We start from the raw sequence: 57499 nt of genomic DNA, 5'->3' as shown, positions 1-57499 counted from the left end.
CAGTCGCTACCCCAGATCACCCGGTCAACTCCGAACAATTCAAGAATGGTCTCGATATAGGGCCGCAGCGCCTCTGGCTTCTGCCCACCCGCTTCGGTCAACAGGCCGGAAAGCTTGCAGCAAACATTGTCGAGTTCGCAGAGCCGCAACATCGCATGCCGCCAGTCGCGATAATGTCCCGTGGCAATCCGCGGCTTCGCCCCATGATCGATGACGACAGGCAGCCCGGGATGACGGCGGGCGAAGGCATGCAGGGCCGAAAGATGCGGCTCCAGCACCAGCGCATCGAACACCAGATAATGCGCCATCATCGCCTCGACAGCCGGCTCTAGCGCCGGATCGTCGATCCAGTCGGGATCGGCGATATTCTGCAGCATCGGCCGCAGTCCCTTCAACTTCGGCGCTTTTGCAAGATCGGCGATCACCTCCGGCGCATCCGGGGCCTTCATCTCCACCCAGCCGACGACACCGAGAATGGTATCGCTCTTCTCGGCGAGGCCCAGCATGAACCGCGTATCCTCGACACTCGGCATCGATTGCACGAGGATCGTGCCGCCGACGCCGGCACCGTCGATCTCCGATGTCAGATCTGCGGGCAAGAAATCGCGGTGAATGGCGGCAAGCTCGGGTGGCGGCCAGCCGCCTTTGCGATCCTTCAGCAGCCAGAAATGCTGGTGGGCATCGATGATCATCGTCTCAGCCACCCGAAACCGATGCATCGGCAGCGATCACACCCTTGTCCTGCAATCGGGTCCAGAACGAAGCTGGAATTTCCTGCTCGAACCAGTCGACATTGGCCTTCATCTGCTCGGCGTTGCGTGCGCCCGAAACGACACTGACGACGGCCGGATGTAGCGCCGGAAAGGCGAGGGCCGCCGCCTGCATGGCAACGCCTTCAGCCTCGCAGGCAGCCTCGATCTCGCCGACACGGGCGAGAATATCGGCCGGAGCCTCGGCATAATTGAACTTTCGGTTTCCGGCGAGAAGCCCGGAATTGAACGCGCCCGCAACAACGATCCCGACACCTTCGCGGTGGCAGCGGTCGAGCAGGGCCAAGCTCTCCTGTTCCAAGAGCGTATAGCGCCCAGCCAGCATCGACACGTCGATATCGCATTCGTCCATCGCATCGGCGATCGCCTGCCATTCGTTGACGCCGAGCCCGATCGCCTTGATCAGACCTGCCTCACGCAATTCGCCAAGCGCCCGGAACCCGCCGCCCTTGGTCAACTGGTCCCAGTAATGCTGGTGACGATCCCCATGGGTGGCGCGGCCGATATCGTGGACAAAAAGCACGTCGGGCGCAAACATGCCGAGCCGCTGGCGGCTGTCCTCGAAAGAGCGCAGGATCGCGTCATAACCGTAATCATAGGTCGGCCGAAACGGCAGCGGCGCGACGAAGGCATCCTCTTCCGGCCCGACACTGTTATCCGGCAGCATCAGCCGCCCGACCTTGGTGCTCAGCACATAATCGTCCCGCGCCCGATCCGTCACCATCGTCCCGAGCCGGCGTTCCGAGCGGGTATAGCCATAAAAGGGCGCCGTATCGAAATAGCGGATGCCGGCATCCCACGCAGCCTCGAAGGCACTGAGCGATTCCTGATAGGGGGTCAGCCGGTAGAGATTGCCCATCTGGGCACAGCCCAGCCCCATAAGCGTGAACGAGACGTTGCGATTGCGCAGCCTGCGCCTGTCCGAAACCTTCATGATGTCCTGAAATCCAGATCGTGATAGAAGGGAGCGCGCGGGCATTGAGGCGCCCGCGCGCCGGTCTGTTTAGTAGAGAACGTTCTTGGCTTCCGGCTTGTCGATATTGTCCTTCGTCACCACGACGACGCCGGTATCGACGGTCTTCTCGACCTTCTGCTTGCCAAGGATCGAAAGCAGCGTCTGGATGCCCTTTTCGCCCATCTGGTAGGATCCCTGAACGACGGTGGCGGTCAGCGTTCCGTCCTTGACGAATTCCTGCAGGTCCTGGTTTCCGTCAAAGCCGATGGCAACCACCTTGCCCGCCTTGCCCGCCTGCTTGATCGCCCGGCCCATGCCGATTGCCGTCGGTTCGTTGGCGCCGAAAATACCCTTCAGGTCGCTGTTGGCGGCCAGAACGTCGGTGGTCTGGTTCAGCGCGGTCGCCATCTGCGACTGCGAATAATAAGGCCCGACGATTTCCAGCTTGGAATTGGCCTTAATGTAATCGGTGAAACCGCCGACGCGGCCGATTTCCGAGCCGGCACCGGCAACATAGGACATGACGGCGATCTTGCCGGTCGTGCCGACCTTTTCGATCAGCGCCTTGGCGGCAAGCTCGCCGGCCTTGCTGTTATCGGTGGCGAGGAAGGACTGGTAATATTTGTCTGACCCCGCGGAAAGCTGGCTGTCGATAATGACGACCGGGATACGCGCTTCCCAAGCCTTCTTCACCGCCGGCACAAGCGCATCCGGATCCGACGGCGCAAGCAGGATCGCCGCCACCTTACGGTTGACGGCATTCTCGACCATGTTGACCTCGTCGGCGATGGCGGATTCCGCCGCCGGGCCCTGGAAGGTCATCGTGTGTTCGCCCTTGGCACCGCCGATCGCGGCTTCCGCACCCTTCTGCACGTTCTGCCAGAAGGTCGAGTTGACCGTCTTGACGATGACGGCGATTTCGCCGGCCGACGCGGCTGTCGTCCCGGCAAAGGCAAGAGCCGACGCCATCAGGACCGTTGCAAGTCTACGCATGTCTTTCCTCCTCGAATGACCCCGGGATATCCCTCAAAGGTCCGTTTAAAGGGAAGGCTCCTCCCCTCCCCGTGGCTTCCTTAGTCAGGCCCGGCCCCCGGCCGTTCCCTTATCTTCAGCGGCGATTGCGCAGCTGATCGATCCAGACGGTGACCAGAATGACGAGGCCGATGATGATCTGCTGGGTGAAGGCGGAGACGCCGTTCATGTTCAATCCGTTGCGCAATATGCCGATGACGAAGGCACCGATCATCGTGCCGGAAATCGTCCCGACACCGCCGATCAGCGACGTGCCGCCGATCACGGCGCTGGCAATCGCGTCAAGCTCATAAGCCACGCCCTCATTGGGCTGCGCGGTGACGAGGCGGGACATCAGCACGCAGCCAGTCAGCCCTGCAAGCGTTCCCGACACGACATAGGTAAAGGCAGTCACGCGCGAAACGTTGACACCCGAGAGCCGCGCCGCATCGGCATTGGAGCCTATCGCGTAGATATAGCGACCAAGCACCGTGCGGTTCAGCACGAAAGCGGCGATGAAAGCGATGACGATCATCAGCACCACCGGATAGGGAATGCCGGGAAAGGTCACGACCGGAAATCCCTGGTCGTCGATGGATTCGATCCGGAACAGAGAACCGTTACCCAGCTCGCCAAAAGCCTCACCAAGGCCGGACACAGCACGAGCGCCGGTGATCTGTAGCGCCACACCACGCGCAATCAGCATCATGCCGAGCGTTGCAATGAAGGGCGGTAGCTTCAACTGGGTGATGACGAACCCGTTGATCAGCCCGCAGAGCGAGCCGGTGAGAATGCCGAGCAGCATGCCGATCCAGATCGGCAGCTGCAGTTCCTTGACAGCCAGTGCGGCCACCACGCCGGCCAGCGCCAGAACCGATCCAACCGACAGATCGATGCCGCCGGTGATGATGACATAGGTCGCACCTATGCCGAGCAGCGCAATCGAGGTCACCTGCAGCGCAATCGTCATGCCGTTGCCGACGGTGAAGAAGGCGCTGCTTGTGGCGGAAAACACTGCCGCCAGCACTAGCAGGCTGCCGAGTGCTGCAAATTTCTGGATGATATCCTTCTGCCGCTCGCTCAGGCGACGCCCTTGACCGGCGGCCTTCGGGGCCGGCTGCTGCGCCGGTTTTTCGCTGGTCATATCGGCCATATACTCACAATCCCTGTTCTCCGCGGCGGCCGCTGCCGGACGCGTAATGCATGATTTCCTCCTGGGAGGTCGCCCTAGTCTCGAGCGTCGCGGTGATCCGCCCGCCATGGAACACGGCGATGCGATCGGACATGCCTAGCACTTCCGGCAGTTCGGAACTGATCAGCACGATACCGATGCCACGTGCCGCAAGCTCGTCCATGATCTGGTAGATGGCGAATTTCGCCCCGACATCGATGCCGCGCGTCGGCTCATCGAAGAACATGATCCGCGGCTCGCGAAACAGCCATTTGCCGATGATGATCTTCTGCTGGTTGCCGCCGGAAAGCAGCCGAACCGGCTGGCTGAGGCTCGGCGTGCGAATGTTCAAAAGATCGACATAACGCTGCCCCGCCTCGCGATGCCGCTTGCGGTCGATCACGCCGAAACGGCTCGCAACCGCGCCCATCCGCGCCATCACCAGGTTGGCATCGACCGGCATTTTCACCGCCAGCCCCTGCGCCTTGCGGTCTTCGGAAAGATAGGCAATCCCCGCCTCGATGGCGCTGCGCGGATCGGAAATCTTCAATTCACCGCCATCGAGCGTGATCGTGCCGGCATCGAGCGGATCGGCGCCGAATATGGCACGCGCCACTTCCGTGCGCCCCGCCCCCATCAGCCCGGCAAAGCCGAGGATCTCGCCACAGCGGATCTCGAAATTGATGTCGGAAAACACGCCGCGACTGGTCAGGCCGGTTGCGGAAAAGATCACCTTGTCGCCCGGCACCCGCGTCGGCTCGGGAAACTTGTCCTCCAGCGACCGCCCCACCATCCGCGCCACGATGTCGTCGACAGTCAGCGAAGAAAAATCATCGGTCGAGATATAGCGCCCGTCACGCAGCACGGTGACGCGATCGACGATCTCCGCCATCTCGTCCAACCGGTGCGAGATATAGATGATGCCGGTGCCCTGGGCTTTCAGGTCGCGGATCACCTTGAACAGAAGCTGTGCCTCCTGCTCGGTCAGCGACGAGGTCGGCTCGTCCATGATCAGCACGGTCGCATCGAGCGACAGCGCCTTGGCGATTTCCACCATCTGACACTGTGCGACCGACAACGTGCGCACCTGAACATTCGGATCGATATCGACGCCAAGCCGGTCGAGACAGCGTTTTGCGTCGGCGATCAGTCGTCTCCGGTCGACGAGAAAACCGCGCCGCGGTTCGCGGGCGAGATAGATGTTTTCCGCCACTGTCAGATGCGGAACGAGATTGAGTTCCTGGTGGATGATGGCAATGCCGGCCGCTTCCGATTGAAGCGTCGAGGCAAACTGCACCGGCTCACCCTTGAAGGTGATCGAACCGGAATTCGGCTGGTAGACGCCGCTGATGATCTTCATCAGCGTCGATTTTCCCGCCCCGTTCTCTCCACAGACGGCATGCACCTCGCCGGCGCGCAGATCGAAACTGACGCCCGACAGCGCCTTTACGCCCGGAAATTCCTTGGACACACCCTCAAGCTTCAACAGCACGGCATGCCCAACGGGATGACCAGCCATGCCTGCAGGTTGCGGCACTCCTCCCATCGCGATCTCCTCTTCGCGCAAGAGCTTCCCAGGGCTCTTGCGGATTATCAAATCGCGGCCGCGTCATTTGGTCAAGCCAATTTGCAGATTTTTCTTGCATCATGCCAATTATTGACGCCAATTGACGGACAACTGCTTGTTAAATACGCAATTGGCCAGACCTCAATGACGGATACACGACGCCTCTACCAGCAGACTGCAGACCGCGTCCGGCAGCTTATCGCCAGGGGAGATTATCAGGCCGGCGCACGCCTGCCCGCAGAGCGCGAACTCGCCCAGCAACTCGGCGTCTCACGCCCTTCGCTTCGGGAGGCGCTGATCGCGCTCGAAATCGACGGTACGATCGAGATCCGCATGGGGTCGGGCATCTACGTGCTCAACACAACAAAACCGGCCGGCAACGGCCGATCCCTGGGTGAAAGCCCGTCGGAACTGATGCAGGCGCGCGCCGTCATTGAAAGCGCCATCATTGTCCAGGCAGCAGCAACGATGTCGGAAAAGACGCTGGTCATGCTGCGCGCGACACTCAATGCCATGGCGGACGATATCGCCAACACGCGAAAACCGATCGAACAGGACCGGGCCTTCCACCTGATCATCGCGGAAAGCACCGGCAACACGCTGTTTGCGGAGATCGTCGAAAACCTGTTCGACGAACGCCACAGCCCGCTATCTGCCGGCATCCGCGGCCATTTCGAGACGGCCGATAGCTGGACGGCAGCACTTACCGAACACCACGCCATATTGGCGGCGCTGGAAGCCCGCGATCCACTGGCAGCACAGGCGGCGATGCATTCGCACCTCACTGCGTCAGGCCGCCGCTGGCTTGAAAACTGAGAGCTTTAAAGCGCGCGGATATAGCCGCTCAACCGCTCGGCAGCGTCATCGATCTGCTTGGGATCACGCAGATAACAGGCGCGCAGGAAGGTTTCGCCACCTAGGCCGAAGGCCGTACCCGGTGCAAGACCCACACCCGTCGCATCAACGATTTTGAAGGCTTCCGCACGCGCATCCGTCACGCCGTCGATTTTCAGGAAGGCGTAGAGCGCGCCCGGCGGACGACCGGTCTCGACCCGGTTCGTCGCCACCAGCGCATCGCAGAGGATGTCGCGCGAGGTCCGCGCCCGCTCGATATTGGTGCGGACGAAATCGTCGCCCTGATCCAGCGCCACGATCGCCCCCTTCTGCATGAACTGCGCCACGCCGGAGGTTGAATACTGGATGAGATTTGTCAGCGTCTGGCCGATTTCCGCCGGCGCCACCATCCAGCCGACGCGCCAGCCGGTCATGCACCAGTTCTTTGAAAACGACTGGGCAAAGATGATCCGATCATCCTTATCCATAACATCCATGAAGGACGGCGCGCGGGCGCCATCGAAATAATAAAGACCATAGATCTCGTCGGCGATGATCCAGAGACCATGCTTGCGCGCCAGATCGAGCACGGCGGCCAGATCTTCCTTCGTTGCTGTCCAGCCGGTCGGGTTAGACGGCGAGTTGATGAACAACGCCTTGGTCTTCGGCGTGATCGCAGAAGCGAGGCGATCGATATCGATTTTCCATTGCCCGTCGACGAAATCCAGCGCAACGGCTTTCGGCTTCACCTCAGCCACCAAAGCGGCATGCATCGCATTCGGCCATGACGGCGAAAAATAGATGATCTCGTCACCGGCCGAGACCGTCGCCTGGATCGCCAGCACGATCGACTGCATGCCCGACCCGGTCACATAGATATTGTCGACCGAAAGCTCGTTTGCGTAATGGCGCTGGTAATAACGCACGATTGCCTGGCGAAGCTCGGGAATGCCCTGCGTCCACGTATAGAAGGTCTCACCCGCGACAAGCGCATCCGCCGCCGTCTTGGTGATGAAATCCGGCGTCGGCAGGTCACCCTCGCCGATCCAGAGCGGCATCAGGTTCTCGCGCCCTCTGGCATAGGTGACAATCTCGCCAATACCGCTGCGCGGTGCTGACGCGGCGCGGGCGCTGATATCCGGTCTGATAAAATTCATGGAGGGTGTCTCGACTTGAAGAAAATCAAATTGCAGGGCGCAAGGACTAAGCGCGTCGATTGTGGCCGTCAACGGGCAGAACCGGCGCGGCACGCGAAAATGCTCAGAGCCGCGCTCGTGTGCTACGCGGCGTCGCCAGAAGCAGGTTCGTTTCGCTGGCCGTGATGCCCTGAACAAGCCTTATGCGACGAAGCACATTGTCGAAATCAGCCAGCGTCGCAGTCCCCAGTTCGACGATCAGATCCCAACGTCCATTGGTGGTGTGTATCTCGGAAACCTCGGGAAAACCGCCCAGCGTCTGGATCACCCGGTCGGCAACACGCCCCTCGATCTCCACCATCATGATGCCGCGCACCGGCAGCTCCACCGCATCGGCCCTGAGGATCACCGTATAACCTAGAACGTCGCGGTTTCGCTCCAGCTTTTCCATGCGTGCCCGCACCGTCGCCCTTGACGTACCGAGGTCGGCCGCCAGATCCGAAATGCTGCGGCGGGCATCGTGACGCAAAAGCGTCACCAGCTTGTGGTCGAATTCATCCATGAACAGATTGATAGATCATGCTGCCGAAATGGAAAGCCATTTTATCGATTTTGGCAAATCGATCTATTCAATCCGCCAGATAACCATGATCATTTTCAGGAAACGGAGTGACACAATGCATTGCAGACTGATAGGTATTCCTCTTCAGGACGGCGCGTCCCAACTTGGCTGCGAAATGGGACCGAGCGCGCTGCGCGTCGCAGATCTTGCGGGCGCGCTCAAAGGTCTCGGCCACGAGGTCACCGATATCGGCAATGTCGTCATTGATGAGCTTCCCGACATCCGCCACCCCAACCCGGCTGTGCGCAACCTGCCGCAGATCGCCGCCTGGACGAAACTCCTGACCGATGTCGCCTATCGTGAAGCGGGCAAAGGCATGCCGATCTTCATGGGCGGCGATCATGCGCTCTCCGCCGGCACTATCGCCGGTGTCGCCCGCCATGCGGCCGATGAGGGCCGCCCGCTCTTCGTCCTCTGGCTCGACGCGCACACGGATTTCCACACGTTGGAATCCACCACCAGCGGCAACCTTCACGGCCTCCCCGCCGCCTATTACACCGGCCAGCCCGGCTTTGAAGGCTACCTGCCACCGCTTTCCCATGCCGTCGACCCGGCCAATCTCTGCATGATCGGCATCCGCAGCGTCGATCCCGCCGAACGTGAAACGATCAAACGCAATGCCGTCACCGTGCACGACATGCGCAGCATCGACGAACACGGCGTCGCCGTTCTCGTCCGGCGCTTCATCGAACAGGTGGAAGCGGCAAACGGCATGCTGCATGTCAGCCTCGACGTCGATTTTCTCGACCCCTCGATTGCGCCCGCTGTCGGCACCACCGTTCCGGGCGGCGCCACTTTTCGCGAGGCGCATCTGGTGATGGAAATGCTGCATGACAGCGGCCTCGTCACCAGCCTCGATCTGGTCGAACTCAACCCCTTCCTCGACGATCGCGGCCGCACCGCCACGCTTCTCGTCGATCTCACCGCCAGCCTGATGGGACGCACCGTCCTCGACCGACCGACAAGGAGTAACTGATGCCGGCCGAACAGAATCTCAACATCGTCCCCTTCATCAGCGTCGAGAACATGATGGATCTCGTGCTGTCCACCGGCACCGAGACGTTCCTGAAGGAGCTCGCCGCCTATGTGGAGGAGGATTTTCGGCGTTGGGAGCTGTTCGACAAGGTCGCCCGCATCGCCTCGCATTCGCGTGATGGCGTGATCGAACTGATGCCGGCAAGTGACGGCACGCTCTACGCCTTCAAATATGTCAACGGCCATCCGAAGAACACGAAAAGCGGCCGCCAGACGGTGACCGCCTTTGGCGTGCTGTCCGATGTCGAGAGCGGTTATCCGCTGCTTCTGTCGGAGATGACGATCCTGACTGCGCTGCGCACCGCCGCCACATCGGCGGTCGCCGCAAAGCACCTCGCGCCCAAGGGCGCAAAAACCATGGCGCTGATCGGCAACGGCGCCCAAAGCGAGTTCCAGGCGCTCGCCTTCCGCTCACTTCTCGGCATCGAAAACCTGCGCCTCTACGATATCGACCCGGCCGCCGCGGAGCGCTGCCGCCGCAACCTTTCGCATCTTGGTCTGAACATCACCGCCTGCCGCTCAGCGGAAGAAGCGGTTGAAGGGGCGCAGATCATCACCACAGCCACCGCCGACAAACAGAATGCAACGATCCTTTCCGACAACATGATCGGCCCCGGCGTGCATATCAACGCCGTCGGCGGCGATTGCCCCGGCAAGACCGAGCTGCACCGGGACATCCTGTTGCGCTCGTCGATCTTCGTCGAATACCCGCCGCAAACCCGCATCGAAGGCGAAATCCAGCAGCTTGCCCCCGATCATCCGGTCACCGAACTCTGGAAGGTCATTACCGGCCAGACGACCGGCCGCGAGAGCGACACGCAGATCACACTCTTCGACAGCGTCGGCTTCGCAACGGAAGACTTTTCCGCCCTCCGTTACGTCTATGACAAGCTGAAGGGCAGCACGCGCTTCGAAAAGCTCGACCTTGTGGCCGACCCGGACGAGCCGCGCGACCTTTTCGGCATGTTGCTGCGCCGGCAGGCGGCTGCGCAGACTTCACCGGAAGCGGCTATCGCCTAACCCCGGCTAGTCGGATTACGGCCCATATCGATCTCCCCCGGACGTCCATCGAGCTGAAGATGCGAAATCTTCGGCTCGGTGCGGGCGATCACCTTGCCGCAACGGATCACGGCCAGCCGCGTCGGCTTCAGCCGCAGCGCTTCCAGCACGTCCTCCGCCTGCAGCATGACGAGATCGGCATTGCAGCCGACCGACAGGCCGTAGTTTTCCAGCCCCATCGTCTTTGCCGAATTGACGGTCAGCGCATCGAAAATCTTCTTCTTGTCTTCGACGCCTGACATCTGCGCCACATGGATCGCCATATGGCCCACTTCCAGCATGTCGCCTGAACCCATCGAGTACCAGGGGTCCATTACGCAGTCATGGCCGAAGGAGACATTGAGGCCCGCCGCCATCAGCTCGCGCACCCGCGTCATGCCGCGGCGCTTCGGATAGGTGTCGTGGCGACCCTGCAGCATGATGTTGATCAGCGGGTTTGGAATGACGTTGATCTCGGCTTCGGCCATCAGCGGGATCAGCTTCGAGACGTAATAATTATCCATCGAATGCATCGAGGTCAGGTGCGAACCGGCAACCCGGCCCTGCAGACCGAAACGCACGGTCTGGGCCGAGAGCGTCTCGATATGGCGAGACATCGGATCATCCGTCTCGTCGCAATGCATGTCGACCGGCAGACCGCGATCGGCAGCAATACGGCAAAGCGCTTCAACGGACGCCGCACCATCCTGCATGGTCCTCTCGAAATGCGGAATGCCGCCGACGATATCGACGCCCATGTCGAGCGCCCGTTGCAGCGACTTGACCCCGTCCGCCGCGCGAAAATATCCGTCCTGCGGGAAGGCGACGAGCTGCAGGTCGATATAAGGGGCAACACGCTCCTTCACTTCCAGCATGGCTTCCGCCGTGACGAGGCGCGGATCGGACGTGTCGACATGGGTGCGGATATGCAGAAGGCCTTGGGAGACGGCGAGATCGCAATAGGCAACCGCCCGCTGGACCAGCGCTTCCTTGGTCAAGAGCGGACGAAGCTCGCCCCAGAGCGCAATGCCTTCCAGCAGCGTGCCGGAGGTGTTCATCCGCGGCAGGCCGAGCGACAGGGTGGCATCCATGTGAAAATGCGGATCGACGAAGGACGTGCTGACCAGCCGGTTGGTCGCATCGATCGTTTCCCGCGCTTCGCCTGCAATATTGGCCTCGATCGCGGTGATCTTGCCACCGGTGACGGCGATATCGACGCCCTTGCGGCCATCCGGCAGGTTTGCGTTCTTGATGATGAGATCGAACATAAAAGACTCCTCGAATTAAATCGTCAGCGCTCGCCGCGCCGATAGGGCTGCATCAGCGCCTGCGGCACGCGGGCACGCCGCGCCATCACCGCAAGCGCTGCAATCGACAGCAGATAGGGGATCATCAGGAAAATCTGGTAGGGCACGACGCCGCTCAGCACCGTCTGCAGCCGAAGCTGGAAGGCATCGAACAGCGCAAACAGGATCGCGCCAAGCAACGCCCGCTCCGGCTTCCACGAGGCGAAGACGACGAGCGCGATGCAGATCCAGCCGCGCCCCTGCACCATCGTGGGGAAGAAGCTGTTGAAGGCCGAAAGCGTCAGGAAGGCCCCACCGACGCCCATCAGCGCGCTGCCGAAAATCACCGCCCCATAACGGATCGCCATCGGGTTCAGCCCCTGCGCTTCCGCCGCATGCGGGTTTTCGCCTGTCATTCGGATAGCAAGTCCCACCGGCGTGCGAGCAATCAGATAGGCGAGCGCGATCGCAAGCCCAATCGCCAGATAGGTCGGCGCCGTCTGGGTGAAGAATGCCGGACCGAAGAAGGACAGATCGGAAAGAACCGGAATGTCGAGCGGCTGGAACGGCTCGATCGTCGGCGGCGTTCCAGCCACCGGCACCATCAGCCGGAAGACGTAATAGGCAAAGCTCGAGGCAAACAGCGTCACGCCGAGACCAGAGACATGCTGCGACAGGCCGAGCGTCACCGTCAGCACCGAATGCAAAAGCCCGAACATCGCCCCGCCCAGTGCGGCAACCAGCAACCCAACCCACAGATCCGCGCCATTATAGACGGCCAGCCAGCCGAGCATCGCGCCAAACGTCATGATCCCCTCGATGCCGAGGTTCAGCACGCCCGCGCGTTCGGAAATCAACGCGCCGAGCGTCGCAAGGATCAGCGGCGTGGCGATACGCAGCACGGCGGCCCAGAGGCCGGCAGAGGCGAGGATGTCGAAAAGCGCGCTCATCGGCGTATCCTGTATTGCGTGAAGAACACCGCGACCAGCATGGACAGCAGCGACAGCGACACCGTCACATCGGCAATATAGGTCGGAATGCCCATGCTGCGGCTCATCCCGTCTGCGCCGACGAACATCGTGGCGGTAAACAGCGCCGCCAGCACGACCCCGAGCGGGTTGAGGTTGGCGAGCATGGCAACGACGATGCCGGAATACCCATAACCGGGCGAAAGATCGGTCGTCACATAACCCTTGACGCCGAGAACCTCGATCGTGCCGGCAAGACCCGCCAGACCACCGGAAATCATCGCGACGATCACCAGCGTCCGCCCCAGCGGCACACCGGCGAAAACGGCGCCGGAGGGGTTGAGGCCCGCAGCGCGCGACTGCACGCCGAACACCGTGCGCGTCTGGACGAAATAGATCAGGAAGGCGATCACCACCGCAATGCCGAGGCCGATATGCAGCCGCGAGCGGGCCAGCAGTTTAGGCAGGCGGGCGGCGGCATCCACCGCTTCCGACTGCGGCCAGCCGAATGCCGCCGGGTCTTTCAGCACGCCATCGATCAGCATCGAGACGAACAGAAGTGCGACGAAATTCAAAAGCAGCGTCGTCACCACTTCATCGACGGAAAAGCGCAACCGCAGCCACAACGGCACAAGCAGCAGAACCATGCCGGCAAACGCGCCGACGATGAAAAGCAACGGGATCTGCAGCAGTGACGGCAAGCCGGCAAACAGATGCGCGCTGGCCGCAGCGGCGGCAATCGCTCCGAGATAGAACTGCCCCTCCCCGCCGATATTCCAGAGCCGCGCACGGAAGGCGACGGCAGCGGCAAGTCCGGTCAGGATCAGCGGCGAAGCGCGTGTCAAAGTCTCGGTCGCGGAAAGCCGCGAGCCGAAGGCGCTGGTCAGGATCTTCCAATAGGCCTCGAAAACCGGCGCACCGGCAGCGGCGATCAGCACGCCTGCTATGGCAAGCGCTGCAATCACGGCGAGGATCGGCGTTGATATGACCAGCAGCGTCGAGCGATGTTCGCGCCTCTCAAACCGCATCGGACGCACCTCCCCATTCCCCGGCCATCATCAGCCCGAGCCTTTGTGCATCGACATCCTCGGCATTCACGGAGGGTGACAGCCGCCCGCCGACAATCGCCTGGATCCGGTCGGCCAGCGCCATCACCTCGTCGAGATCCTCGGAAATCAGAAGCACGGCGGTACCTGCCTTGCGCGCCTCAAGAATACGTTCATGCACGGCCGCCACGGCCCCTTCGTCCAGTCCACGCGCCGGCTGCGCCGCAAGCAGGATTTTCGGGTGCTCGATCAGGTTGCGGCCAAGGATCAGCTTCTGCATGTTGCCGCCGGATAAGAGCCGGATACGGCTGGTCGGCGTTCCACCACGCACATCAAAGCCCTCGATGATCCTTGTCGCAAAGGCGATCCCCGCCTTGCGATCGACCAGTCCGGCCTTGGAAAATTCCGGTAGCCTTTCCAGCACCGCATTTTCCCAGATCGCCATCTCGCCGATCGCGCCGTCGCGATTGCGATCCTCTGGAATGCGCCCGATACCGGAGGACACGGCATCCGCCACCGTCAGGTCGCCGACACCCTTGCCGAACAGGACCAGATCGCCGGCGCTGCGGCCGATCGTACCGCTCAAGAGCTGCGCCAGCACCGCCTGCCCGTTACCGGACACACCGATAATGCCGAGCACTTCACCAGCTCTCAGCCGGAAATCGACGGATTTCAGCCGATCCACGCCGCCGGAGCGCACGGTAATACCCGCCGCTTCCAGCACGATCTCGCCCGGCGTCGAAGCCTCGCGCACCGGGCGCGTCACCTTGCGGCCAACCATCAGTTCGGCAAGTTCGGCCTTGCTGGTATCGCCCACCTTGCGCTCGGCGACTTGTCTGCCGCCGCGCAGCACGACGATGCGGTCGGCCGTCGCCATCACCTCGTCCAGCTTGTGGGAAATGAAGATCAGCGACAGCCCCTGCCGCGCCATATCCTTCAAGGTCGAAAACAGCGTCTCGGCTTCGAGCTTGGTCAGAACCGCCGTCGGCTCGTCGAGCACAAGAATGCGCGCATCGTTATAAAGCGCCTTCAAAATTTCGACGCGCTGCTGCTCGCCGACCGAAAGATCGCCGAGCCGCGCATCCGGATCGACCTTCAGCCCGAAACGCTGCGAAATATCGAGAAGCTTTTTACGCCCGGCAGAGAAATTGGAACCGAGAGACCAGAGGCTTTCCGTCCCGGTCATGACGTTTTCGAGCACGGTCAGGTTCGGCGCCAGCGAAAAATGCTGGTGCACCATGCCGACACCGGCGCGGATCGCGGCGCGCGGCTTTCCCGGCGGCAGCATCTGCCCCATCACCGAAACGGAACCCGTGTCCGGCAAATAATGGCCGAAAAGAATGCTCATCAGCGTCGTCTTGCCGGCGCCGTTTTCGCCGAGCAGCGCAACGATCTCGCCCTTTGCGAGCGACAGCGAAATATCGTCATTGGCAAGATTATCGCCAAAACGCTTGCTGACATTTCTGATGTCGAGAACGGTATCCGTCATCGGTCGAGGCCTGTGATTGGGAAAGGGTGCGACCAGCGTTGTTCGCCCTCAAGCCTTGCGGCAAGGGCCAGAAGCAGCGCCTCCTGCCCCATAGGAGCTATCATCTGCACCGGCAAGGGCAGACCGGCCTTATCCACGCCGAAAGGCAGGGTAATTGCCGGGAAACCGGAGATATTGGCAATCGCCGCAAGCGGGGCGAAAGAACTCATGCGGGCAAAATGCAAGTCGGTATCGCGGTGATCGCTCGGAAAAGACCCGATCGGCCTTGGCGCAGACGCCAGCATCGGCGTCAGCAGCACGTCAAAACGGTCGAACAGCGCATGCAGATCGCGGCTGACATAAACCATCGCCTGCACCAGATCCCAGACCGCAACGCCGCTCATCCGGCCGCCCTCTTCGGCAACCGCCTGCGTCATCGGTTCCCACAGAGCAGCATCGATACCGGGCAGCTTCGCAAGGCTTGCGAGATTGATGGCAATCACATCGCGAAATGCCCTGCCCGATGCTTCAATGACCGCGCGAATATCGCTCCATGCCAGTGAAACGATCTCGTGCCCCTCCGCCTCCGAGACACGGGCAGCATCCGCAACGGCCTCAGCACGAACCGGATCGATCGCAAAATCCGATCCAAGCTCCGTCAGCAGCCCGATTTTAAGCTTCCCGGCCTTGGCCACGGCCTGCTCGACCGGCGGATAAGGCCCGCGCGCAGAGCCTGCGAGCACCGAAAATGCCCGCTCCACATCGCGAACCGAGCGGCATACGGCAAGTTCGCTGGCAATGCCGCCGAGATGGTTGGTAAACAGCGGCCCCGCCGCCATCGCCCCGCGCCCGGGCTTCAACCCCACCAGACCACAACAGGCGGCCGGAACGCGGATCGACCCACCGGCATCGGTCGCATGCGCAATCGAAACGATGCCGGCCGCGACAGCAGCAGCGGCTCCACCGGAGGACCCGCCGGATGTCAGCGATGGATCAAGCGGATTTTTCGATATCGGGCCGATCAGCGGCTCGCTTGCTAAGGACAGGCCGAATTCCGGGGTCGTTGTAATCCCGAACAGACAGAAACCAGCATCACGATAACGGGCCGCGAGATCGGAATCCGCCTCGCCGCCTTGCCTCGGCAGGGACTTCGATCCAGCGCTGACCGGAAATCCCTTGAACGGCCCGCCAAGATCCTTGGCAAGCGTCGGCACACCGCCGAACGGCCTGAATTTGCGTTGCTCGACAGGCAGCGCATCGAAGGCATCGGCCGAGGCCAGTCCCTGTTCGGTATCGAGATAACATATGGCGCCGAGCGCCTCGTGTTTTTCGGCTGCGGCAAGCGATCTTTCCATCGCCTGCCGCGCCGTCAGTTGTCCGCAGCCGATCGCTTCGGCAAGTGCTGTCGCGTCGGCATGCATCGGTCCGGCTTACTTCGGCTCGTTCATGTTGCGCGGCACTTCGAACGTACCGGCCTTGATCTCGGCGCGCTTGGCTTCCATCGCAGCCTCGGCATCTGCAGGCGCTACGCCCTTGACGAAGGCGATGTCGCTGCCGCCCTCTTTCAGAAGACCGAAGGGGGTGTAGTCCTTGCCGACCGGCTTGCCGGCCGCAACATCGGCGATGGCCGCATTGAGGATCGGGCGGAAGCCCCAGAGCGCGTTGGCGAATACGGTTTCCGGATAACGCGGCGTGTAGTCGATCAGCGAGCCGACGGCCTTGATGCCGCGTTCCTTCGCGGCATCCGCCGTGCCGATACGTTCGCCGAACAGGATGTCCGCGCCGGCATCGATCTGGGCAAGACCTGCCTCGCGTGCCTTCGGCGGATCGAAGAACGTGCCGATGAACGAGACAAGTACCTTGGCGTTCGGGTTGACGGCCTTTACACCTTCGCCAAAAGCGTTGATCAGCATGTTAACTTCCGGGATCGGCATGGCGCCGACGGCGCCGACCGTGTTGCTCTTGGTTATCTTGCCGGCCAGCATGCCGGCGAGATAGGCGCCGTCATGGTTCCAGGTACCGAAGACGCCAAAGTTATCGCCGGCCTGCTTACCGCTGGAGCCGAGAACGAAGGCGGTTTCCGGATATTCGCCAGCCACTTCACGGGCTTCGCTTTCGACAGCATAGGCTTCACCGATGATCAGCTTGTTGCCCTGTTCGGCATATTCGCGCATCGCGCGGCCATAATCGGTGCCCGAAACGCCTTCAGAGAAGACATATTCGATCACGCCTTCCTTGGCGGCTTCCTGCAGGGCTGCATGCAGAACCGAGTTCCAGGCGTTTTCCACCGGCGATCCGTGAATGCCGGCCACTTTCAGCGGAGCAGCACGCGCGATGGAAGGAAGAAAAGCGCTTGCGCCGACGGCGGTAGCCGACGCGATCAGTGCACGGCGGGACAGTTTGAATTCATGCGTCATGGACGGAAATCCCCTCTTTTTGTATGGTCAATTCTGTAGGCAGCGCACAAAACAGTGTCAAGCAAACTGACTGCTCATCAAATGAGCATCCATGACAATCTTCATCGTCGCGCCGAAGGGACGCTTAGTCTCAGCCGGGCATGATTTCCATGCGACCAAGATGGTTCGATCGACCATATCACGGCTTCGTGATCGATATTTTGCGCCCATGGCCGAACAGCCGCAAGCCCCTGTCATTTAAGGTCATCGTCACACATTCAGGCAGCAACGCAAAGGCTTCAACTTAATAGAATTGTGTTTTTTTATGGACATTTACCCCCCTCCTCCCTACCTTTCGAAACGTAGCTGGCCGATCGAAGGTATTGCCGAGAGTAAAACCAGATCGATCCGCCAAACATGTTTTTCGCAGCCTTCTTGATGCGTTTCGTCGCATCGGCTGCAGCTCATATCCGCGGCGGCGATATTGTTTCGCCGCTTTTTGTTGTCTTGATATCCTTAGCGCCGATCAAGCGGGCGCTGCATTCGGGAAATCACAAAAGGAGAATGCCCGCGCTATCGAGCCCGGGCCCAGTATTGAATGGCTTTTGCAACTGAAAATGACGCGTCGGCTGAGCCGGCTCCGACCAAGATCAGTCTCAACAATGTCTACAAGGTTTTCGGCGAGCGGCCTGAAAAGGCCATGGAGATGGTCCGCGCCGGCAAGACAAAATCGGAAATCCACGCCCAGACCGGCTGTTCGGTCGGCGTCAACAATGCCAGTTTCGACATCAAGGCCGGCGAAATCTTTGTCATCATGGGCCTGTCGGGTTCCGGCAAATCCACCCTTCTTCGCCTTCTCAACCGTCTGATAGAGCCGACTGCCGGTTCGATCGAGATCGATGGCCGCGACATCACCAAGATGTCCCGCCGCGAACTGATCGATGTCCGTCGTCGCGATATCAGCATGGTGTTCCAGTCTTTCGCACTGTTGCCCAATCGCACGGTTCTCAACAACGCCGCCTTCGGGCTGGAAGTTGCCGGCGTCGGTGAAGCCGAGCGCAAGGAGAAGGCGCTCGCAGCCCTCAAGGCCGTCGGTCTCGATGGTTACGCCGACAGCATGCCCGACCAGCTTTCCGGCGGCATGAAGCAGCGTGTCGGCCTTGCCCGCGCGCTTGCCAGCGAGCCGACCATCCTTCTGATGGACGAGGCGTTTTCCGCACTCGACCCGCTGATCCGCACGGAGATGCAGGACGAACTCGTTCGCCTCCAGGCCGAGCAGAGCCGCACCATTGTCTTTGTCAGCCACGATCTCGACGAAGCCATGCGCATCGGCGATCGGATCTGCATCATGCAGAACGGCAATGTCATCCAGGTCGGTACGCCGGACGAGATCGTCATGAGCCCGGCTAACGATTATGTCCGATCCTTCTTCCGCAATGTCGATGTAAGCCAGGTCTTCAAGGCCGGCGATGTCGCGCGCAAGACGCAGATCACCATCATCGATCGCCAAGGCACCACGGCTGCTGCGGCGCTGGAGCGGATGAAGCATTATGACCGCGAATATGCGATCATTCTCGGTCGCGACAAGACCTATCACGGTGTCGTCAGCCAGACCTCGCTGATCGAAAAGATGCGGGCCAAGGCGGCCGATCCCTATCGCGGCGCATTCCTGTCCGAGATCGAGCCTATCCCGGCCGACGAGCCCCTGTCGAATGTCCTCGGCAAGGTCGCCGCAAGTCCGTGGCCGGTTCCAGTGGTCGACGAGACCAAGCGCTATCTCGGCTCCATCAGCAAGTCGACGCTGCTCGAAACGCTTGACCGCGCCAGTTGATCGCCAAGCAGGATCCTGAGCCTTTCCCAATAACCGGCCAACCACCGGAGACAGACTTATGAATTTCGATATCGGAGACGGCATCGACGCCGCCGTCAATTACGTTCTGGACAACTTTTCGCCCTTCCTCGACTTCATCGCCAGCCTGATCGGTTTCGTGACCGGCAATATTCAAAACGCTCTCGTCGGCATCCCCTTGCCGATTGGCATAGCTATCTTCGTCCTTCTGTCCCTCTGGAGAGTGGGTCTCGGCTTCGGCATTCTAACGGGCGTTGCCCTTTGGCTCGTCAATCACATGGGCCTGTGGAGCGCGATGATGGAAACCCTGTCGCTGGTCATCGCGTCTACGCTGATGGCCATGCTGATCGGCCTCCCGCTCGGCATCGCCATGGCGCGCAGGGATACGGTCGCAACCATCGTTCGCCCGATCCTTGACCTGATGCAAACCATGCCGGCCTTCGTCTATCTGATCCCGGCTGCGATGTTCTTCGGCCTCGGCGCCGTACCGGGCGCGATCGCCACCGTGATCTTCGCCATGCCGCCCGTCGTGCGCCTCACCAATCTCGGCATCCGCCAGGTGCATGCCGAATTCATCGAGGCCGGCAACGCCTTTGGCTGCACCTCGACACAGCTTCTGTTCAAGGTACAGCTGCCCAACGCCATGCCATCGATCATGGCCGGCATCAACCAGACGATCATGCTGTCGCTGTCGATGGTGGTGATCGCCTCGATGATCGGTGCCGGCGGCATCGGCAACACGGTCTTGACCGGCATCCAGCGTCTCGACGTCGGCACCGGTTTTGAAGGCGGCCTTGCCGTCGTCATCCTGGCCGTCATCCTCGACCGGCTTACCCAATCCCTCGGAAAGCCCCGCGCCGCCTTCTGGAGCGTGCTTTTCAAAAAGACCGAGCGCGAGCAACTGGCAACGGCGACCGCCTGAGCCGATCCCGCGCCGAACCATGCGGGTGCCAAACCCGCGAATTCAAACTCCCAAGAAGGAGCATGCATGTTCAAGTCGTTTTCCAAAACCCGCAGGGCGACACTTACGGCAACGCTCGGACTTGCCGCGGCACTCGTCGGCGGTTCTGTCATGCCGACCATGGCGCAGGACGCCAAGACGGTTAAGCTCGGTTTCGCGCCGTGGTCCGACGCCGAATTCGTCACCAAGCTTGCAGCCAAGCTGATGACCGACAAGCTTGGCCAGAAGGTCGAACTGGTCCAGACCGACGTGGCGCCTCTCTACCAAGGCGTCAGCCGTGGCGATATCGACGCGATGATGATGGCATGGCTGCCGGCAACCCATGCCGACTATTACGACAAGGTGAAGAACCGTGTCGAAACGCTCGGCACAGTGTATGACGGCGCCAAGCTGGGCTGGGTCGTCCCGACCTATATTCCGGAAAGCGAGATCGCCTCGATCGAGGATTTGAAGAAGCCGGACGTGCAGAAAAAGCTCTCCGGTACGATCCAGGGCATCGATCCCGGTGCCGGCCTGACACGCCTTTCGCAGCAGGCCGTGAAGGATTACGCGCTCGACGACTACAAGCTGCAGATTTCCAGTGAAGCCGGAATGCTGACGACGGTCGACCGCGCAATGCGTGGCGAAAAGTGGTTCGTCGCCACGTCCTGGAGCCCCCACTGGATGTTCGGCAAATATAAGCTGCGCTACATCGACGACCCGAAGAAGTCGCTCGGTGAAGCCGAACATGTCGACATTCTCGCCTCGAAGGATTTCAAGACCGAAAACCCGAAGGCCGCAGAATTCCTGTCGCGCATGAAGGTGCCGCTCGATGACCTCGAGGCCGCCATGTTCAACGCCCAGGAAACCTCTTACGACGAGGCCGTGGCGAAGTATATCGAGGACCATCCGGACCAGATCAAGGCCTGGGTCGGCGACGAAGGCTGAATAGCGGCGGCCGCTCGCCTGACGAGCGGCCGCACTTCACCTGTGGGGACACCTGATGAGCAATCGCAAATTCCAGCCCGCCTACGGCATTGACGACACACTGGGGGGCCGTATCTCCCTGGCGCGCGATGCGCGGGATATCTCGGTAGAGGAGGCGGCGCAGACCCTCGGGATTGAACCCGTAACGTGGTCAGATTGGGAAAACGACCGTTCAGAACCGCTCTTCGACCGCCTCGAGATGATGGCGAGCGTTTTGCAGGTGAGCGTCGCTTGGTTGGCGGATGGCCGGGGAACAGGACCGCGCTGGAGTTGATACCCGCGCATCACAGCAAATGCCGGCAGCTTTCCGATTCTACAGCCCCTAGACCGTGTTGCTGCGAAAGCTGGCCAGCAATCTCCTGACCTTGTCACTGCCGTCCTTGCTGAGATCGAACTTCTGGCCGTAAAGCAGCCAGTCCCAGCAAATACCCTTCATCAGCCATTTGAACGTCTTGCTGGCCGAATGCGGCGTCCACGCGGCGGCGAGCCGGTTGTCGTTCGCGGCTCGCTCCAGAATGCTCTCCAGATAGCTCGTATGTTCACGATCGAGCTTGTCCAGCTCGTCCATCACCGGCTGGAATTCTTCCGTGAAATTGGTCCGCAGCAGTATGGAAAGCAGCCGTTGGCGATGCCTGTCCTCGGCCAGCACCTGCAGCCAGTCACATGCCATCTTTTCCACGAGAGACAACGGATCGCGGCCGTCATCGCATGGCGCATCGACATCCGCCATGTTGACACGCGGAAGATCGGCCGCGTTGTAAAGCTCGAGAAACAGATCGCTCTTGCTGTTGAAATGCCAATAGATAGCGCCGCGGGTCACGCCGGCTGCCGTCGCGATTTCATCAAGCGTGCTGGTAGCGACGCCCTTCTCGAAGAAGAGTTTTTCAGCCGCCGCAAGGATCGAGCAGCGCGTCTCGGCGGCCTCTGCCTTGGTTCGTCTCATCCCTCCTCCTTTCCATCATGCCCGAATACTCCACGCTATCGGGCCAAGGTGGTGGTTACCCCCGGAAAGCTGAGCTTCCGGGGGTAACAATCTTAATGTGTCGACGTGCCGTTCTTGGCTTCGTACTTGCCGCCCATCGGTTCTGCGCGGGCGCTCTTGCTGAACAGCCTCATGACAAACATGAAGAAGGCCGGCACGAAGAAGATCGCGAGAACGGTGGCGGAGATCATGCCGCCGAGAACGCCGGTACCGATGGCGTTCTGGCTGGCAGCACTTGCGCCGGTGGCAATCGCCATCGGCACGACGCCGAGGGTAAACGCCATCGACGTCATCAGGATCGGGCGGAAGCGAAGATGCGCCGCTTCCACAGTCGCCTCGTAAGTCGTCTTGCCTTCGGCGCGCAGGTCCTTGGCGAACTCAATGATTAGGATCGCGTTCTTGGCAGACAGACCGACGATCGCGATCAGCCCGACGAGGAAGTAGACGTCGTTGGGCATGTTGCGGATCATCACCGCAGCCACGCAACCGATGACACCAAGCGGAACCACCAGCATGACCGAAATCGGGATCGACCAGCTTTCGTAGAGTGCCGCCAGAAGCAGGAAGACGAACAAGATCGAGAGCCCGATCAGCGCGGGAGCCTGCGAACCCGACTGGATTTCCTGCAGTGACTGGCCGGTCCATTCGTAACCAAAGCCGCTCGGCAACTGCCCGGCGAGGCGCTGCATTTCCGCAATCGCATCACCCGACGAATAGCCCGGGCCGGCCTGGCCGGCGATACGAACCGACGGATAGCCGTTGTAACCGACGACCTGGGACGGGCCGCGCATCCACTCGACCGTTGCGAAGGATGACATCGGCACCATGCCGCCGCTGGCATTACGGACGTTCAGCTTTAGAAGATCCGCCGTCTGCATGCGCTGATTGCCGTCCGCCTGCACCGTCACACGCTGCATGCGGCCCGCGTTCGGGAAGTCGTTGACATAGGACGAGCCGAGATTTGCGGTGATCGTGGAGTTGATGTCTCCGAAGGTCACACCAAACGTGTTGGCCTTTTCGCGATCGATCAGAAGGTTCACCTGAGCCGCATCCGGCATGCCTTCGATACGAAGGCCGGCAAGGATAGGGCTCTTGCGAGCTTCCGCCATCAACTGGTCACGCGCGGCAGCAAGAGCGGCCTGCCCAACGCCCGCACGGTCCTGAAGGCGGAAGGTGAAGCCGGACGAGTTACCAAGACCCTGGATCGGCGGCGGCGACAGCGAAAACGCGATTGCATCGCGAATGCCGAAGATCTTGCCGTTGATCCGCTGGGCCAGCGCATTGGCGCTGTCTTCCGGTCCGCGCTCGCTCCAGTCCTTCAGCGTGATGAAGGCGAGACCGGCGTTCTGACCGGAACCCGAGAACGAAAAGCCGTTGATGGCGATGATGCGATCGACAGCCTTTTCCGCCATGGCGATCTTCTCGATCTGCGAAATGACGTCGATCGTACGGTCGGTGCTGGCCTCTGCCGGCGCCTGCACGTCGACGATCAGAAAGCCCTGGTCTTCGTTCGGCAGGAACGATGTCGGCAGCTGGATATAAGCCCAGCCGAGACCCGCGACCAGCGCAAGATAGATGATCATGAAGCGGCCTGAGCGCTTGATGATGCCGCCGACAGTGCTCGAATAACCGTGGGACGCCTTGTTGAAGCCGCGATTGAAGAGGCCGAAGAAGCCCTTCTTCTCGTGGTGACCTTCCTTGATCGGCTTGAGGAACGAGCCGCACAGTGCGGGCGTCAGCGAAAGCGCGAGGAAGCCGGAAAACAGGATCGACACGACCATGGTCAGCGAGAACTGCTGGTAGATGATGCCGACGGCGCCCGGGAAGAAGGCCATCGGCACGAACACCGCCGTCAACACCAGCGTGATGCCGATGATGGCGCCGGAAATCTGCCCCATCGCCTTGCGTGTCGCTTCCTTCGGCGACAACTTTTCCTCGGCCATGATGCGTTCGACGTTTTCGACGACGACGATCGCGTCATCGACGAGAATGCCGATCGCCAGAACCATCGCGAACATCGTCAACACGTTGATCGAGAATCCGGACGCATACATGACAGCACAGGTGCCGAGCAGCGCGACAGGCACGACCAAGGCCGGAATGACGGTGTAACGGATGTTCTGCAGGAAGATGAACATGACGACGAAGACGAGAATCATCGCCTCGATCAGCGTATGGATAACCTTCTCGATCGACACCGCCACGAACGGGCTGGTGTCGTAAGGAATCTCATACTGTACGCCGGCGGGGAAATACCCTGACAGTTCCTCCATGACCGCCTTGACGCCTTCCGAGGTCGCAAGCGCGTTACCGGTCGGCGACAGCTGGATACCGATGGCGGCACTCGGCTGACCGTTCAGGCGGCTGGAGAAGTTGTAGCTTTCACCACCAACTTCGACACGGGCAACATCGCGAAGACGAACCGACGAACCATCGGGATTGGCGCGCAGCACGATCGCACCGAACTGCTCGGGCGAGGTGAGCTGCCCTTGGACATTGACGGTGGCCGAAATCTGCTGGCCGATCGGGTTCGGCGTCGCACCGATGCGGCCGCCGGCAACCTGGGCGTTCTGCGCCGAGATGGCACTGACGATATCCGCGGAGGTCAGGCTGAGGCCGACCATCTTGTCGGGATCCATCCAGATACGCATGGAGCGCTGGGTGGCAAACAGCTGGGCGCTGCCGACGCCGTCGACACGGCGGATTTCACCGATGACGTTACGTTGCAGATAGTCGCCGAGACCGATCGCGTCGGTATTGCCGTCAGTCGCGGTCAGAGAGACGACCATCAGGAAGGACGTGCCGGCACGCTCGACGCGAATACCCTGCGAGGTAACGGCCTGCGGCAGACGCGGCTCGGCGCGTGCGATGCGGTTCTGAACTTCGACCTGCGCTTCACCGATATTGGTACCGGGGGCGAAAGTGACGTTGATCGAGATACGGCCGGAGGATTCGGACGTGGATTCGAAATAGATCAGTCCCGGAACACCGTTCAGCTCGTCTTCGATCGGACGCGTGACGCTCTGGTAGATGTTTTCAGGAGACGCACCAGGATAGCTGGTGGAGATGGAGATCTGCGGCGGTGCGACATTCGGATACTGCGCGATCGGCAGCATCGGGATAGCGAGCACGCCCGCCAGCATGATAAAGATCGCGACGACCCACGCAAAGATCGGCCGATCGATGAAGAAACTTGCCATACGATCGGGTCCTTACTTCTGTGCTGCCGGCGCTGCGCCTGCGGCTTCTGCCGCAGGCTTTTCCGGGTTCCAAGGCTGCGGATTGACGGTTGCGCCGGGTGCAGTCTTCTGGAAGCCATCCGCGATGACCTGGTCGCCGGCCTTCAGTCCCTGCGAGATGACCCAGCGATCGCCGAGCGCACGACCGACATTGACGCGGCGCTGTTCGACCTTGTTGCCTTCACCGACGACAAGCACGCTTGCCTGACCACCCGGATCACGCTGAACCGCTTGCTGCGGAACCGCAAAGGCTTCCCTCTCGACACCCTGCTGGATCTGGACGCGCACATACATGCCCGGCAGAAGGTCCCCGTCCGGATTGGGGAATTCGCCACGCAGTGTCACTTGGCCGGTCGTCTCATCGACGGCGGCTTCGGAGAACAGCAGGCGTCCCGTCTGGGCGTAGGGGGTGCCGTCATCGAGAAGCAGCTTTACTTCCGCCTCATTGTCGCCGGTCATCAACTTGCCGTCTTCGAGCGCCTTGCGCAGGCGGATCAGGTCGGCAGCCGGCTGGGTAAAGTCGGCATAGATCGGATCGAGCTGCTGGATGGTCGCAAGATTTTCGGTGCTGTTGGCGCTGACAAGCGCGCCCTCGGTGATCAGCGCACGACCGATGCGGCCGCTGATCGGCGCGGTGACCTGCGAATATTGCAGATTGAGATTTGCCTGTGCGAGGCCGGCCTCGGCAACGGCAACCTCAGCATCGGCCTGCGCCAGCAGGGAGATCGCGTTGTCGAATTCCTGCTGGGAGGCGACATTGGAGCGACGCAGCTGCTGCTGACGATCGGAGGTCTGGCGCGCCTGCAGCTGGGCTGCCTTGGCACGTGCTACGGTAGCCTTGGCGCTATCGACCTGAACCTGAAAAGTGGCCGGATCGATCCGGTAAAGAACATCACCGCGATTGACATGCGAGCCCTGCTCGAAGACCTGCTCGACAACGATGCCGGAGACACGCGGGCGAACTTCGGCAAGCCTTGTCGGAGAGATGCGGCCGGGCAATTCGTTGATGATCGGCAGGGATTCAGCGGCAATCGTCATGACGCCGACCGGGCTGGGCGGCGGCGCCTGCTGGGCCTGCCCCTGCTGCTCCTGCTGGCACCCTGCCAGAAATGCGAGACCAGACAAAAGTGCGAGAGCGCGCAGCGGCGTCTTTTGCATCGGAAAGCTCCAACTGAAGGGGGAGAAAATTTACATACAAACTAATACGTATATAAATTATCGCAAGTTGATTTTGAATATCACAGTGGTTGAGCAAGGGCATATCACTGCATGCCAGAATTGCTCAACCGAGAAGCGTCGCGACAACCCGCAGAAACATGCGTCATTACCGCCCAAGCGATCCGCAAAGCCAAAAATCAACAAATAAAATAATGAAATCAGTATCTTGATCGGTATTATCGAGGGAATACAATCGCCTCGATAGCATTGGATACGGCCGTGCCGCCCGATGCAACAGCCTGCCACCAATCTAACATAGTTTTGATGAGAAGCAGCCACAAATTTGAAAACGGGCAGGGAGATTACTGTGGGTGAGTGCCGTACCGCGCCAGCATGAACATCATTTAATCTTTGCTGCGTTGACAGGCCGGCGGCGAAAAACAATATCGGTACTCATCGGTTTTACAAAGGTTGAGTATCTCGAATGCGTCTCAAGACGGCCCTGCCACTCCTGCTTACCGCGCTTGTCATCATAGGTGTCGGCACCGCCTTTACACTGTCGTCATCGGCCTCCACCCCGGCAGTGCTGACTACGCCCGTGGCGCGCGGCAATGTGGAATCGACGGTTCTCGCAACGGGCACGCTCAAGCCATCACGGCTTGTCGCCGTCGGTTCGCAGGCATCTGGTCGCATTACCTCGCTGAAGGTTGCCGTCGGCGACACGGTGAAGGCGGGCGATCTCATCGCGCTCATTGATTCCACTACGCAGGACAACGCGCTGAAAACCGCCAATGCGGCACTTGCCAATGTTCAGGCGCAGCGCAACGAGCGCGTCGCAGAGCTGGAGAACGCCAACCTCACCCTCGCTCGCCAGCAGGCGATCTACGAGAAACAGGCAGGCTCCCGCGCCGATCTGCAGACCGCCGAAGCCGAAGTGAAGGTCGTCACGGCACAGATAGAGGCGCTCGATGCGCAGATCACAGAGGCCGAGGTTGCCGTCGAGACGGCGCAGGCGGATGTCGGTTATACGCGGATCAGCGCCCCGATGGACGGCACGGTTCTCGCGATCGTCAACCAGGAAGGCCGCACCGTCAACGCCACGCAATCAGCCCCCACCATCGTTGCGCTTGGCGACCTGACCCGCATGACCGTCCGTGCCGAGATTTCGGAAGCCGATATCACCCGCGTCGAAGCCGGGCAGAAGGTGCGCTTCAACGTCATCGGTGACCGGGCGAGATCCTATGACGCAACGCTTGCGGCAATCGAGCCTGCCCCGGAATCGATCGTCGATGACAGCAGCGTCGCCACCTCCAGCACCGGCTCGTCATCTTCGTCGTCCTCATCCTCTTCGGCGATCTATTATATCGGCGTCTTCGACATCCCAAACGAAGACGGTCGTTTCCGCACCTACATGTCTGCGGAGGTCAATATCATCCTCGGTTCGGCAGCAGATGTGCTCACCATCCCATCCTCCGCCCTGCCGGAAACCGCCGCGACGGGCAACGCTCAGGTCCGCGTCGAGAAGGACGGCAAAATAGAGGCCCGCAAGGTCGAGATCGGCCTCAACAACAAGATCACCGCCGAAGTGAAGTCCGGCCTCTCCGAAGGCGAGCGGGTTGTGATCAGCGAAGGCTCCGCCACGCCGTCGGCATCCAGCCGCCGAGGCGGCCCGCCGCCGATGTTCTGATTGGGAGGCAAGCGATGACCGAACCCCTGATTTCGCTTTCCGGCCTGCGCCGCGACTATGCTTCCGGCGATGGCACGATCACCGTCCTGAAAGACGTCGACCTGACCATCGAAAAAGGCGAGATGGTCGCGATCATCGGCGCCTCCGGCTCCGGCAAGTCGACCCTGATGAACATTCTCGGACTGCTCGACCGGCCGACCGAAGGCACCTACAAGATTTCCGGCCGCGAAACCTCGGCCCTCGACAACGACGACCGCTCGGCACTGCGGCGCGAGCATTTCGGCTTCATCTTCCAGCGCTATCATCTGCTGGACGAAATCTCGGCGATCTCCAATGTCGAGATCCCGGCGGTCTATGCCGGCCGCGACCGCAGCCAGCGGCGTGAACGGGCAGCCGCCCTGCTCGGACGCCTCGGCATGGCGAATCGCACCGAACATCGGCCGGGCCATCTCTCCGGCGGCCAGCAGCAGCGCGTGTCGATTGCCCGCGCGCTGATGAACGATGCCGACGTGATCCTGGCGGACGAGCCAACCGGCGCGCTCGACAAGGCAAGCGGCGAGGAAGTCCTGCGCATCCTGGACGAGCTGCATGCCGAAGGCCGCACGATCATCATCGTCACCCATGATGCGACGGTGGCAGCTAGAGCCGAACGTATCATCGAGATCTCTGACGGACGGATCATTTCCGATACCCGCTCCAGGGAGCTTCCCGCTCCGGTCAAGGAAACAGCGCCGCGAACCGCCGCCCCTGCCAACCGCGTCGGCGCCGGTTTGGATCGTTTTCGCGAAGCCTTCCTGATGGCCTGCAAGGCGCTTAAAGCACATCGCATGCGCTCCTTCCTGACCATGCTCGGCATCATCATCGGCATCGCCTCGGTCATCTCGGTCGTGGCGCTCGGCACCGGCAGCCAGCAGAAGGTGCTGGCAAACATCAGCAGTCTCGGCACCAACACGCTGGAAGTCTTTCCCGGCAACGGCTTTGGCGACATGCGATCAGGCCGGGTGAAGACCCTTGTGGTCTCCGACGCCAATGCGCTTGCCAAACTGCCCTATATCGCCGCCGCGACGCCAACGGTCTCGACCAGCACCACGGCACGCTTCGGCGCAACCGAAGCCAATGCCCTGATCAACGGGGTCGGCAGCAGATATTTCGAGGTCAAGGGGTCGAAACTCGTCGCCGGCCGCTTCTTCGACGATGCCGGCGTGCAGGCCATGGAACAGGATGCGGTCATCGATGAAAATACCGCAAAAACCCTGTTCGGTAGCGATACAGCCAAGGCAATCGGCCAGGTGTTTCTGGCCGGCAGCGTGCCGTCGCGGGTGATCGGCGTGATCTCGTCGCAGCAGGGCGGTTTCGGCTCCAGCGACAATCTCTCGATCTACCTGCCCTATACCAGTGTGCAGACCCGTTTCACCGGCGACCAATCGCTGCGCAGCATCACGCTCAGGATCAGCGACGATGCCGACACGAGCGTCGCCGAACAGGCGGTCACCACCTTCCTTACCGGCCGCCACGGCACGAAGGACTTTTTCGTCTTAAATACCGACGACATCCGCCAGACCATCACCAGCACGACACAAACGATGACGCTGCTGATCGGCGCGATCGCGGTCATTTCGCTGATCGTCGGTGGCATCGGTGTGATGAACATCATGCTGGTCTCGGTGTCGGAACGGGTCAGCGAAATCGGCGTGCGCATGGCGGTCGGAGCCAGACGACAGGATATCCTGCAGCAGTTCCTGATTGAGGCCGTGCTCGTCTGCCTGATCGGCGGCGTGCTCGGCGTGGCGCTCGCGCTTCTGTTCGGCGCGACATTCAGCCTGTTCGGTTCGAGCTTCAGCCTTGTGTTCACGACTGCACCCATCGTTCTTGCAGTAGTCTCGTCCTGCCTCATCGGCATCGCCTTCGGCTATCTTCCGGCACGCAACGCGTCGCGACTTGATCCGGTGGCGGCTCTTGCGTGATGCCGGCGAACAGCCGACACTGCGGTTGATGGATAACAACGACACGATGCCCGAAATCAAACGTTCAAGGGGACGCCCGAAAACGCAGAGCGACGACGAGCGCCGCCAGGCGATCGTCGAGGAGGCCCAGCGCACCTTCGTCGAACTCGGCTATCGCGGCACCACGACCGATATCGTGGCGGCGCGATGTCATATCTCCAAGCAAACCCTCTATCGGGTATTCAAAAGCAAGGCGGATCTCTTCCTCGCGGTCGTCGGCTCGCATCGCCGGATGATGCTCGCTCTGCCGCGCCCCGAAGATGAAGACAGGCCCGTCGACGACGTTTTAGCAGATATCTTCATGATCGACATCGATGAGGCAGCGGAACGGGAACGCGAAGCCTTCATCTCCTTCGTCATACGGGAATCGCAGCAGGTTCCCGAACTGGTCGATATTTTGCACCGAGAGGGTGTCGACCGATCACGAAAGCTTCTCGCGGAATGGCTCGATCTTCAGGTGGCCCGCAAGACGCTTGCGATCGACAACACATTGAGCGGTGCCCGGATGCTGATGGATCTCCTGTTCGGCGGCATGGCCGGGCCGGGTAGCCGCGACTGGAAGGACCGGGCGGATCGGAACCGCCATCTGCGGCGCTGCATCGGCGTCTTTGTCCGGGGAAACCAGCCTCACTGAAGGTGCGCACCGACATTCAGCAAAAAGTTGCATTGACCGTGGTCAATTCGCCATGACGCGATAAGTCTATCGTCACGGGAACATTTGCAATTGCCTGGGGGCAGTGATGACGAAATCCGCAAGGGGATGGGTCTGGGGCGTAATCGCCGTCGTGTTGGTTGCTATCGGCTATTACGCTTGGACGGTTTTCCGCGGCGACAGTCTTCCCGCAGGCTTTACCTCCAGCAACGGCCGCATCGAAGCGGTGGAAATCGACATCTCCACCAAGACCGCTGGCCGGCTGAAGGAGTTGATGGTTCGCGAAGGCGATTTCGTTAAGGCGGGCCAGGTTCTGGCCAAGATGGATACCGCCCAGCTGGAAGCCAGCAAGCGTCAGGCGGAAGCACAGCTTCGCCGCGCAGAAATTTCCGTCGATACCGCCCACAGCCTCGTCGCCCAGCGAGAGGCCGAACGAAAATCAGCCCTTGCCGTCATCGAACAGCGCAAGGCGCAGCTCGACTCGGCGCAAAAGACCAACGCCCGCTCGCGGCAACTGCTCGCCAACAATACCGTTTCGCAGCAGGTGGCCGATGACAGCGAGGCGGCCGAACAGGCGGCCCGTGCCACGCTCGCCTCGGCGGAAGCATCCCTTGCGGCTTCCGATGCCGCGATCAACGCTGCCAAGGCGCAGGTGGTTGATGCAGAAGCGGCCGTCGACGCTGCAAAAGCCCAGATCGACAGCGTTGATACAGATATCGCTGATAGCACGCTGACATCGCCGCGCGACGGCCGGGTCCAGTACCGCGTCGCCCAACCGGGAGAGGTTTTGTCCGCCGGCGGCCGCGTTCTCAATCTCGTGGATCTCGGCGATGTCTACATGACCTTCTTCCTGCCCACCGCGCAGGCCGGCCAAACCCCGATCGGCTCCGACGTCCGCCTCGTCCTCGACGCGGCGCCCCAATACACGATCCCGGCAAAAGTCTCTTTCGTTGCCGATGTCGCGCAGTTCACGCCGAAGACGGTGGAGACGGAGGAGGAACGCCAGAAACTGACTTTCCGGGTGCGGGCGCAAATCCCTCAGGAACTGCTCCAGAAATACATTCAATACGTCAAGACGGGCCTTCCCGGCATGGCCTATGTCCGGCTAGACCCGCAAGCCGCATGGCCGGAAAATCTCGAACGCAACCTCGTGAAGTGACGGCGCCGAGATGGACGCCGCCGGCAAACAAGCCCCAAGCGACAGCAAGCCGGTAGTCCGGCTGCAGCAGGTATCGCTTGCCTACAAGAAGACGGTCGCCCTCGACGACGTCTCGATCGACATCCCCTCCGGCTGCATGGTCGGCCTGATTGGGCCGGACGGCGTCGGCAAGTCGAGCCTGCTCTCGCTCGTCTCCGGCGCCCGCGCGATCCAGAAAGGCAAGGTCGAAGTTCTCGGCGGCGACATGTCCGACGCTCGCCACCGCGACACCACCTGCCCGAAGATCGCCTATATGCCGCAAGGGCTGGGCAAGAACCTCTATCCGACCCTGTCGGTCTTCGAGAATGTCGATTTCTTCGCCCGGCTGTTCGGCCAGGACAAGGCCGAGCGCGAGGCACGCATCAAGGAACTGCTCGAAAGCACCGGCCTAGGCCCCTTCGCGGATCGACCGGCAGCAAAACTCTCCGGCGGCATGAAACAGAAACTCGGCCTCTGCTGCGCCCTGATCCATGATCCCGATCTTCTGATCCTCGACGAGCCGACAACGGGCGTCGATCCCCTTTCCCGAAGACAGTTCTGGGAACTGATCGATACGATCCGCGCCGGCCGCCCCGGCATGAGCGTCATCGTCGCCACCGCCTATATGGAAGAGGCCGCCGGCTTCGACTGGCTTGTCGCCATGAACGGCGGCAAGGTTCTCGATACCGGCACGCCGGCCGAACTGCTGTCGCGCACCGGCACCGACAATCTCGACGCCGCCTTCATCGCGCTTCTTCCCGAAGCCGAGCGCCGCGGCCATGTCGATGTCGTCATCCCGCCGCGCCAGCATGACGGAGCGGAAGACTACGCCATCGAGGCGAGCCATCTCAGCATGCGCTTCGGCAGCTTTACCGCAGTCGACAATGTCAGCTTCCAGATCCCGCGCGGTGAAATCTTCGGCTTTCTCGGCTCCAATGGCTGCGGCAAGTCGACGACGATGAAAATGCTGACCGGGCTTCTCGCCGCCAGCGAAGGCGAGGCAAAGCTCTTCGGCCGCACGGTCGATGCCAGCGACATGGCCGTGCGCCGCCGTGTCGGCTACATGAGCCAGGCCTTTTCGCTCTACAGCGAACTCACCGTGCGCCAGAACTTCGATCTGCACGCCCGCCTGTTCAAGCTGCCGGAAGACAAGATCCCGGCACGGATCGACGAGATGGCCAGCCGCTTCGGCCTTGCCGACGTCATGGAAACGCTGCCCGACGGCCTGCCGCTCGGCATCCGCCAGCGCCTGTCGCTTGCGGTTGCGATGATCCACGCGCCTGATGTGTTGATCCTCGACGAACCGACCTCCGGCGTCGATCCGATCGCCCGCGACGCCTTCTGGCAGATCCTTGCCGATCTCTCCCGCAAGGACAATGTCACCATCTTCATCTCCACCCATTTCATGAACGAGGCGGAACGCTGCGACCGCATCTCGCTCATGCATGCCGGCAAGGTGCTGATCAGCGACACGCCGGACGGGATCGCCAGAAGCCGCAATGCCGCAACGCTCGAAGAGGCTTTCATCGCCTATCTGGAAGAAGCTTCTGGAATCACGCCATCGGAAAAGGAAGCTGATCCTGCGCCAGCAAAGCTGCCCCTCTTGCATGACACCCTCGCCCCGAAAAGGCGCCGCCTCTTCGATTTCCGCCGCATGTTCAGCTATACGCGGCGCGAGACGCTGGAACTGCAGCGCGATCCGATCCGCGCCACGCTCGCCGTCCTCGGCAGCGTCATCCTGATGTTCGTCATCGGCTACGGCATCAACATGGATGTCGAGGATTTGACCTTTGCCGTTCTCGACCGCGACGACTCAACGATCAGCCGCGACTATGTGCTGGATATCGCCGGATCGCGCTATTTCATCGAGAAGGAGCCGCTGCGCGATTATGCCGACATGGACAAGCGGATGCGCGAAGGCGAGATCAGTCTGGCGATCGAGATCCCGCCCGGCTTCGGACGCAACGTGCTGCGCGGCGACACCGTCGAGATCGGCGCCTGGATCGACGGCGCCATGCCGCAGCGGGCCGAAACCGTCAGCGGTTACGTCCAGGGCATGCATGCCAACTGGCTGAACCGCAAGGCGAAGGAGATCAACGGGGCCGCGGCCACGCAAGGGGCCTTCTCCATCGAAACCCGCTTCCGCTACAATCCGGACGTCAAGAGCCTCGTCGCGATGGTACCGGCGGTCATCCCGCTCCTTCTGATCCTCATTCCCGCCATGCTTTCGGCCCTCAGCGTCGTGCGCGAAAAGGAACTGGGCTCGATCATCAATCTCTACGTCACGCCGGTAACCCGGCTGGAATTCCTGTTCGGCAAGCAGCTGCCCTATATCGTGCTCGGCATGCTGAATTTCGTGCTGCTGGTCGCTTTCGCCACGCTGATCTTCCGCGTGCCCTTCACCGGCAGCTTCATCACCTGTGCGACGGCCGCTCTCCTCTACGTCATCATCGCAACCTCGATCGGCATATTGATGTCCACCTTCATGTCGAGCCAGATCGCCGCCATCTTCGGGACAGCACTTCTGACGCTGATCCCCGCCACGCAATATTCCGGCATGACCGACCCGGTCTCCTCGCTTCAGGGTGCGGGTGCCCTGATTGGCCAGATCTATCCGACCAGCTATTTCATGACGATCTCGCGCGGCACCTTCTCCAAGGCGCTGGATTTTGCCGGGCTGGCTGGTTCCTTCGTGCCGCTTCTGATCGCCATCCCCATTCTGGCCGCGCTCGGCGCGGTGCTTCTCAAGAAGCAGGAGAGCTGACCCATGTTCTCGTCCAACATCTTTCAGCTCGGCCTCAAGGAATTGCGCGGCCTCGCCCGCGATCCGATGCTGCTTCTGCTGATCGTCTACGCCTTCAGCCTGCAGATCTATACCGGCTCGAGCGCCATGCCCGAGACGCTCAACAATGCGGCCGTCGCCATCGTCGACGAGGACCAGTCGCCGCTTTCAGGCCGCATCAGCACGGCCTTCATGCCTCCCTATTTCGTCCCCCCGAAACAGATCTCGATTGCCGAGATGGACAGCCGCATGGATGCCGGCCTCGACACATTCGCGCTCAACATCCCGCCGGATTTCCAGCGCGATGTCCTGGCAAACCAGCAGCCTGTCATCCAGCTCAATGTCGATGCGACGCGCATGAGCCAGGCCTTCAGCGGCAGCGGCTATATCCAGACGATCGTTTCAAACGAGGTCAGCGAATTCCTCAACCGCTACCGAGGCGCAAGCAGCGTCCCGGTCGACCTGACGCTTAGGGCCCGCTTCAACCCGTCGCTCGACAAGTCATGGTTCGGCTCGATCACAAATATCATCACCTCGATCACCATGCTGTCGATCGTGCTCACCGGTGCCGCCCTCATTCGCGAACGCGAGCACGGCACAATCGAGCACCTATTGGTCATGCCGGTGACGCCGACGGAAATCATGATCAGCAAGATCTGGTCGATGGGCCTTGTCGTGCTGCTGGCGTCCAGCTTCGCCCTGTTCGTCATCGTCAAGGGACTGCTGGCGATCCCGATCGAAGGCTCGCCCGCCGTCTTCCTGCTCGGCACGGCGCTCTTCCTGTTCGCCACTACCTCGATGGGCATATTTCTGGCGACGGTCGCAGGCTCCATGCCGCAATTCGGCCTGTTGCTGATCCTCGTGCTATTGCCGCTTCAGGTATTGTCGGGCGCTATGACACCGCGCGAAAGCATGCCGGATATCATCCAGTACATCATGCTTCTCGCCCCCAACACGCATTTCGTCATCCTCGCCCAGGCAGTGCTGTTCCGCGGCGCACAGCTCGACGTCGTCTGGCCGCAGCTTCTGGCGCTGCTGGTCATCGGCTCCGTGCTGTTCTGGCTGGCGCTACGCCGTTTCAGACGTTTCCTCAGATAGTCATTCCGCAGCGATTGCCGGACGGTGGTCGTCATTGCTCTCGGTCCGATCCTCGTCCTTCCGCCGGCCAAGGCGGCTGAGGAACCGGCCGAAACGGTCCATCTCGACGAAGATCACCGGCGTGATGAACAGCGTCAACGCTTGGCTGACGATCAAACCGCCGACCACCGCGACGCCGAGCGGCTGGCGAAGCTCCGAAGACGCGCCGCCGCCGATCGCGATTGGCAGGGCACCGAGCAGCGCACAGAAGGTCGTCATCATGATCGGCCGGAAACGCCGAACGCTCGCCTCGTGGATCGCGGCCGCGGCACTCTCCCCCTTCTCGCGCATCGTCTCCACCGCCACGTCGATCATCATGATGGCGTTTTTTTTGACGATGCCGATCAGCATCAGAAGCCCGATCAATGCGATGATCGAGAGATCGAAACCGAACAATTTCAGCGCCAGAAGTGCACCAAACGCCGCCGCCGGCAGGCCTGAAAGAATGGTCAGCGGGTGGATGAAGCTTTCATAGAGCACCCCGAGCACGACATAGATGGTGAGAACCGCGGCCAGGATCAAAAGCGGCGTATTGCCTTGGCTCTGCTGGAAAATCTGCGCCGTGCCGCCGTATGAAGTGAACACGTCGGCCGGCATATCCATCGATGCCTTGATCTGGTCGATCGCGGCCGTCGCATCGCTGAGCGAGACATTTTCCGGCAAGTTGAACGAAATCGTCGTGGAGACGAGCTGGCCGGTCTGGCTGATCGTCACCGGCGCGGTCTTGCGCTCCACATGGGCGAAGTTCGACAATGGCACCAGCGTGCCGTTGGAAGACATGACCCGCACCTGCTGCAGCAACTGGTCGTTCCACTGGCGGCTGGTGTCGAACTCGACGATCACCTCGTAACTGTCGCCCGTCGACTGGATTTCCGCCGCATTATACCCCCCGAAGGCCATCTGCAGCGATTTGCGCAACGTATCGTCGGTAATGCCGAAACGCGCAGCCTTTTCCGTATCGACCCTGATATCGGCCTCGATCGCGTTGTTCTGCGCATCCGACGTCACGTCGGTGAAATGCTGCCGGTCCTTGCGCATCGCATCCTGCAGCTTGCCAGACCATTCATTCGTGTCGTCCACCTTCAATGCCTGGACGACGAGCTGATATTGGCTGGCCGTGCTGCGCCCGCCGAAACGCAGGCTCTGCTGCGGCGTGATGAAAGCTCTTATACCGGCGATCTTGCCCGTCGCCTGCCGCAGTTCCTGCAGCGTCTGCTGCAATGGCGGCCTTGCGTCGCGGTCTTTCAGCTCGACAAAGATCGTGCCGTTATTGAGCGGGCTTCGGCTGTTGCCGCCGACCGTGGAGGTCACATGGTTGACCGCCGGGTTGGCGCGGATCGCAGCCACGACCTGAGCCTGCAGATCACGCATCGCCGTATAGGAAATGTCTTCGCGCGCACGCGTCGAAACCGAAAGCCTGCCGATATCCTCGGTCGGGAAGAAACTGCTCGGCAGCGTCTTGAACAGATAGATCGAGCCACCGACAGAAGCCAGGAAGACCAGCATGATCACCGTCCGGTTCCTGAGACACCAGCCAACCGAGCGATCATAACCGCGCAGCGTCTTCTCGAAACCGCGATCGAATATCCTGACGATCAGGCTCGGCCGGTGATGCCGATCCGACATCCGCGATCCGAGCATCGGCGTCACGGTTAGCGACACGATAGCCGAAGCGATGATCGCAAGGGCAACCACCATGCCGAATTCGTTGAACAGCCGGCCAACCACCCCGCCCATCAGCAGGATCGGGATGAATACGGCAATCAGCGAGATAGACATCGAGACGATCGTGTAGCTGACCTCCGCGGCCCCCTGCAGCGCCGCCTGCCGCACCGGCATGCCGTCCTCGATATGCCGCATGATGTTCTCGAGCATCACGATCGCGTCGTCGACCACAAGGCCGACGGAAAGCGTCAGCCCCAGAAGCGAGATATTGTCGATACTGTAGCCGAGCAGGTACATGGCCCCAAACGTGGTGACCAGCGATAGCGGCACCGCAAGCGCAGGCACGATCGTCGCCGAAACACGCCCGAGGAACAGATAGATCACCAGCACGACCAGCGCGATCGTCAGCCCTAGCGTGAACTGCACGTCGGAGATCGATTCACGGATCGATACCGAGGAGTCGTTCATCACGTTGAGCGTCACAGAAGCCGGAAGTTCGGCCGTCAGCGCCGGAAGCTTGGCTCTCACCGCATCGACGACGGCAACCGTATTCGCATCCGGCTGGCGCTGTACGGCAAGCACGATGGCCGATTGGCCGTCATACCAGCTGCCCGCGTCGAGGTTTTCGACACTGTCTTCCACCCGTGCGATATCACCGAGATGGATCGGCGCACCGTTGGGCGAGGCGATCACCAGCGAGCGGAACTCTTGCGCATTGGTGCGCTGGGTGTCGGCATTGATCGTCAGCTTCTGGCTGCCGTTCTGCAGCGAGCCGACCGGCGCCTGGCTGTTGGCGGCCTCGATCGCGTTTGTCACGCTTTGCACACCGAGCCCGCGCGCCTGCAGCTTGTCCGGGTCAACCTCGACGCGAACGGCATAGGTCTTCGCCCCGAAGATCGACACTTCGGCAACGCCGGGCAGTGTCGAAAGCGTCGGCGAGATGACGTTCTCGGCAATCTCGTCCACCTTGCTCGGCGGCAGGCTGTCGCTTTTGACGGTCAGAAGCAGCACCGGCGCATCCGCCGGGTTGGTCTTGCGATAGCTCGGCGCCGTCGTCATGTTGTCCGGCAATTGCCGGCTTGCCTGCGAGATCGCCGCCTGCACGTCGGCGGCGGCGGCATCGATATTGCGGCTCAGATCGAATTGCAGCACGATAGACGAACTGCCGAGCGAGTTGGTCGCGCTGATTTCGCTGATGCCCGGAATGGTCTCGAATTTCTTGATCAGCGGCGTGGAAACCGCCGTCGCCATCGTCTGGGGCGAAGCGCCGCTCAGCGACGAGGAGACGTTGATCGTCGGGAAATCCACCTGCGGCAGCGCCGCGACCGGCAGCATCCGGTATCCGGCAAGCCCGGCCAATATGGCCCCGATGGCAAGAAGCGTGGTGGCGACGGGACGCCTGATGCAGAATTCGGAGATCAATTGCTTGCCCCCGGTTCAATCATGCTATTGACCAAGGCAGTTTCCCGGCCGGCGTTCGAAAAATCCTCATGAACCGTCGCCCCATCGGCAAGCTGTGACTGCCCTTCCACGACAACGTGAGCACCGTCCTCTATCCCCTTGGTGATTGCCGTATCGCTTCCGTTGGAGCGGGAAACCGTCACCAGCGTCTTGTGGGCCTTCCTGTCATCCCCGATCGTGTAGATGAAGGGAGTATCGGCACCCGGATTGACCGCAACTGTCGGCACCACGATATTCTCTTCACCGCCGTTGAAATGTACCGTCACGTTGACAGACTGGCCAGGCCATAGCTCTCCACCCGGATTATCGAACTGCGCCTTTGCCAAAATGGTACCCGAGGCTGTGTCCACCGTGTTGTCGAAAAAGCTGAGCTTGCCGGAAACGACCTCATCCGACGAAGACTGAGGCAGCGCATCGACGGTAATTTCACCACCCGAAAATCCCCGGCGCAATTCACCGAGATACCCTTCCGGCAGATGGAAGCTGACATAGATCGGGTCATATTTCTCGATCGTCACCACGGTGGATCCTACCCCGAGATAGGCACCGACACTGACCGCGATATCGCCGAGACGTCCTTCGAAAGGCGCGCGGATTTCGGTGTGCTCTAAATTGACCTGATCGGCTGCGATCGTTGCCTTGTCGCTTTGGACCGTTGCGGCGCTGGTATCGCGCGTGGCCTGCGCCTCGTCGACCGATTGCTGCGTACCGGCACTGCGATCGACGAGTGTTTTCGCCCGGGCAAGCGCGGTCTCGGCCCCCCTCAGCGTTGCCTCATCCCGCGCCAGAAGTGCCTTGTCCTTGTCGAGTGCCGCCACAAGGTTGCGATCATCCAGCTTGGCGATCAGGTCGCCGGCCTTGACGACATCGCCGTCATGCGCGGTGATCGACAGCACCGTTCCGGCTTCTTGGGCGGCGATCGTGGTGTTTTCATCGGCAACGGCTGCCCCCGTGGCAGTGACATCGAGCGGCAAAGTCATCTTCACGGCAGCAACGGTCTTGACTGCCGGGGGCTGGCCATTGCCTCGCCCACGCTGCCCGTTCCGGTCACCATCCTGCAATTGCTCGTTTGCTGCCGTCTTATCCGCCGAAGCTTGCGGATCAAGCTGATCGAGAAAGGGAAGCTGCGCTCGAAAATGCCATCCGGCAGCTGCCGCTACGGCAAAACAAGCCACGATCCAGATCTTCTTCATGCCGGTAGTTCTCCATCAGGGCCTTGCCTCTGTGGAGGAGGATATTGCGCTCAAAACGGCGAAAAGCCAGCGAACACAGCGCCCTGCGGATTAAATCTTGGTAAGGATGCGCGGGATCTCATGAAGCAAAAACGTAACATTCGATCAGTAAAGATCGCCAAGCTCTTCATGGATTGCCGAAATAATCTCGGCGCGTTGCTGGGCCGAACGCCCGGCATGCGCCGCATAGGTCAGCGCCAGCAGCCTCACTGTGCTCAGAATAGTCGTATGCGAGGGGCCGAGCGCAAAACTCGCCACATGGCAAGGCAATACAACATTCGAATATCGCTGCGCTTCCAGCATCGAATTTCGGTCAGTAATGGTGATGATATTGAGACGGCTCGTCGCAGCATGGCTGAGGATCGGTTTCAGGATCGGCTGGTGCGGTGGCAAGGTCACCAGAAGCAGTACGTCCTTCGGCCCGGTCATCGCAAGATCTTCCGCCCAGGATCCTTGGTTGATGCCGAGGATCATCACGCTGTGCCTGAGACGCGAAAAGACCAGCCGCGCATAGCGCGCCACGCCCTCTTCCACACCAAGCCCGAGAACCCACACTTTTGGCGCAGCACCGATCAGTTCGGCGGCCTGCCGCACCTTGTCGGAACGCATTTCCTCGAATGTCTTGGTGAGATTTTTCAACTCGAGTTCCAGATGCGCGCCGATCGTCCGCCCGAGCGCCACCTGTTCCGACTGCGTCACGGAATAGCCGTAAGGCTCCGTGCGGTTGCGCTCTTCACGCGCTTGAAGCTTTACCTCGTTAAAATCCGCATAGCCGAGATGCTGGAAGAAACGCGCGGCGGTTGCCTTCGATACTCCGGCCATCTCTGCGATCTCGGTTGCCGAATGGGTCAGGATATCGTCCTGCCGGTCGAGGATCAGCTGGGCAAGCTTCTGCTCGCCGGCTGTCAGCCGCTGGTAGCGTTCCTGAATGCGCAAGACGAGACGCGAGGCCATGATTTCTCCGGTTTGCCGCTCTGCATAAAAAGATTAGCACCCCTCTTGCAACAATGAAACTATTGTTTCACAATTATGAAACATTGAAACAGAGGCCATGATGGCACAACCACGCGTCATCCGTCAGAGAATATGGGACAACCTTAAGGCTGTCGCACGCCCTGACACGCGCTTCCATCTGAGCTTCAGCGAGTTCATCCCCGATTTCGAAGGCGTCGAGCAGGCGACCGATCGGCTGACGGCCCTGCCGGCCTTCGCCCACTCCAAACTCGCCTTCGTCACACCCGACAATTCCATGACCGAGTTGCGCCGCCGGCTGATCCTCGAGGGCAAGGCCTTCGTCATGTCGACCTACAACATGCAGCGCGGTTTTCTCTACATGGCCCCCGGCATTGTTCCGCCGGAAGCCGCCCCATTTGCGGCATGGCTGGATGGAATGGAGTATTTTGCCCGCCCCATCAGCCTTGAGGAACTGACCGGGATCGGCCGGTTCGACCTGCTTGCCACCGGCGCATCGGCTGTGACCAAGGACGGCATTCGTTTCGGCAAGGGCCACACCTATTTTGATCTCGAATGGGGCATGTTCACCGATCTGGGCCTCGTAGACGAAAAGACGCCGGTCGCGGCAATCGTCCATGACGTGCAGGTGGTCGATGAACAGCTGAGCCCCAGCGAAACCGACATCCAGGTGGATTTCATCGCCACCCCAAGCCGCCTTGCAACGGTCGAGCGCCACAACCGGCGCCCCCGCGGTATCAAATGGGAGCAGCTGACGCGCGACGAGATCGCCGATACGCCGCCGCTGAAAGAGCTTGCCCGCATGCGCGGCATCGCCTGACCCAGAGTTTCAAGACTTCACCCCGACAATAAGGAACAGCCCAATGCATCTTTCCCTCAACCGTCGCCATTTCATGGGCCTGATGGGCGCCGCCGCGACCATGCCGATGATGGGCCGCATGGCTTCCGCCGCCACCCCGCTCAACTTCCAGGCCTCGTGGATCAACGATGCCGAATTCGCTGGTTATTTCCTCGCCGCCGACAAGGGCTATTACAAGGAAGCAGGCCTTGAGCTGGAATATCTTTCCGGCGGCCCGGACGTCATTCCGGAAAGCTCGATCATCGCCGGTAAGGCCGACCTGACGCTGACCACGCCGGACACAACGATCAAGGCGATCGTCGAACAGGGCGCACCGTTCAAGATCATCGGTGCCCAGTACCAGAAGAACCCGATCGGCATCGTGTCTCTGGCCAAGAACCCGATCAAGGAGCCGAAGGACCTGATCGGCAAGACGCTCGCCGTTCCGCCGGTCAACGTCATCTCGGTCGAAGCCATGCTGAAGATTTCCGGCGTCGACAAAAGCCAGGTCAACATCGTGCCTTACGCCTACGACCCGACCCCGCTGATCAAGGGCGAGATCGACGCATCCGTCGATTTCACCACCAACGTCCCCTTCACCATCAAGCAGGCCGGCGAGGACGCCACTTCCTTCCTGCTCTATGACTTCGGCTTCACCATCTTCAACGACACTGTCGTCGTCACCGAAGAAGTCCTCAAGGCCAAGCGCAAGGAAATCGTTGCCTTCCTCAAGGCCAGCCGCAAGGGCTGGGAAGAAAACCTCAAGGATCCGGCAGCCTTCCCGAAGACTTTCGCCGACACTTGGTTCAAGGGCACCGGCCGCTCGATCGAGAACGAAGTCTATTTCAACACCGCGCAGAAGCCGCTGATCGAAAATGCCAAGGGCATCTTCTCGATGAGCGAGGAGGCGATCGCCGCCAATATCGAGGCACTTGCCGCCGTCGGCATCACCGCCAAGCGCGAACACTTCGACACCACCGTTCTCGAAGAAGTTTGATGACCTCTTCGACCGGCATTACGCTTGAAACCGTCTCGCGCTCCTTTCAGGGGCGCGGGACTGTCGTTCAGGCGCTCGACAACGTTTCTCTCGATTGCCCCGCAGGCTCGTTCACGGCGCTGATCGGCCCGTCCGGATGCGGAAAATCCACCATGCTGCGCCTCGCACTCGGCCTCGACGAGCCGACCGCGGGCAAGATCGGCATTGCCGGTATGAAACCGCAACAGGCGGCAAAGGCCGGCCTCACCGGCGTTGCCTTCCAGGACGCGGCCCTGATGCCCTGGCGCAGTGTCGAGGACAATATCGCCCTGCCTCTCGACGTGCTCGGCCGCAAGCGCTCCGATTTTGCCGAAAAGATCGCCGGCCTGATCGACCTCGTCGGCCTCAAGGGTTTCGAGAAGTCGCTGCCCGGCGAACTGTCCGGTGGCATGCGCCAGCGCGTGGCGATTGCCCGTGCCCTCGTCACCGATCCGAAAGTCCTGTTCCTCGACGAACCTTTTGGCGCGCTCGATCAAATTCTTCGCCGCCAGATGAATATCGAGCTGCAGCGCATCTGGATGGAAAACCGCGCCACGACCCTGCTCGTCACCCACGGCATAGACGAGGCCGTTTTCCTCGCCGACCGTGTCGTGGTTATGCAGAGCCGCCCCGGCCGCATCGGCAAGATCGTCGATATCCCGCTTGCCCGCCCGCGCCTGCCGGAAGTGTTTACGACGCCGGAATTTCACGCCCTCGAAGATCAGGTCGCGGAGGCGCTGGATGGCCACTGAGACGGCGCTTGGCGCAAATCCTAGAACAGCTGGGGGAACTCCCAATGGAACGCCCTTTGGGGTCGCCAAAGGCGAAGCCGGTTTCCGCCACTGGACCGCGCTTCGCAACGCAGCGATCCTGCTTGTCCTCTGGGAAGTCCTCGGCCGTTTCAAGCTCGTCGCAGGCGGTGCGCTGCCTGCCCCGACCGAAGTACTTATCCGTTTCTGGCAGGATCGTGGCGACTATCCCCTACATATCCTCGCCACCTTCCAAGGCGCCTCGCTCGGGTTCCTGATAGGCAATGGCCTTGCCATCCTCGCCGGCATTCTCTTCGCCGTCTCACCGGTCGCCGCACGCCTCGGCCGCGGCCTCAACGTCGCGATCTTCGCCCTGCCGCCGATCGCCATCTCCCCGATCCTGGTCCTCACCTTTTCCGGCATGACCCCGCGCGTCGTGCTCGCAGCACTCGGCTGCTATTTCGTCACCATGAGCGCCACCGTCACCGGCATCAGCCAGACCGACCGGCGCATGCTCGACGTCGTTCGTGCCTATGGTGGCACACGTCTCGCCCTGCTTCGCCTCGTCGAAATCCGCGCCGCCCTGCCCGCCATCCTCGCCGGCCTGCGTATTGCGGCACCCGCTGCCGTGCTTGGCTCGATCCTGGCGGAATTCGGCGGCGGCGGCCGTTTCGGCCTCGGCGCCTATCTGATCGGCTCGCTCGGCCGCGCCGATCCCGCCCGTCTCTGGGGCATTGGCCTTGCCGCCACCGCCATGGCGCTGATCGCTTACGGCATTTTTGCGCTCATCGAGACGCGCCTCACCCGCTCCACCTGCGCCGTCACCGTAGCCGCCACACCGCCAAGCATCCGCTCCGAGGGCAACTGGCTTTCCACAATCGCCATCACGCTGGCCTCAATCGCACTCCCTTTAATCGTCTGGTGGCTGCTCCTCAAAATCCTTGGCACGCCGGCGATGATCGCCAAAACCCCGGCCGGCGTCTTCGACTATCTCTTCCTCGACCCATCGGCGACCTCGGCGCAGACCCGCCTTCTCGCAGCACTCGGCCAGACGCTGCCGATGACGCTGATCGGCATGGCCGCCGGCCTCGCCTTCGCCTTCGCGCTTGCCCTCGCTTCGGTCGTGCGCCCCGGCATCGTCCGCTCGTTCATGCCGGTGGCGCTCGTCACCCAGACCATGCCCCTCGTCGCCCTGACGCCGCTGCTCGTTCTGCTTCTCGGTCGTGGCCCCTCGGTCATCCTCTGGATCACCATCTCCGTCACCTTCTTCCCCGCCTTCGTCACGCTGGCGCAGGGCCTCGGCATGGTGTCGCGCGGCGCGCTCGATGTGGTGCGCGCCTATGGCGCAAGCCCTTTCACCCAGCTGCGTCTCGTCTCGATCCCGGCATCCCTGCCCTATCTCTTTGCCGCCATGCGGCTTGCCGTGCCGCGCGCGCTTTTGGGCGTGATGATCGCAGAATGGCTCGCCACCGGCACCGGGCTTGGTAATCTTCTGAACCAGTCGCGAGGCTATCTCGACTACGGCATGATCTGGACGGTCGCAGTGGTCTCGGTCCTCATCTCGGTTCTCTTCTATCAAATCGTCATCGTCATCGAACGGCATGTGCTGCGCAAACGCGGCATGCAGCCGGCCGCCTAAAGTTTTAAAGGAGCACCCCCATGTCCCCTCAGACGTCCAATTACGCTGAAATCGCCGATCACAAGTCTTCCGTGCGCGAACGCGTCTGGACCGAATTGCGCAAGGTCGCCGTCGCTGACAGCCGTTTTCATTTCGATTTCGGCGAGTTCATCGCCGATTTCGAAGGCGGTGAGGCGGCCGTCGAGCGCCTACTCGACAACCCCTATTACCGTGACGCCCGCCTGATCTTCATCACGCCCGACAACTGCCTCGACCGCCTGCGCCTGCAGGCGCTGAAGGACGGCAAGCTGGTGCTGATGACCACCTATTCGATCAAGCGCGGCTTCTGGCTGCTCGATCCGAAGAAGATCGCCCCTGAAATCTACCTCTACGCCTCAACCCTCGACGGCATGGAACGTGTCGGCGAGCACATGACGCTTGCCGATATCCAGACCAAGCTGCCGAATGTCGACTACATGGTCACCGGCACCGGCGCGATCAATCTGGAAGGCGTGCGTTTCGGCAAGGGCCACGGTTTCTTCGATGCCGAATGGGGCATGCTCTATCAGCTTGGCAAAATCTCCGTCGAAACCCCCTGCGCCGCCGTCGTCCACGACTGCCAGGTCCTGTCGGAAAAGCTCAACCCCGATGTCTACGACACCGTCGTCGACGTAATCTTCACGCCCACCCGCTCGATCAACGTCTCGGGCCCGCACAAGCCGACCTGCGGCATCATCTGGGACCGCCTCGACCAGCACATGTTCGACACCATCCCGCCGCTGCAGGAACTGAAAGCCATGGGCCTCTGATCCCTTATCTTCTGACTACCGGCAACATTACCGGTAGTCGCTCTCCAAATCATAAACTTGACTCAATAAGTACATTTTTCATTTCCCCCATGGATTGCATCGCCAAACAGGGGTAAAGCACCGCAAAACTGCGGTGCAGTGACAGTGCCGCCGCGCCTACCCCCATTTGCGAGCACACCCATGGTCTCTCTCCGCCATATTCTCTCGGCAGCAATCCTCATCGCATCCTCCCTCACCACCTCTGCCAGCATGGCGCAGGACGACAAGCCGCTGCGCATCGCGCTTGCCACCAGCATCTCCAATCAGGCGGCAGAAGTGGCCGTCGAGGAGGCGAAGGCCCAAGGCCTCAAGATCGAACTGACCGAGTTCAACGACTGGAACACGCCGAACATGGCCGTCGCTGATCGCGAGATGGATGCCAACCTCTTCCAGCACATTCCCTATCTCGAATTCACCAACCAGGCCGGCGGCCGTAATCTCGTCCCGGTGGCGCCTGCCTATGCCACCCCGTTCGGCCTCTATTCGAAGAAATACAAGTCGTTGGAAGAGCTGCCCGACAACGCCCAGATCGCCTTCTCCGGCGACGCCGTCAACACCGGCCGCTCGCTGCTTCTCCTCCAGCAGGCAAAGCTGGTCGAGCTGAAACCCGGCACCGGCCATCGCGCCACACTCGAAGATGTCGTCAAATGGGTGAAGCCGCTGCGCATCGTCCAGCTCGACGGTCCGCAGATCGCCCGCGCGCTCGACGATGTCGATGCCGCCGCCACCTATCCGACCTTCGCAAAACTCGCAGGCCTCGATCCGGCCTCCGGCCTGATCTTCGAAAACGACCCAATCTACGCCTTCCAGTTCGTCACCCGGCCGGACATGCGCGACGATCCGCGCCTGCGCAAATTCATTGACATCTACCGCGGTTCTGACGCTGTAAAGGCAAAGCTTCGCTCGCTTTACGGAGACCTCGTCTCCTTCCCGTAAGTGGGCGCAAGACAGCAGGATAGTTTCAGGTGGGAAGCCATAAAGATGCACGGTGAATACAAGGTTCAGGGCGGAAAGCTCGTTGTCGTCGATCTCGAAATTGCCGACGGACGCCTCTCGCAGGTTCAGGTTTCGGGCGATTTCTTCCTCGAACCGGCAGAAGCGCTGGAAGACATCCGCGCCTCCCTCGAAGGCCTCTCAGCATCGGCCACGGTAGAGGACATTATCGCCGCCGTGCGCAGCGGCCTGCGCCCCGGCGCGGAAATGATCGGCTTCAGCCCGGAAGCCGTCGCGATCGCCATCCGCCGCGCGCTCGGCGTCACCGGCACATGGCGCGATTACGAATGGCAGATCATCGAGACGCCCGCGCTCACCCCCACCATGCATCTCGCGATGGACGAGGTTCTGGCCAAGGAAGTCGCTTCCGGCCGGCGCGGCCCGTGCCTGCGTTTCTGGGAATGGGAACGCCCGGCCATCATTCTCGGCGGTTTCCAGTCTCTGCGCAACGAGGTGGACATGGAAGCCACGGCGGAACTCGGCATCGAAACCGTCCGCCGTGTCACCGGCGGCGGCGCGATGCTGGTCGAGCCCGGCAACAGCGTCACCTATTCGCTCTACGCACCGGCAGAGCTGGTGCGCGACATGAGCTTTGCCGATTCCTACGCCTTCCTCGACGACTGGGTGCTGAAAGCGCTGCAGTCGCTCGGCATCGACGCCTTCTACAAGCCGCTCAACGACATCTCCAGCTCCAAGGGCAAGATCGGCGGCGCGGCGCAGAAGCGCTTTTCCTCCGGCGCCGTCCTCCATCACGTCACCATGGCCTATGACATGGATGCCGAAAAAATGGTCAAGGTCCTGCGCATCGGCCGCGAAAAGCTGAGCGACAAGGGCACGACCAGTGCGGTGAAGCGCGTCGATCCGCTGCGCAGCCAGACCGGCCTGCCGCGCGAGGAAATCATCTGCCGGATGAAGGAGACCTTCGTTTCGCTGAACGGCGGCACGCCGGGCACGATTTCGGACGAGGAATATGCGGCAGCCGAAAAGCTTGCAGCGGAGAAATTCGCCAGCGAGGAGTGGATCCGCCACATCCCGTGACGGCTATCCCGGCGCCGAGGCGCCGGGCATTCTCACCGCGTCACGGTAAAAACCGCAAGGTTTTCCGGCATCTCGACGCCCGTCATGATGGCGTCGAGATGGGTGTGAATTGCCTCGGCCGCACGGTCGGGGTCATGGTCCCGTATGGCGTTGAAGATGGCTGTATGTTCCTTGATCAGCCGCGCGATCCGGCCCGGCTTCGGCAGGCTCAGGTGACAATAACGATCCACCTTGATCTTCACCGACTTGATGATCTCCCAGATACCGGGGTAACCGGCCGCCTCGGCAATCAGCGTATGAAACAGGTCGTCGGTCCTGCGGAACCCTTCGTAATCGGCTTCCGCCGCCTGCACCTTCTGCAATTCGAGATTGGCGCGCAGCGTCGCGATCTGCGTCCTGTTGGCTTTCACCGCCGCCGCCCGCACCGTCACGTCCTCCAGCGCCTTTCTGACAACGATCGCCTCCGGCAGCGTATCGAGCGCGATACGCGCAACGAACGTTCCCGATTGCGGCAGGATCTCGATCAGCTTTTCGTTCGACAGCCGCAGGATCGCCTCGCGCACCGGCGTGCGGCTGACACCGAACTGTGCGGCGATCTCCTTTTCCAGAATCGGATCGCCCGGATAACGGCGCAGCGACACGATATCGTTCCACAGGACCTGATAGATCAGCGCCGAGGTGCTGGCACTGCGCAGATCCAGTTCGTCGCGTATGCTCGCCAGGTTTTTTCGCTGCTCCTGCGGGGGATTGGTATCCTCCATATAGACCTTCTCACGACTTGTTCTTGGCATTGCGGACCGCTCTTGCGAATCCGCCCCTCTTTGCTGCCGAGCATGGCCCGGCAGCAATCGGCTTGTCAAAGGTTACGGCTTTGACGGATCAAAGCATGGTTTCGAGGATTTCCACCATGGTTTCCGCAGTCAGCTTGCGCGGATTGAAATCCGTCGACCGGCCCACGCCGTTTTTGACGATCTCGGGGGTCGCCTCGCGCGTCACGCCAAGCGCCGAGAGACGGGTCGGCGCGCCGAGCTTTTCCATCTTCGCTTCGAAAGCGTCCGCGAATTCCTCGACCGTCCCGAAACCGAGAACCGTCAGAAGATCGCCGAACCAGGGTCCAAGCTCGGGTTCGTTGAAACGCAGGAAGGCCGGAACATAGATCGCGCAGGCCAGCCCGTGCCGAAGATCGTAATCCAGCGTCAGCGGATAGGAGAGCGGATGCAGCGCCGTATTGCCGATCATCGCCATCTGCGTTCCGCCGATCACGCTGCCGAGCGTCACCTGCTCGATCGCATCACGGTCCTTGTCGAGGCAGGCCGCCTCGATATTGCGGAAGATCAGCACGATCGCGCGAAACGCCATCGCCCGCGTCATGTCGTTGGCGCGGGTCGACCAGAACCCTTCGAGCGCCTGCGTCATCGCATCGAGCGAGGTGGACACCGCCACAGCCGTCGGCATGCTGAGCGTCAGCGCGGGATCGACGATCGCGTGATCCGGAAAGCACTCCGGATAGGCAATCGCCGGTTTGGCATTCTTTTCCTTGTCGGTAACGACGGCAAACGGCGTCACCTCGCTGCCGGTCCCGGCAGTCGTCGGCACGGCAATCAGCGGCAGGCCACGGCCTGCCGGCTTCTTCACCCGGTAAAGATAATCGCGGATGGAGCCTTCATTCTTCTGCAGCAGCGCCACGCACTTGGCCGCATCCAGCACACTGCCGCCACCGATCGCAACGACCACATCCGCCCCGCTTTCGCGGCAGCGGGCGGCGGCGGTATCGACCGTCAGGATCGATGGGTTTTCCTCGATATCGGTAAAAATCGTCAGTTCGGCAGAGCCGACCAGCTCCTTCAATCCGGCTTCGCCGACGCGGTTGAGGAAACTGCGTCCAATCATCGCAAACACATGACGGCCGCCAAAATTCGAAATCATATCGGGTAGGGTCGACAGGCGATCCCAACCGAAATGAACCGCGGTCGGCAAGCTGAAATTCCAATTCGAACCCGTCATCTTAGTCATTCCAATATCTTTTACGTTCTTCAAAAACCAATAGGCCGCCGGCAATTCCACGTCTTGGACAAGACAAAGGAGCGGAGTTGGAGAGGTGATCAGCCCCGCCCGTATCCGCTCCTCCGATCAAGCCATCAAAGCGCTTAGGGGTCGCCAGAGACAGCCTATTGAATTTTAATATATCACTTAGGACCCTCGATTGGAAGGCCGTGCTTGGCCATCAGCTGCAGGTAGTCTTCCCGCGGCGGAACGAAGATGTCGATGCCGCGGAAACCTGTCGTCGTGCGGCCGCCATGCGGCACGTTCGACGGATGGACGCAGACATCGCCGGCCTCCATCAGGAAGGTTTCATCGCCGCAGGTATGCTCTTCCGTTCCTTCCAGGATGACCAGGATCTGCACCGCTTCATGGCTGTGCATGGGAAATACGCATCCGGGAGGATTGGTGATGAAGCTGAGCAGGGCGGGACCTGCAGCGACGAAGCGCGTGCTGGACTGTTCGGTCAGCGGAACCAGCGGAATATCCTCGATCGTGTAGCAGTATTTCGACTTGTTGGTTGCTTTGTAAACCATCGTTATTTCTCCTATTTATCCATTAATTCCAAAGCTTTATGGAAGCATCCACGAAAGCACAGGTGTCGTTTGGAGGTAGACGATCGCGCAAAGGACGAGCGTCAGTGCGATGCTCCAGGGAAGTGTCTTGCGGAAAATATCCCCTTCGCGTCCGATGATGCCGACCGCAGCGGCGCCGATTGTCAGGCTTTGCGGTGAAATCATCTTGCCGAGCACGCCACCGGAGCTGTTGGCCGCAGCCAGAAGCGAGGGTGACAGGCCGGTTTCATGAGCCGCCGCGACCTGCAGAGCACCGAAGAGCGCGTTGGCGGAATTGTCGGATCCGGTAATCGCCACCCCGATCCAGCCGATGGCCGGCGACAGGAATGCAAACGCATGTCCGGTCGTGGCGAGCCAACGCCCGAGCGTGATGGTCTGTCCGGAAAAGTTCATGACGAATGCGACGGCGAGCACGCAGAGAACCGTCGGAATGGCCCATTTGAGCTGCTTGAGCGTGGCACCGTAAGTCTGCACCGCCTCACCGCCCGAAACCTTGAGGAAAGGCCTCGAGAACAGGCCGGCGACACCGAGAAGCGTGGCGGTACCCGGCAGCCATGGCAGTGACAGCGACGTGCCGATAGCCCCGCCGGTCGGATTGACAATGGCAAGCCCCGGCCATGCAAACTTGCTGACTCCGGCAGACAGAGCCTGGGCGATCGGCCCGAGCTGCGACAGCGTGAAGATCACGATGATCGCGACATAGGGCAGGAAGGCGATCGAAACGCTGCGGCTGTTGAATGGGATTTTCGAGTTTTCGCCTTCGTTGACGATGGCGCATTCGACAGTTTCCTTCGGCTTCCACACCTGCAGGAAGGCGACCAGCGCCGCGGCCCCGGCAAGCGCGCCGAGAACGTCCGTCAGCGGCACCGAGATCCAGGACGAGCTGACGAACTGTGTCACGGCATAGGCAAAACCGGCGACCAGCGCAGGCAGCCATGTCTGGCGAAGGCCCCTGCCGCCATCGACGATCCACACGAGGATCAGCGGAATGAACATCGCCAGGATCGGCGTCTGGCGACCGATGATCGCGCCCAGCTCGTCATAAGGCAGGCCGGATACGGCAGCCAATGTGGTGATCGGCACGCCGAGTGCCCCGAAGGCAACCGGCGCGGTATCGGCAACGAGCGCGCAGAGTGCGGCTTTCAGCGGATCCATGCCGATTGCCACCATCATCACGCCGGCAATCGCAATCGGCGTACCGGCACCGGCAAGCGCCTCGAGCAGGCCGCCGAAGCAGAAGGCGATGATGATCGACTGTACACGCAGGTCGGTGCTGATCACCCCGAAACTGCGCCGCAGGATGTCGAAATATCCCGACTTCACCATCATGTTGTGGATCCAGATGGCGTTGATGATGATCAGGATGATCGGAAGAATACTGAATGCCGCACCATAAAGCGCGGAATTGGCGGCGACCGAAACCGGCATGCCGTAGATGATGATGGCAACACCCATCGCGACGATAAGTGAGCATAGACCGGAAAGCTGCGGCGACAGCCTGAACCCTCCGAGCATGATGAACATCGTCAGAAGCGGCAAAGCCGCAAAGAACGAACTCAGTCCGAGCGACTGAGCGACCGGATCATAAACCTGTTGAAACATTTTCGGCGCGTCTCCCCACGCTGCCCGCAAGCGCGGGCACAAACCCAAAGCCTTGCACCCGCCAAAATCGCCTCCCCTAAAAGCGGTCCAGGTCGATGAGAGAACTCATCTCATGCAAGATGTGTATACTTATATATCAGTTGGATTTGATCGAAAGTGCGCAAGCCGCCGCAGCAGTGAGGCAAGTTGACGCTGGGAGATGGTTAGAGATCAAGACAGTCGATATCATTCGGACAGCGCAGTACCCGCCGGGAATGTTCGCATATCGCGCAGGAGCTAGCGAGAGAATGAAGAGCGTGAGACGCGGTTACTGGCTCAGATCGATTCTGCTGGTCACGACCGACTTGCCACTTGCCGGGTCGTTATCGATGGTCTGCAACCGCAGTCGGTTTTCGCCAAGTCTGGCGATTGTCATCGTCGCCTTACGGTCGCCGTTGATATTCCTCGCCCAGCGCACGGCCAGATTTATGGAATCACCTTGCCGGGTTCCCGAAAGCGAAGAGGGCTGGCCCGAAGGCCCTGTGTAGGTACCGCTATAACGCGTACCGGAGGCCTTCAGCGCTGCGGAGATGGATCGGCTGACGACAGCAAGCGCGCGACAGGACCCCTGCATCGCAAGATCGTCAGCGCCTGCAGAAAAATCTACATTACAGCTCACATTAACAGATTTTCCGCCGATCCGGGTCAGAACCGTTCCCTTGCCTGACCATTTTCCATCGATGGATTTCAAAAACTCTCCTTCGGCGGCCGTTGCCGAACCGGCCATTCCCATTGGAAGGACCAATGCTGCTGTCAGAATTGCGAGGAACTGCGCATGCATCACAACCTCCATCAAAAGATGCAGGCCTAACGCTCACTTTCAGTACAAGTTCCCGGCAGCCAGAATCCGCCAGAGCGTCAGCAGAATATCCACTGCGCAATTCTTTGCCTGGCAGCAGTCCGACTTCGACCCGGCCATGCTTTAGAGGCTACGGGAAATCACAGCATTTATTATCAGCAAATAAGCTGAGCATTAACCAAGCAAAAACCATGGCGTGCAAAATATAGACACATTGTCACATCTCCACTTTTCAGTTCAGGATCTGCAAGATGATACCGGCACAGGCAGAAAAGCAGCAGCATGCAGCAACGCCCCGTTCAATGCAGGTCATAACCGACGGCATCGGCAACGATCTCGAGCGTTTCAGCGCCGACAACACTCATGTCGTCAAGCAGATCAAGCTTCTGGCGATCAATGCGCTGATCGAAGCAGCGCGTGCCGGCGAGATGGGCAAGGGATTTGCCGTCGTCGCCAACGAGGTACAGCGACTGGCGCAGATCGCCTCCGACATTGCCTCCAAATTCGAAAGCAATGTGCTCGGCCGCATTGGACTGACGCGCAGCATGGCCGATTCTCTGGTTCACGAGATGGAGGGCATTAGGCTCACGGATCTCGCGCAGACGCTCGTACAACTGATCGTCCGCAACCTCTTTGAACGCACTGCCGATGTCCGCTGGTGGGCGACTGATACGGCGCTCTGGCAGGCCCTCAATGATCCGTCCGCCGAGCGCCGGACATTCGCAGCGGAACGCCTGGGTGTCATCAACCGCTTTTACACCGTCTATCTCGATCTCGTCATGACCGACCTTTCCGGCAAGGTGATCGCCTCGGCCAACCCGAAATTCCAGCGAAAGCTGATTGGTACATCGCTGTCGGATGAACCTTGGTTCGCTGCCGCCCGCCGTTGTGCCTCGGGGGACGATTATGTCGTCGATGAGGTGAAGCGCTCCGGTCCGCATGACAACCGCACGGCCCTTGTCTATGCAACAGGTATCCGTGACGGGGGCAAAGTCGACGGTGAGCTTTTGGGTACACTCGGCGTCTATTTCGACTGGGAAAACCAGGGCCAGTCGATTGTCGAGAAGGAAGCAAACCTTCCGCCGCATGTGGCGGACAAGACCACCGTCCTTCTGCTCGACGGAAACAGCCGCGTCATCGCAACGACAAACCCCGCCCTGCTGTTCACGCATTTCGCACTCGTCAATCCGGGAGGCCAGGCATCCGGCAGCTACTACGACAATAACGGCTCGATCGTCGCCTATGCCCGAACGCTCGGTTACGAAGATTACGACGGTCTCGGCTGGTATGGAGTGGTCGTTCAGCGGCTGGAAAACGAGGATGACATACGCATGGCGCTGAATATCCGGTAGCCTTGGGCTTCCCGTTAAAAATCCCAGGGCGAGATAAGGTCGAGCCCGAAGGTCTGGAAATCCCCTCTGGCCGTTGCCCGCATAGACGCTATCTCAAGCCTGTGAGGATTGAGGAGGCATCATGATCATCCGCTCCGGAAGCTGCCTGTGCGGAAAGGTCCGCTACAAAGTTAAATCGGACCCCATTCGCATCGGGCTTTGCCATTGCATGGATTGCCGCAAGGAAAGCGGTTCGGTCTTTGCCACATTCGGTATCTGGCCCGCACATGCCTTCGAGGCATCGGGAGAGGTTCGATATTATGAAGGCCGTGGCTTCTGCGTGAACTGCGGCGCCCGCATCTTTTCCGAGCCAGCCGAGGATGAGATCGAGATCCGGGTCGGCACGCTGGACATGGCTCCGACCGATATCCAGCCAACCTATGAATTATGGGTCAAGCGCCGTGAAGACTGGCTGGCACCGCTGGATGGCGCCGAGCAGTTCGAGGAAGACCGTCTCTGATCCGTATCGCTATTTGTACGTTGCTTTGATATGCCTGCTCACCAGCACAAAACATGGCACGGTGAGATCCCGATGACCTATGAAGCACAACTGAAAAAAGCGATCGACATCGCCACGAAGGCGCATGAAGGACAGTCCAGCAAAACGGGCGGCCCGTTCATCGATCATGTGCGGCGTGTGGCCGAGCATGTAACGGGAGAGGATGAAACGCTGGTCGCATGGCTTCACGACGTCGTCGAAAAAGGCCCCGGCTGGACTTTCGAGCGGCTGCGCGAAGAAGGTTTTTCACAAAGGGTCATCGATGCTGTCGACGCGATGAGCAAGCGTGACGGCGAGGATTATTTCGACTTCGTCCGCCGTTCGATCGGAAGCCCTTTGGCCCGCCCGGTCAAACGGGCCGACCTCACCGACAATCTCGCTCAGATGCGCCAGATGGGCGGCGATGGCGGAAAATTTGCCGAAGGCCTTCGCATTCTCGGTGAAACCTATCCGGCTTGACCGGAACTTTGGCCTGTCTCTTTCGTTGCGGCGGTTGGACCACTGCCCGAAACGGAAGGATCGCCGATGGAATTTCAGTCGAAAGTCGCTCTGGTCACCGGCGCAGGCTCGGGCATCGGCCGCGCTTCTGCAATCAAGCTGGCAGAAGCCGGAGCTGTCGTGGGAATTCTGGGCCACACGCCCGGCGAACTTAACGAAACAGCGGAATTGATCGAGGTCACCGGCGGCAGAGCCATTTCTTTGAACGCCGACGTCGCGGATGAAATAGCCATGCACCACGCCGTGGAAACGCTGGTCGCGGAGACCGGCAGGCTGGATGTGGTGGTGGCGAATGCAGGCATAAACGGCGTCTGGGCGCCGATTGATGATCTCAAGCCGGATGAGTGGGACCAGACGATCCGCGTCAACCTGCGCGGCACCTATCTGACGCTCAATGCCAGCATCCCGCATCTGAAAAGGCAGGGCGGCTCGGTGATCGTCGTATCTTCCATCAATGGCAATCGCACCTTCAATACGCCGGGTGCAACGGCCTATGTCGCGACAAAAGCGGCTCAAGTGGCTATCGTCCAGCAACTGGCGCTTGAACTGGGGCGCCACCGGGTTCGCGTCAACGCGGTCTGCCCGGGCGCTATCGAGACCAGCATCCATAACAACACAAAAGTGCGTGGCGAAGACGAGACTGCCGTTCCGGTGGAGTTCCCCACCGGCGATATTCCCATCACCGGCGGCAAGGCGGGTCGAAGCGAGGACGTCGCTTCCGTTATCCTGTTCCTTGCCTCCGACCAGTCGCGGCATGTCACAGGAACTCCGGTCTATGTCGATGGTGGTCAGGGACTTTTGCGCTGACCCTATAAGCTCGCCGACGCGCGATCGGGCAGAAATTCTTGCGACCTATGCAAATTCTGGAGGCCTGATTTGCGCATGGTCAAGGATTGAAATTGAATACTTTGGGTGCTAACTAATGCCATAGATAATCTTAGTGTGCTAACCATAATGCCCTATATCGATCAAACAGCCTCGGAATTCCTTGAGGAGCTGACCAAGGTCAGCCGCAAGATCCGCACGACTTTCAACAAGAAGGTGACCGCGCACGGGCTCACCTATCCCCGTGCGCGTGCGCTTTTCCGTCTGGCGAAAAAGCAGAACATGACTCAGACGGAGCTCGCCTGCGATCTGGAGCTGGAACAGGCAACGCTTGTGCGCCTGCTTGACCGTATGGAGGAAAATGGGCTGATCGAACGCCGCCCCGATGCAAACGACCGGCGCGTCAAACTCATCGCCCTGACCGAACACGGAGAAGAGCAGGCCGCTTTCGTGCGTGCGCTGGCAGACCAGATCCGGCATCAGTTCTTTGAGGGCATTGACGAGGCCGAGCTGAGGCAAGCCATCGCGTTGATGGAACGGATCTCCGAAAACGTCTCCAATGTGGAGGTCGATGATGTCCACGCGTGAGGCCACTGTGAGAAGCGAAGAGCCGCAGCTCGAGCGGCTGGAAACTGCGGCAGCCGACGTGCAGGCGCCACCGCCGGCCCCGGCTCCCGCAAGCCCACCGCCTTTCGTGCCGAAACCGTTACCGATCGCACTTCTTTATGCAATTACGTCGCTCACGGCCGCCGTCATGCAGGGGCTTGGCACGGCGATGATCTCGACCAACCTGCAGCAGATCGCCGGACCGCTTGAAGCGACCCAGAACGAAGCCGCATGGCTGATGGCAGCTTATCTCTTCCCGAACGCCAGCCTCGGCCTGTTCCTGTTCAAGGTCCGCACCCA

The 57499-nt window shown here is 60.8% G+C and carries 50 protein-coding genes (2 of these 50 only partly in view); 26 read left to right on the top strand and 24 right to left on the bottom strand.

From position 1 onward, the window contains the following. The 5 genes from ACI3K0_RS15805 to ACI3K0_RS15785 form a co-directional block, all read right to left on the bottom strand. Positions 1-692, bottom strand: the 5' portion of a protein-coding gene (locus ACI3K0_RS15805) for an amidohydrolase (RefSeq protein ID WP_206826811.1). 121 nt of this gene lie to the left of the window's left edge; the window shows 692 of its 813 coding nt (coding positions 1-692); its start codon is at positions 690-692; its stop codon lies beyond the left edge, outside the window. Between the two features lie 4 nt (positions 693-696). Next, complete coding sequence (locus ACI3K0_RS15800) at positions 697-1704, bottom strand: aldo/keto reductase (RefSeq protein WP_148145089.1); 1008 nt, start codon at positions 1702-1704, stop codon at positions 697-699. Positions 1705-1773: 69 nt separating this feature from the next. After that, positions 1774-2718 carry an ABC transporter substrate-binding protein gene (locus tag ACI3K0_RS15795; protein ID WP_404945608.1) on the bottom strand — a complete coding sequence of 315 codons (945 nt, stop codon included), beginning with the start codon at positions 2716-2718 and terminating at the stop codon, positions 1774-1776. A gap of 115 nt (positions 2719-2833) precedes the next feature. Continuing rightward, positions 2834-3889 carry an ABC transporter permease gene (locus ACI3K0_RS15790; protein WP_183825972.1) on the bottom strand — a complete coding sequence of 352 codons (1056 nt, stop codon included), beginning with the start codon at positions 3887-3889 and terminating at the stop codon, positions 2834-2836. A gap of 4 nt (positions 3890-3893) precedes the next feature. After that, complete coding sequence (locus ACI3K0_RS15785; RefSeq protein WP_404945607.1) at positions 3894-5453, bottom strand: sugar ABC transporter ATP-binding protein; 1560 nt, start codon at positions 5451-5453, stop codon at positions 3894-3896. Between the two features lie 165 nt (positions 5454-5618). On the opposite strand from ACI3K0_RS15785, the gene ACI3K0_RS15780 reads away from it, so the two are divergent. After that, positions 5619-6290 carry a FadR/GntR family transcriptional regulator gene (locus ACI3K0_RS15780; RefSeq protein ID WP_148145092.1) on the top strand — a complete coding sequence of 224 codons (672 nt, stop codon included), beginning with the start codon at positions 5619-5621 and terminating at the stop codon, positions 6288-6290. A 5-nt stretch (positions 6291-6295) separates the two neighbouring features. On the opposite strand, the gene ACI3K0_RS15775 is transcribed toward ACI3K0_RS15780, so the two are convergent. Together ACI3K0_RS15775 and ACI3K0_RS15770 are read right to left on the bottom strand one after the other, a co-directional pair. Then, positions 6296-7465: a pyridoxal phosphate-dependent aminotransferase gene (locus ACI3K0_RS15775; RefSeq protein WP_206826807.1), complete on the bottom strand. Its 1170-nt coding sequence runs from the start codon at positions 7463-7465 to the stop codon at positions 6296-6298. A 103-nt stretch (positions 7466-7568) separates the two neighbouring features. Next, positions 7569-8006 carry an Lrp/AsnC family transcriptional regulator gene (locus ACI3K0_RS15770; protein WP_148145094.1) on the bottom strand — a complete coding sequence of 146 codons (438 nt, stop codon included), beginning with the start codon at positions 8004-8006 and terminating at the stop codon, positions 7569-7571. A gap of 115 nt (positions 8007-8121) precedes the next feature. Here ACI3K0_RS15770 and rocF point away from each other — a divergent pair, with 115 nt between their 5' ends. Both rocF and ACI3K0_RS15760 read left to right on the top strand, forming a co-directional pair. After that, on the top strand, positions 8122-9042 hold the full coding sequence (gene rocF, locus ACI3K0_RS15765) for an arginase (protein ID WP_148145095.1): 921 nt from the start codon (positions 8122-8124) through the stop codon (positions 9040-9042). Next, entirely contained in the window at positions 9042-10121 is a 1080-nt protein-coding gene (locus ACI3K0_RS15760) for an ornithine cyclodeaminase (protein WP_148145096.1), read from the top strand. Before rocF ends, ACI3K0_RS15760 begins: the two co-directional genes overlap by 1 nt. On the opposite strand, the gene ACI3K0_RS15755 is transcribed toward ACI3K0_RS15760, so the two are convergent. The 6 genes from ACI3K0_RS15755 to ACI3K0_RS15730 are packed head-to-tail and all read right to left on the bottom strand — an operon-like array spanning position 10118 to position 17324. Further along, entirely contained in the window at positions 10118-11407 is a 1290-nt protein-coding gene (locus ACI3K0_RS15755) for an amidohydrolase family protein (RefSeq protein ID WP_404945606.1), read from the bottom strand. The two genes, ACI3K0_RS15760 and ACI3K0_RS15755, sit on opposite strands and share 4 nt — an antisense overlap. Before the next feature lie 23 nt (positions 11408-11430). After that, a complete protein-coding gene (locus tag ACI3K0_RS15750; protein ID WP_404945605.1) occupies positions 11431-12375 on the bottom strand; it encodes an ABC transporter permease in 945 nt (314 codons plus the stop codon). After that, on the bottom strand, positions 12372-13421 hold the full coding sequence (locus ACI3K0_RS15745; RefSeq protein WP_148145099.1) for an ABC transporter permease: 1050 nt from the start codon (positions 13419-13421) through the stop codon (positions 12372-12374). Before ACI3K0_RS15745 ends, ACI3K0_RS15750 begins: the two co-directional genes overlap by 4 nt. Further along, positions 13411-14928 (bottom strand): ABC transporter ATP-binding protein, encoded by a 1518-nt coding sequence (locus ACI3K0_RS15740; RefSeq protein WP_404945604.1) that lies wholly within the window; start codon positions 14926-14928, stop codon positions 13411-13413. Before ACI3K0_RS15740 ends, ACI3K0_RS15745 begins: the two co-directional genes overlap by 11 nt. Next, the gene (locus ACI3K0_RS15735) at positions 14925-16328 is read right to left on the bottom strand and encodes an amidase (protein WP_148145101.1); all 1404 of its coding nucleotides are present in this window, start codon (positions 16326-16328) and stop codon (positions 14925-14927) included. Before ACI3K0_RS15735 ends, ACI3K0_RS15740 begins: the two co-directional genes overlap by 4 nt. 9 nt (positions 16329-16337) lie before the next feature. Further along, positions 16338-17324 carry a BMP family protein gene (locus tag ACI3K0_RS15730; protein ID WP_404945603.1) on the bottom strand — a complete coding sequence of 329 codons (987 nt, stop codon included), beginning with the start codon at positions 17322-17324 and terminating at the stop codon, positions 16338-16340. Between the two features lie 577 nt (positions 17325-17901). Here ACI3K0_RS15730 and proV point away from each other — a divergent pair. From proV to ACI3K0_RS15710, 4 genes are all read left to right on the top strand, one after another. Further along, positions 17902-19134: a glycine betaine/L-proline ABC transporter ATP-binding protein ProV gene (proV, locus tag ACI3K0_RS15725; protein ID WP_404945602.1), complete on the top strand. Its 1233-nt coding sequence runs from the start codon at positions 17902-17904 to the stop codon at positions 19132-19134. A 58-nt stretch (positions 19135-19192) separates the two neighbouring features. Then, positions 19193-20074, top strand: a complete 882-nt coding sequence (locus ACI3K0_RS15720; RefSeq protein ID WP_404945601.1) for an ABC transporter permease — start codon at positions 19193-19195, stop codon at positions 20072-20074. Between the two features lie 66 nt (positions 20075-20140). Continuing rightward, positions 20141-21040 (top strand): glycine betaine ABC transporter substrate-binding protein, encoded by a 900-nt coding sequence (locus ACI3K0_RS15715; RefSeq protein ID WP_404945600.1) that lies wholly within the window; start codon positions 20141-20143, stop codon positions 21038-21040. A 55-nt stretch (positions 21041-21095) separates the two neighbouring features. Then, on the top strand, positions 21096-21353 hold the full coding sequence (locus ACI3K0_RS15710; protein WP_148145104.1) for a helix-turn-helix transcriptional regulator: 258 nt from the start codon (positions 21096-21098) through the stop codon (positions 21351-21353). A gap of 48 nt (positions 21354-21401) precedes the next feature. Here the strand turns inward: ACI3K0_RS15710 and ACI3K0_RS15705 are convergent, their stop codons facing one another. The 3 genes from ACI3K0_RS15705 to ACI3K0_RS15695 form a co-directional block, all read right to left on the bottom strand. Beyond that, positions 21402-22022, bottom strand: a complete 621-nt coding sequence (locus tag ACI3K0_RS15705) for a TetR family transcriptional regulator (RefSeq protein WP_404945599.1) — start codon at positions 22020-22022, stop codon at positions 21402-21404. A 92-nt stretch (positions 22023-22114) separates the two neighbouring features. Next, on the bottom strand, positions 22115-25261 hold the full coding sequence (locus ACI3K0_RS15700; RefSeq protein WP_404945598.1) for a multidrug efflux RND transporter permease subunit: 3147 nt from the start codon (positions 25259-25261) through the stop codon (positions 22115-22117). Between the two features lie 12 nt (positions 25262-25273). Next, positions 25274-26458, bottom strand: a complete 1185-nt coding sequence (locus ACI3K0_RS15695; protein WP_148145107.1) for an efflux RND transporter periplasmic adaptor subunit — start codon at positions 26456-26458, stop codon at positions 25274-25276. A 484-nt stretch (positions 26459-26942) separates the two neighbouring features. On the opposite strand from ACI3K0_RS15695, the gene ACI3K0_RS15690 reads away from it, so the two are divergent. The 6 genes from ACI3K0_RS15690 (at position 26943) to ACI3K0_RS15665 (ending at position 35857) form a co-directional block, all read left to right on the top strand. After that, a complete protein-coding gene (locus ACI3K0_RS15690) occupies positions 26943-28145 on the top strand; it encodes an efflux RND transporter periplasmic adaptor subunit (protein WP_183685709.1) in 1203 nt (400 codons plus the stop codon). A 14-nt stretch (positions 28146-28159) separates the two neighbouring features. Further along, positions 28160-30109, top strand: a complete 1950-nt coding sequence (locus tag ACI3K0_RS15685) for a MacB family efflux pump subunit (RefSeq protein ID WP_404945597.1) — start codon at positions 28160-28162, stop codon at positions 30107-30109. A 28-nt stretch (positions 30110-30137) separates the two neighbouring features. Then, the gene (locus ACI3K0_RS15680) at positions 30138-30782 is read left to right on the top strand and encodes a TetR/AcrR family transcriptional regulator (protein WP_206826852.1); all 645 of its coding nucleotides are present in this window, start codon (positions 30138-30140) and stop codon (positions 30780-30782) included. A gap of 106 nt (positions 30783-30888) precedes the next feature. Further along, on the top strand, positions 30889-31959 hold the full coding sequence (locus ACI3K0_RS15675) for an HlyD family efflux transporter periplasmic adaptor subunit (protein ID WP_183685706.1): 1071 nt from the start codon (positions 30889-30891) through the stop codon (positions 31957-31959). A 10-nt stretch (positions 31960-31969) separates the two neighbouring features. Further along, positions 31970-34741, top strand: a complete 2772-nt coding sequence (rbbA, locus tag ACI3K0_RS15670; RefSeq protein WP_404945596.1) for a ribosome-associated ATPase/putative transporter RbbA — start codon at positions 31970-31972, stop codon at positions 34739-34741. 3 nt (positions 34742-34744) lie between these two features. Beyond that, on the top strand, positions 34745-35857 hold the full coding sequence (locus tag ACI3K0_RS15665) for an ABC transporter permease (RefSeq protein ID WP_183685702.1): 1113 nt from the start codon (positions 34745-34747) through the stop codon (positions 35855-35857). Here ACI3K0_RS15665 and ACI3K0_RS15660 read toward each other — a convergent pair whose 3' ends face one another. The 3 genes from ACI3K0_RS15660 to ACI3K0_RS15650 all read right to left on the bottom strand — a co-directional run bounded on the left by ACI3K0_RS15660 (position 35858) and on the right by ACI3K0_RS15650 (position 41208). Then, positions 35858-38983: an efflux RND transporter permease subunit gene (locus ACI3K0_RS15660; protein WP_183685701.1), complete on the bottom strand. Its 3126-nt coding sequence runs from the start codon at positions 38981-38983 to the stop codon at positions 35858-35860. Further along, a complete protein-coding gene (locus ACI3K0_RS15655) occupies positions 38980-40215 on the bottom strand; it encodes an efflux RND transporter periplasmic adaptor subunit (protein WP_206826783.1) in 1236 nt (411 codons plus the stop codon). Before ACI3K0_RS15655 ends, ACI3K0_RS15660 begins: the two co-directional genes overlap by 4 nt. Positions 40216-40359: 144 nt before the next feature. After that, entirely contained in the window at positions 40360-41208 is an 849-nt protein-coding gene (locus tag ACI3K0_RS15650; RefSeq protein WP_148145115.1) for a MurR/RpiR family transcriptional regulator, read from the bottom strand. Positions 41209-41308: 100 nt separating this feature from the next. Here ACI3K0_RS15650 and ACI3K0_RS15645 point away from each other — a divergent pair, with 100 nt between their 5' ends. From ACI3K0_RS15645 to ACI3K0_RS15615, 7 genes are all read left to right on the top strand, one after another. Further along, on the top strand, positions 41309-42046 hold the full coding sequence (locus ACI3K0_RS15645) for a 5-formyltetrahydrofolate cyclo-ligase (RefSeq protein ID WP_206826781.1): 738 nt from the start codon (positions 41309-41311) through the stop codon (positions 42044-42046). Positions 42047-42089: 43 nt separating this feature from the next. Continuing rightward, a complete protein-coding gene (locus ACI3K0_RS15640) occupies positions 42090-43061 on the top strand; it encodes an ABC transporter substrate-binding protein (protein WP_404945595.1) in 972 nt (323 codons plus the stop codon). After that, positions 43061-43831, top strand: coding sequence for an ABC transporter ATP-binding protein (locus tag ACI3K0_RS15635; RefSeq protein ID WP_206826777.1), 771 nt, complete (start codon positions 43061-43063; stop codon positions 43829-43831). Before ACI3K0_RS15640 ends, ACI3K0_RS15635 begins: the two co-directional genes overlap by 1 nt. Further along, positions 43821-45467 (top strand): ABC transporter permease, encoded by a 1647-nt coding sequence (locus ACI3K0_RS15630; RefSeq protein ID WP_206826776.1) that lies wholly within the window; start codon positions 43821-43823, stop codon positions 45465-45467. Before ACI3K0_RS15635 ends, ACI3K0_RS15630 begins: the two co-directional genes overlap by 11 nt. Positions 45468-45487: 20 nt before the next feature. Further along, positions 45488-46255, top strand: coding sequence for a 5-formyltetrahydrofolate cyclo-ligase (locus tag ACI3K0_RS15625; protein ID WP_148145119.1), 768 nt, complete (start codon positions 45488-45490; stop codon positions 46253-46255). Between the two features lie 180 nt (positions 46256-46435). Beyond that, the gene (locus tag ACI3K0_RS15620; RefSeq protein ID WP_206826775.1) at positions 46436-47230 is read left to right on the top strand and encodes a MetQ/NlpA family ABC transporter substrate-binding protein; all 795 of its coding nucleotides are present in this window, start codon (positions 46436-46438) and stop codon (positions 47228-47230) included. Positions 47231-47275: 45 nt separating this feature from the next. Next, complete coding sequence (locus tag ACI3K0_RS15615; RefSeq protein ID WP_404945594.1) at positions 47276-48325, top strand: biotin/lipoate A/B protein ligase family protein; 1050 nt, start codon at positions 47276-47278, stop codon at positions 48323-48325. 32 nt (positions 48326-48357) lie between these two features. Here the strand turns inward: ACI3K0_RS15615 and ACI3K0_RS15610 are convergent, their stop codons facing one another. The 5 genes from ACI3K0_RS15610 to ACI3K0_RS15590 all read right to left on the bottom strand — a co-directional run bounded on the left by ACI3K0_RS15610 (position 48358) and on the right by ACI3K0_RS15590 (position 53362). Then, positions 48358-49116, bottom strand: a complete 759-nt coding sequence (locus ACI3K0_RS15610) for a GntR family transcriptional regulator (protein ID WP_404945593.1) — start codon at positions 49114-49116, stop codon at positions 48358-48360. Between the two features lie 88 nt (positions 49117-49204). After that, a complete protein-coding gene (locus ACI3K0_RS15605) occupies positions 49205-50329 on the bottom strand; it encodes an iron-containing alcohol dehydrogenase (protein WP_404945592.1) in 1125 nt (374 codons plus the stop codon). A 182-nt stretch (positions 50330-50511) separates the two neighbouring features. Continuing rightward, a complete protein-coding gene (locus ACI3K0_RS15600; RefSeq protein ID WP_112458259.1) occupies positions 50512-50901 on the bottom strand; it encodes a cupin domain-containing protein in 390 nt (129 codons plus the stop codon). A gap of 36 nt (positions 50902-50937) precedes the next feature. Then, positions 50938-52542 (bottom strand): L-lactate permease, encoded by a 1605-nt coding sequence (locus ACI3K0_RS15595; protein ID WP_404945591.1) that lies wholly within the window; start codon positions 52540-52542, stop codon positions 50938-50940. A gap of 307 nt (positions 52543-52849) precedes the next feature. Beyond that, a complete protein-coding gene (locus tag ACI3K0_RS15590; protein ID WP_404945590.1) occupies positions 52850-53362 on the bottom strand; it encodes a hypothetical protein in 513 nt (170 codons plus the stop codon). Positions 53363-53631: 269 nt separating this feature from the next. On the opposite strand from ACI3K0_RS15590, the gene ACI3K0_RS15585 reads away from it, so the two are divergent. The 6 genes from ACI3K0_RS15585 to ACI3K0_RS15560 all read left to right on the top strand — a co-directional run. Further along, a complete protein-coding gene (locus ACI3K0_RS15585) occupies positions 53632-54732 on the top strand; it encodes a methyl-accepting chemotaxis protein (RefSeq protein ID WP_183685689.1) in 1101 nt (366 codons plus the stop codon). A 121-nt stretch (positions 54733-54853) separates the two neighbouring features. Next, positions 54854-55231 carry a GFA family protein gene (locus ACI3K0_RS15580; RefSeq protein ID WP_404945589.1) on the top strand — a complete coding sequence of 126 codons (378 nt, stop codon included), beginning with the start codon at positions 54854-54856 and terminating at the stop codon, positions 55229-55231. A gap of 72 nt (positions 55232-55303) precedes the next feature. After that, positions 55304-55729, top strand: a complete 426-nt coding sequence (locus ACI3K0_RS15575) for a metal-dependent phosphohydrolase (RefSeq protein ID WP_404945588.1) — start codon at positions 55304-55306, stop codon at positions 55727-55729. Positions 55730-55795: 66 nt separating this feature from the next. Beyond that, the gene (locus ACI3K0_RS15570; RefSeq protein WP_404945587.1) at positions 55796-56575 is read left to right on the top strand and encodes an SDR family oxidoreductase; all 780 of its coding nucleotides are present in this window, start codon (positions 55796-55798) and stop codon (positions 56573-56575) included. A gap of 147 nt (positions 56576-56722) precedes the next feature. After that, on the top strand, positions 56723-57181 hold the full coding sequence (locus ACI3K0_RS15565) for a MarR family winged helix-turn-helix transcriptional regulator (protein ID WP_183826075.1): 459 nt from the start codon (positions 56723-56725) through the stop codon (positions 57179-57181). Further along, positions 57168-57499: the 5' portion of an MFS transporter gene (locus ACI3K0_RS15560; protein WP_206826765.1), read on the top strand. The gene runs 1363 nt beyond the window's last position; 332 of the gene's 1695 nt are visible here — the first part of the coding sequence; it begins with the start codon at positions 57168-57170; its stop codon lies beyond the right edge, outside the window. Before ACI3K0_RS15565 ends, ACI3K0_RS15560 begins: the two co-directional genes overlap by 14 nt.

The sequence above is a fragment of the Rhizobium sp. ZW T2_16 genome, assembly GCF_044987325.1.
GTDB lineage: Bacteria > Pseudomonadota > Alphaproteobacteria > Rhizobiales > Rhizobiaceae > Neorhizobium > Neorhizobium cellulosilyticum.
Note: the sequence above shows the minus strand (reverse complement) of the source record. Positions and strands in the feature narration are given on the sequence as shown.

Coding starts and splice junctions, on each gene's coding strand:
- ACI3K0_RS15585 (WP_183685689.1), top strand. CDS start 53,632: ATGATACCGGCACAGGCAGAAAAGCAGCAGCATGCAGCAACGCCCCGT.
- ACI3K0_RS15735 (WP_148145101.1), bottom strand. CDS start 16,328: ATGCATGCCGACGCGACAGCACTTGCCGAAGCGATCGGCTGCGGACAA.
- ACI3K0_RS15565 (WP_183826075.1), top strand. CDS start 56,723: ATGCCCTATATCGATCAAACAGCCTCGGAATTCCTTGAGGAGCTGACC.
- ACI3K0_RS15690 (WP_183685709.1), top strand. CDS start 26,943: ATGCGTCTCAAGACGGCCCTGCCACTCCTGCTTACCGCGCTTGTCATC.
- ACI3K0_RS15800 (WP_148145089.1), bottom strand. CDS start 1,704: ATGAAGGTTTCGGACAGGCGCAGGCTGCGCAATCGCAACGTCTCGTTC.
- ACI3K0_RS15695 (WP_148145107.1), bottom strand. CDS start 26,458: ATGCAAAAGACGCCGCTGCGCGCTCTCGCACTTTTGTCTGGTCTCGCA.
- rbbA (WP_404945596.1), top strand. CDS start 31,970: ATGGACGCCGCCGGCAAACAAGCCCCAAGCGACAGCAAGCCGGTAGTC.
- ACI3K0_RS15780 (WP_148145092.1), top strand. CDS start 5,619: ATGACGGATACACGACGCCTCTACCAGCAGACTGCAGACCGCGTCCGG.
- ACI3K0_RS15640 (WP_404945595.1), top strand. CDS start 42,090: ATGCATCTTTCCCTCAACCGTCGCCATTTCATGGGCCTGATGGGCGCC.
- ACI3K0_RS15790 (WP_183825972.1), bottom strand. CDS start 3,889: ATGGCCGATATGACCAGCGAAAAACCGGCGCAGCAGCCGGCCCCGAAG.
- ACI3K0_RS15740 (WP_404945604.1), bottom strand. CDS start 14,928: ATGACGGATACCGTTCTCGACATCAGAAATGTCAGCAAGCGTTTTGGC.
- ACI3K0_RS15795 (WP_404945608.1), bottom strand. CDS start 2,718: ATGCGTAGACTTGCAACGGTCCTGATGGCGTCGGCTCTTGCCTTTGCC.
- ACI3K0_RS15680 (WP_206826852.1), top strand. CDS start 30,138: ATGGATAACAACGACACGATGCCCGAAATCAAACGTTCAAGGGGACGC.
- ACI3K0_RS15715 (WP_404945600.1), top strand. CDS start 20,141: ATGTTCAAGTCGTTTTCCAAAACCCGCAGGGCGACACTTACGGCAACG.
- ACI3K0_RS15615 (WP_404945594.1), top strand. CDS start 47,276: ATGCACGGTGAATACAAGGTTCAGGGCGGAAAGCTCGTTGTCGTCGAT.
- ACI3K0_RS15605 (WP_404945592.1), bottom strand. CDS start 50,329: ATGACGGGTTCGAATTGGAATTTCAGCTTGCCGACCGCGGTTCATTTC.
- ACI3K0_RS15595 (WP_404945591.1), bottom strand. CDS start 52,542: ATGTTTCAACAGGTTTATGATCCGGTCGCTCAGTCGCTCGGACTGAGT.
- ACI3K0_RS15665 (WP_183685702.1), top strand. CDS start 34,745: ATGTTCTCGTCCAACATCTTTCAGCTCGGCCTCAAGGAATTGCGCGGC.
- ACI3K0_RS15785 (WP_404945607.1), bottom strand. CDS start 5,453: ATGGGAGGAGTGCCGCAACCTGCAGGCATGGCTGGTCATCCCGTTGGG.
- ACI3K0_RS15705 (WP_404945599.1), bottom strand. CDS start 22,022: ATGAGACGAACCAAGGCAGAGGCCGCCGAGACGCGCTGCTCGATCCTT.
- ACI3K0_RS15580 (WP_404945589.1), top strand. CDS start 54,854: ATGATCATCCGCTCCGGAAGCTGCCTGTGCGGAAAGGTCCGCTACAAA.
- ACI3K0_RS15675 (WP_183685706.1), top strand. CDS start 30,889: ATGACGAAATCCGCAAGGGGATGGGTCTGGGGCGTAATCGCCGTCGTG.
- ACI3K0_RS15635 (WP_206826777.1), top strand. CDS start 43,061: ATGACCTCTTCGACCGGCATTACGCTTGAAACCGTCTCGCGCTCCTTT.
- proV (WP_404945602.1), top strand. CDS start 17,902: ATGGCTTTTGCAACTGAAAATGACGCGTCGGCTGAGCCGGCTCCGACC.
- ACI3K0_RS15575 (WP_404945588.1), top strand. CDS start 55,304: ATGACCTATGAAGCACAACTGAAAAAAGCGATCGACATCGCCACGAAG.
- ACI3K0_RS15600 (WP_112458259.1), bottom strand. CDS start 50,901: ATGGTTTACAAAGCAACCAACAAGTCGAAATACTGCTACACGATCGAG.
- ACI3K0_RS15685 (WP_404945597.1), top strand. CDS start 28,160: ATGACCGAACCCCTGATTTCGCTTTCCGGCCTGCGCCGCGACTATGCT.
- ACI3K0_RS15730 (WP_404945603.1), bottom strand. CDS start 17,324: ATGACGCATGAATTCAAACTGTCCCGCCGTGCACTGATCGCGTCGGCT.
- ACI3K0_RS15570 (WP_404945587.1), top strand. CDS start 55,796: ATGGAATTTCAGTCGAAAGTCGCTCTGGTCACCGGCGCAGGCTCGGGC.
- ACI3K0_RS15625 (WP_148145119.1), top strand. CDS start 45,488: ATGTCCCCTCAGACGTCCAATTACGCTGAAATCGCCGATCACAAGTCT.
- ACI3K0_RS15710 (WP_148145104.1), top strand. CDS start 21,096: ATGAGCAATCGCAAATTCCAGCCCGCCTACGGCATTGACGACACACTG.
- ACI3K0_RS15720 (WP_404945601.1), top strand. CDS start 19,193: ATGAATTTCGATATCGGAGACGGCATCGACGCCGCCGTCAATTACGTT.
- rocF (WP_148145095.1), top strand. CDS start 8,122: ATGCATTGCAGACTGATAGGTATTCCTCTTCAGGACGGCGCGTCCCAA.
- ACI3K0_RS15775 (WP_206826807.1), bottom strand. CDS start 7,465: ATGAATTTTATCAGACCGGATATCAGCGCCCGCGCCGCGTCAGCACCG.
- ACI3K0_RS15620 (WP_206826775.1), top strand. CDS start 46,436: ATGGTCTCTCTCCGCCATATTCTCTCGGCAGCAATCCTCATCGCATCC.
- ACI3K0_RS15770 (WP_148145094.1), bottom strand. CDS start 8,006: ATGGATGAATTCGACCACAAGCTGGTGACGCTTTTGCGTCACGATGCC.
- ACI3K0_RS15590 (WP_404945590.1), bottom strand. CDS start 53,362: ATGCATGCGCAGTTCCTCGCAATTCTGACAGCAGCATTGGTCCTTCCA.
- ACI3K0_RS15610 (WP_404945593.1), bottom strand. CDS start 49,116: ATGCCAAGAACAAGTCGTGAGAAGGTCTATATGGAGGATACCAATCCC.
- ACI3K0_RS15700 (WP_404945598.1), bottom strand. CDS start 25,261: ATGGCAAGTTTCTTCATCGATCGGCCGATCTTTGCGTGGGTCGTCGCG.
- ACI3K0_RS15655 (WP_206826783.1), bottom strand. CDS start 40,215: ATGAAGAAGATCTGGATCGTGGCTTGTTTTGCCGTAGCGGCAGCTGCC.
- ACI3K0_RS15750 (WP_404945605.1), bottom strand. CDS start 12,375: ATGAGCGCGCTTTTCGACATCCTCGCCTCTGCCGGCCTCTGGGCCGCC.
- ACI3K0_RS15645 (WP_206826781.1), top strand. CDS start 41,309: ATGGCACAACCACGCGTCATCCGTCAGAGAATATGGGACAACCTTAAG.
- ACI3K0_RS15755 (WP_404945606.1), bottom strand. CDS start 11,407: ATGTTCGATCTCATCATCAAGAACGCAAACCTGCCGGATGGCCGCAAG.
- ACI3K0_RS15630 (WP_206826776.1), top strand. CDS start 43,821: ATGGCCACTGAGACGGCGCTTGGCGCAAATCCTAGAACAGCTGGGGGA.
- ACI3K0_RS15760 (WP_148145096.1), top strand. CDS start 9,042: ATGCCGGCCGAACAGAATCTCAACATCGTCCCCTTCATCAGCGTCGAG.
- ACI3K0_RS15650 (WP_148145115.1), bottom strand. CDS start 41,208: ATGGCCTCGCGTCTCGTCTTGCGCATTCAGGAACGCTACCAGCGGCTG.
- ACI3K0_RS15745 (WP_148145099.1), bottom strand. CDS start 13,421: ATGCGGTTTGAGAGGCGCGAACATCGCTCGACGCTGCTGGTCATATCA.